This is a genomic window from Methylobacterium ajmalii (genome assembly GCF_016613415.1).
GTDB classification, from domain to species: Bacteria; Pseudomonadota; Alphaproteobacteria; order Rhizobiales; family Beijerinckiaceae; genus Methylobacterium; species Methylobacterium ajmalii.
Genome location: NZ_JACWCT010000153.1, coordinates 1 through 54907, shown reverse-complemented (window position 1 = coordinate 54907; position 54907 = coordinate 1). Strand labels below are relative to the sequence as shown.

Here is a 54907-nt window from a genome sequence, read left to right as displayed (position 1 = left end):
TGACCCGCGGTGCCGGCCCGCGGGGCCTGCGCCCGCCGGCCGCGCCCCGGCCCGTCCTGTGGGCCGCCGTCGCCCCGCTGCGACCCGGCACGGCGTTCTCGGAGGTCTCCCTCGGCTGGAGCGCGATCCGCCGCAACGAGACCTCGCCGGCCTCGCGCCACAAGACGCTCGGCTACCTCGACGCGGTGCTGGCCGCCGAGGCGGCGGCGCAGGACGGCCACGACGAGGCGGTCTTCCTCAACACCGCCGGGCGGGTCGCCTGCGCGGGCATCGGCACCCTGTTCGCGGTCTCGGGGCGCGAGGTGGCGACGCCGCCCCTGGACGAGGGGGTGCTCGCCGGCATCGTGCGCGCCCGGGTGCTGGCGCTCGCCCCCGGCCTCAGGCTCGGCGCGGCCGAGCGGCCGCTGACGCCCGAGGACCTGGCGCAAGCCGATGCGGTCTTCCTCACCAATTCCCTCCGGCTGGTCGCGCCGGTGCGGCGGATCGGGGACCGGGATTATGCCAGCGCCGGGCACCCGGCGGTGCTGGCCCTGCGCGAGGCCCTGTCGCGGGAGATCGCGCAGGCCTGCGGGATGGCGGTGGAGAGCTGACGGCGGCGCCCGCCTCTGCGGGCAGAACAGCCCGGAAGAACGACCGAGACGAGAAAGCGCGGGTTTCCTTCTCTCCCCGCCGGCGGGGAGAGGGGGGGAGGGTTCGGGAGCCGGTCTTCGAAAGCTTCGGGCCCGCGCTCACTCCGCCTGCGCCGCCATCCGGTGGCGCAGCTCCGCCACCCCGACCGCCTCGCGAGCATAGGCGAGGCCGAGCTCGACCCGCAGGGCGCGCAGGGCCTCCTCCGTGTGCCCGGTCGGCAGGCCCCGGCGTCGGCGCTCGTCCAGCACCGCGAGCTGCCGGGCGATGCCGCGACAGGCCTGCGCGACCGTGCGGTGCTCCGCGGCAGGTGAGGATTCAGGCACCACGCAGCCTCCGAACCGACCGCCGCGACGGCGGTGCGCGCCGACGATCCGTCCGAAACCAGACACGAGTCCAGGCGCGACCGCAATCGGCCGGAGGTTACGCGACTGTGCGTCCCATCGGCGGGGGCCTTGCGAAAAAGATCGGAAACCCGCCAGAAGTGGCGCAAGCAAGGCCGTCAGGCCCTCGATCGGAGAGCAGAGCATGAAGCGCGCGTCCCTGGCGGTGGTTCTCGGTGCCGCGACCGCCCTGGCGGCAACCCTGCCGGCCGGCGCCAAGACGCTGGTCTACTGCTCCGAGGGCAGCCCGGAGAACTTCTACCCGGCGGTGAACACCACCGGCACCTCGTTCGACGCCGGCTCGCAGATCTACTCCAACATCGTCAATTTCGAGCGCGGCACCACCAACGTGGTGCCGGACCTCGCCGAGAAGTGGGACGTGTCGGAGGACGGCAAGACCTACACCTTCCACTTGCGCAAGGGCGTGAAGTGGCACTCCAACAAGATCTTCAAGCCGACCCGCGACTTCAACGCCGACGACGTGATCTTCTCGTTCGAGCGGCAGTGGAAGGAAAACAACCCGTTCTTCCGGGTGACCAGCTCCAACCACACCTACTTCAACGACATGGGGCTGCCCAAGCTCCTCTCGTCGCTCGACAAGGTGGACGATTACACCGTCCGCTTCACCCTGACCGGGCCCGAGGCGCCCTTCCTCGCCGATCTCGCGATGCCCTTCGCCGCGATCCAGTCGAAGGAATACGCCGACGCGATGATGAAGGCCGGCACGCCGGACAAGCTCGACCAGGAGCCGATCGGCACCGGCCCGTTCTACCTGCTGCAGTACCAGAAGGACGCGATCGTCCGGTACCGCGCCTTCCCGCAATACTATGCCGGCAAGGCCGCCCTCGACGACCTGGTCTTCGCGATCACGCCGGATGCCTCGGTGCGCTGGGCCAAGCTCCAGAAGGGCGAGTGCCACGTCATGCCGTACCCGAACCCGGCCGACGTCGACGCGATGCGCAAGGACGCAAACGTCCAGGTGCTGGAGCAGCCCGGCCTCAACATCGGGTACCTGGCCTACAACACCAAGAAGAAGCCGTTCGACGACGTGCGCGTGCGCAAGGCGCTGAACATGGCGATCAACAAGAAGGCGATCATCGACGCGGTCTACCTCTCGACCGGTATCGCCGCCAAGAACCCGATCCCGCCGACGATGTGGTCCTACGACGACGCGATCAAGGACGACCCCTACGATCCGGACGCGGCCAAGAAGCTGCTCGCCGAGGCCGGCCTCGGCAGCGGCTTCGCGATGGACCTGTGGGCGATGCCGGTGCAGCGGCCCTACAACCCCAACGCCCGCCGCATCGCCGAGCTGATGCAGGCCGACCTCGCCAAGATCGGGGTGAAGGCCGAGATCAAGTCCTACGAGTGGGGCGAGTACCGCAAGCGCGCCCAGGAGGGCGAGCACCAGAGCGCGATGTTCGGCTGGACCGGCGACAACGGCGATCCGGACAACTTCCTCCACACCCTGCTCGGCTGCGCCGCGGCGGAGAAGGGCGGCGGCAACATCGCCAAGTGGTGCGACAAGACCTACGACGACCTCGTCACCAAGGCCAAGACCGTCACCGACAAGGCCGAGCGCGCCAAGCTCTACGAACAGGCGCAGGTGGTGTTCAAGCAGCAGGCGCCGTGGTTCACCATCGCGCACGCGGTGCAGCTGAAGCCGGTGCGCAAGGAGGTGGTGGACTTCAAGCTGTCGCCGTTCGGCCGCCACACCTTCTACGGCGTCAGCCTCAAGTAAGAGCCGATCCGTGCTCCGCTTCCTCCTGACCCGCGCGTCCCTGGTGATCCCGACCTTCCTCGGGATCACCCTGGTGGCGTTCTTCCTGATCCGCCTGGTGCCCGGCGACCCGATCGAGACGATGGCGGGGGAGCGGGGCATCGATCCGGTGCGGCACGCGGAACTGCGCGCCGAGTACGGCTTCGACAAGCCCCTGCTCGTCCAGTACGGCATCTACCTCGAGCGGCTGGCCCACGGCGACCTCGGCCGCTCGATCAGCACCAAGGAGCCGGTGATCGCCGAGTTCGCCAGCCTGTTTCCGGCGACGATCGAGCTCGGGGTGTGCGCGATCCTGTTCGCGCTCCTCGTCGGCCTGCCGGCCGGCATCCTGGCGGCGCTCCGCCGCAACTCGGTCTTCGACCACGGGGTGATGGGTCTGTCGCTCACCGGATACTCGATGCCGATCTTCTGGTGGGGCCTGCTCTTGATCCTGCTGTTCTCGGTGCAGCTCGGCTGGACGCCGGTCTCGGGCCGCATCGACGTGCGGTACTTCATCGAGCCGGTGACCGGCTTCCTGCTGATCGACACGCTGCTCTCGGACGAGTCCGGCGCCTTCGCCTCCGCGCTCTCGCACCTGATCCTGCCCGCGGTGGTGCTCGGCACCGTGCCGCTCGCGGTCATCGCCCGCATGACCCGCTCGGCGATGCTGGAGGTGCTCGGCGAGGATTACATGCGCACGGCCCGCGCCAAGGGCCTGCCGGCCTGGCGCATCGTCGGGCTGCATGCGCTGCGCAACGCCCTGATCCCGGTCGTCACGGTGATCGGGCTGCAGGTCGGCGTGCTGTTCACCGGCGCGATCCTGACCGAGACGATCTTCTCCTGGCCCGGCATCGGCAAGTGGCTGATCGAGGCGATCGGCCGGCGCGACTACCCCGTCCTCCAGGGCGGCATCCTGCTGATCGGCGCGGTGGTGATGGCGGTGAACCTCATCGTCGATCTCGCCTACGGTCTCGTCAATCCTCGCATCCGGCACGCCCGCTGATGAGCGCCGAGCTTCTCGACACCCCCGCCGCCTCGGCGCCCCCGGCCGGCCCGCCGCACCCGCTCGCCGAGTTCTGGACGAGCTTTCGCGCCAACAAGGGCGCGGTGATCGGGCTGGCGATCATCGTCGCGGTGTTCCTGATGGCGGTCTTCGCCGACGTGATCGCGACGCATCCGCCGAACCTCACCAACGACGCGGCCTTCCTCAAGCCCCCGTTCTGGCAGGAGGGCGGGTCGCTCACCTACCCGCTCGGCACCGACGCGATCGGCCGCGACATCCTCTCGCGCCTGATCCACGGCGCCCGGCTGTCGCTGTCGATCGGCGTCGCGGTCGTGGCGGTGTCGATCCTCGTCGGCACGATGCTGGGGCTCGTCGCGGGCTTCATCGGCGGTGCCACCGGCATCGTCATCATGCGGGTGATGGACATCATCCTGACCCTGCCGTCCTTGCTGCTCGCCATCGTCATCGTGGCGATCCTCGGCCCCGGGCTGATGAACGCGATGCTGGCGGTCGCCGTGGTGGTGCTGCCGCATTACGTCCGCATCGCCCGCGCGGCGGTGATCGCCGAGAAATCGAAGGACTACGTCACCGCCGCCCGCGTCAGCGGGGCCGGCCCCTTGCGCCTCATGCTGTCGGAGGTGCTGCCGAACTGCGCCGCGCCGCTCATCGTCCAGGCCTCGCTCGGCGTCTCGACGGCGATCCTCGACGCGGCGGCGCTGGGCTTCCTGGGGCTCGGCGCCCAGCCGCCCTCGCCGGAATGGGGCACGATGCTGGCCGACGCCCGCGAGTTCGTGCTGCGCGCCTGGTGGGTGGTGACCTTCCCGGGGCTGATCATCCTGGTCACGGTGCTGGCCTTCAACCTCGTCGGGGACGGTCTTCGCGACGCCCTCGACCCCAAGCTGAAGCGGTGAGGCGCCCGATGCCGCTCCTCGACATCCAAAACCTCTCCGTCGCGTTCCCGTCCGCCGGCGGGACCCTGCGCGCCGTCGACGGCGTCAGCCTGACCCTGGAGGAGGGGGAGGTGCTCGGCGTCGTCGGCGAGTCGGGCTCGGGCAAGAGCGTGACCATGATGGCGCTGATGGGCCTCGTCGCCTATCCGGGCCGGGTTTCGGCCGACCGCCTCGCCTTCGCCGGCCGCGACCTCTTGGGGATGCCGTCGCGCGAGCGCCGCCGCCTCACCGGCCGCGACGTGGCGATGATCTTCCAGGAGCCGACCACCAGCCTCAATCCCTGCTTCACGATCGGCTTCCAGATCACCGAGTCCCTGCGCCAGCATCTCGGGCTCGATCGCAAGGCCGCGAAGAGGCGGGCGATCGAACTTTTGGAGCAGGTCGGCATCCCGGCGGCCGAGAGCCGGCTCTCGTCCTATCCGCACCAGCTCTCCGGCGGCATGAACCAGCGGGTGATGATCGCGATGGCGATCGCCTGCAACCCGAAGCTCCTCATCGCCGACGAGCCGACGACGGCGCTCGACGTCACCATCCAGGCCCAGATCCTCGACCTGCTGCTCTCGCTCCAGCGCGAGCGCGGCATGGCGCTGGTGCTCATCACCCACAACATGGGCGTGGTCGCCGAGACCGCCGACCGGATGATGGTGATGTATGCCGGCCAGGTGATGGAGCAGCAGCCGGCCAGGACCCTGTTCGCCGCGCCCCAGCACCCCTACACCGCGGCTCTGCTGGCGGCGCTCCCGGAGCGCAGCGAGGGCGGGCGGCTCGCCACCATCCCGGGGGTGGTGCCGGGCCTCTACGACAGGCCGCGCGGCTGCCTGTTCTCGCCGCGCTGCACCTACGCCACCGATCATTCGCGCGACGAGCGCCCGGCCCTGCGGCCCTGGCAGGACGGCGCCGTGCGCTGCCACTACCCGCTCGGCGATCCCTCCCGCGACGCCCGCATCCGTCGGGACCACCCTGCCGGCGCCAGCAGCGCCGGTGCCGGCGCAAGCGCCGAAACGCCCACCATCGCGGAGGCCGTCCGGTGAGCGCCCCCGTCGTCGTCGCCGACGATCTCCGCCAGACCTACGAGATCCGCCGCGGCCTCTTCCGCGAGCCGGCCCGGCTCCAGGCGGTCGGCGGCATCTCGTTCTCGATCGAGCCCGGCCGGACCCTGGCGGTGGTCGGCGAATCCGGCTGCGGCAAGTCGACCCTCGCCCGCATGGTGACGCTGATCGAGCCGCCGACCGACGGCCGCCTCACCCTCGACGGGATCGACGCTGTCGACCCGCCGTCGTCCGAGCGCCGCCGCCTGCGCCGCACCGTGCAGCTGGTATTCCAGAACCCCTACGGTTCGCTCAACCCGCGCAAGCGCGTCGGCGCGATCCTGGAGCAGCCGCTCACCATCAATACCGGCCTGTCGGCATCTGAGCGCCGCGAGCGGGTGCGGGCGATGATGGCGAAGGTCGGCCTGCGCCCGGAGCACGATGCGCGCTACCCGCACATGTTCTCGGGTGGCCAGCGCCAGCGCATCGCCATCGCCCGCGCCCTGATGCTCTCGCCCAAGCTCGTGGTCGCCGACGAGCCGGTCTCGGCCCTCGACGTGTCGATCCAGGCCCAGGTGCTCAACCTCCTGGCCGACCTGCAGGCGGAACTCGGCCTCGCCTACCTGTTCATCTCCCACGATCTCGGCGTGGTGCGCCACATCGCCCACGACGTGCTGGTGATGTATCTCGGGCTCGCCATGGAGCAGGGGCCGAAGGACGCGATCTACGCCAACCCCCTCCACCCCTACACCCGGGCCCTGATGGCGGCGACGCCGGGCGTCGGGCCCCGCACCCGCGACCGCATCGTGCTGCGAGGCGAGTTGCCCTCGCCGCTCAATCCGCCGCAGGGCTGCGTGTTCTCGACCCGCTGCCCCCACGCCACCGACCGCTGCCGCCAGGAGCGGCCGGCCCCGCGGCCGCTCGCCGGCCGGGCGGTGGCCTGCCACTACGCCGAGGACTTCCTGGAGGGGGCCGAGGGGCGGGCGGTCGCGGTCTGACCGCCGGATCACGGGCCCGGGGCTACGCGCCGGCCGTCCCGCGCCCTACCATAGAGGGGGTGAGCAGGAGGCCAGCGACCGGATCCGTGAGCGAGCCCATCGCGGCGGCCGAGCCGTCGCCCGATCCCCTGTCGAAACCGAGGGCAGCGCGCCTCGCCCGCGCCGGGCTCGCCCGGATGCTCGCCTTCCGCACCAGCCTGCGGTTCGCGCGCCTGCGCCACTGGCTCGCCGGCCGGCTGCCGCCCCGGGCCCGCGGGCGGCTGGCCGAGAACGTGCGCCACGCCGAGCTCGCCGGCCTCGCCTTCGCGTTCCGGGCCCGCGCCGTCGCGATCGCCGTGGTGGCGCTGTGGCTCGTCGTGCTGGTGCCCTGGCCGCGCGGCCTCTACTACCTCGCCGCCGCTGGCCTGTTCTTCGTGCTCGGCACGATTCCCTACGCGTTGCGCCGCCACCGCCGCGCCTGGAAGATCAAGCTCGCCTTCACGGTGCTCGACGTGGCGCTGATGAGCGCCGTCATCATCGTGCCGCCGCCGGCCGGGCTCGGGATCGACTGGCCGATCCAGACCCGGCTGCGCACCCCGGAATTCCTCTACGTGCTGCTGCTGCTCGGGGAGGCGGCGCTGACCTACCGGCCGCTGGCGGTGTTGTGGACCGGGACCTGGATCGCCGCGATCTGGTCGCTCGGCGTCTGGCTGGTCTACGGGCGCGAGGACACCGTGCGCTTCGCCGACGCCGCGCATGACGGGGCCCTCGGTGCCGAGGAATCCCTGCGGGTCTTCCTCGATCCGGCCTATGTCGGGCTGACCCCGCTCTGGACGCAAGGGATCGTCACCGGCCTGTTCACGCTGCTGCTCGCCATCGCGGTGTGGCGCGGCCGGGGCACGATGCTGGCGCAGGTGCGCGCCGAGGTGGTGCGGGCCGACCTCGCCCGCTACGTCTCGCCCGATGTCGCCGACGCGCTCGCCGCCCGGGCCCATGCGGGCTTCGGCGCGCCGCAGACCCGGGTGGTGGCGGTGCTGTTCGCCGACGTGATCGGCTTCACCGGCATGAGCGAGGGGCTGGGCCCGGAGCGGGCCTTCGCGCTCCTCGGCGGCTTTCGCGAGCGCAGCTGCAAGGTGGTGTTCCGCCATGCCGGCACCCTCGACAAGTTCCTCGGCGACGGCTTCATGGCGACCTTCGGCGGCCTCGACGGGCGCGGCGACGGCGCCGCGCGGGCCATCGCCTGCGCCCTCGACCTCCAGCACGAGATCGACGCCTGGAACGCCAAGCGCACCGCCCGCGGGGCCGAGCCGGTGCGGGTCGCGGTCGGCGTGCATTGCGGCCCGGTGGTGATCGGCACGATCGGCGCCGACCAGCGGGTCGAGTTCACGGTGATCGGCGACGTGGTCAACGTCGCGAGCCGCCTGCAATCCGCCACCCGCGAGGTCGGCGGCCGCATCCTCGCCTCCGACCACTGCCTCGCCGCCGCCGGCCCGGCGGCGGCGGGCCGCTTCACCCGCTCGCTGCCGCTCACCCTGCGCGGCCGCAGCCAGCCGATCGTCGTCCACGTCGCCGAGTAGGGCCGGGCGGAACCGGTCCCGCGGGTCGCTGCCGGGGAGGGGTTCAGCCCCGCTGCAGGATCTCGATCCGCACGCCGTCCGGCCCCTCGAAGAACGCGATGCGCAGGCCCGGCCGCACGTCGGTGATGCCCGAGACGAGCGGGATGCCGCGCCCCGCGAGGTCCGCCACCGTCGCCTCGATGTCCTCGACCCGCAGGCCGATATGCTCGATGCCGAGGTTGGGCGGCGTCGCGGCCGGCCCGGTGCCCTCCGGCGCCTGCTCGATGAACATCGTCATCCCGCCGAGATCGAGGATGACCCGGCTCGGGCGCTCACCGCCCTCGCGCCCCGTCTCCCGCGCCCCCAGAACCTCGCCGTAGAACCGCGCCGCCGCCGCGGCGTCCCGGCTGCGCAGGTGGAGGTGGTCGTACCGATAGCCCATGCGGCTCTCCCTTCGGGACGCATCCGATCGCGCCCCGCCGTCACGGCCCGCACGGTACGTCGCGGGGCGGCGCGGCGATAGGCGTCCCGGGCCGGGTCCACGGGCCACCGGCCGCGGTTGACGCACCGCGCCGCGCCGCCCTACAGAAGGGGCACCCGGACCCACGCGCGTCCGCGGCCGGAAGGGTGGCCGAGTGGTTTAAGGCAGCGGTCTTGAAAACCGCCGTGGGGGCGACTCCACCGTGGGTTCGAATCCCACCCCTTCCGCCAGAAGTATTGTTTAAGTGTTTGTATTTGCAAGCATTTTTGTTTTTCTGATTCGGGCAACCCTTAGCTAGCCCACGTTATGCTTCGGCTTGCAAATTATCCCGCTGCACCCCACCGGATGATTGCCTCGGCCGAGTCAGCAAAGGCTGCTGTCCTACTTTCGCAGGATCGATCGCTCGGGTAAGCGTTGAGGGACTTGGCCGCACGGCCTCAGAACCTGCCGTGCTGGTCAGGATGCGATCTCTGGCGGTCTCATGCATCCTTTCGCCATCGTCGCTGTTAGGTGGACGCCAAGTCCTTCACAGACCGCAAATCATCAAGCCATCAGGATCACCATGGCCGGCCTCAAGGACAAGCGTGGCTTCATCGATAAGGACCGGCTCGATTTGTCGGAACGCAAGGCTGTCGAGTTCTGGATGAAGCGATGGGGCGTTACGCAGGACCAACTCACGGCGGCGCATCGGAAGGTCGGCCGAATGACGAAGGATATCGCTGCCGAGTTGGGCAAGAAGCGTTAGGCGGGTGAGTGGCGGCCTCAGGGAATGGTCTGGAGATGTGAGGGGGGGGGCTGCGCGTATGCCGATCAGCAGGATTGACCTCGCGGACGCACGCTCGCCGGAGGCGCTCGTCAAACGCATACTACAGGCCGAGCCGAACCTTTCGGTCCCCGTGCCGATCCAAGAGCTTTGCGCGCGCCTCGGCATCCTCAGGCTCGAAGACCTCGACAACGCTGAGTTCGAGGGCGGCCTCGTGACCGATGCGAAGCGGTCCGAGGGGACTATCCTCGTCAAGCGCGGGGGCGAACCGCGCCGGCGTTTCACCATCGCACATGAACTCGGCCACTTCCTGATGGCGCACCACGTCCCGGATCAGCCCGGCCGGTTCCTATGCAAGAGTTCCGACCTCCTACGGCTCACGGCCAAGGTGGGTGACCAGCGGCAGCGCAGGGAGGTCGAGGCCAACCGCTTCGCCGGCCTCATGCTGATGCCCCCGCTCCTGCTGCGGGGGGCCATGGCGGCCTTTCGCGAGCCTGATCTGCAGCACGTTCTCCTGCTCGCGCGCGACTTCGCGGTTGGCAAGGAGGTGGCGGCTCGGTCTTACGTGCAGTACCACCCCGAGCGGATCGCGGTCGTCGTGGTGGGCAATGGCCGTGTGCAGCGGTGCTACCGGAGCCTCTCCTTCCCGGACATCACCTGCGCTGTCGGCAGCCCGGTCACAGCAGGGTCGCTCTATCACAGCCGTCCGCATCGACCGGACATCGCTAGCGATATCGTCGCATGCAGTCCCGATCTATGGGTCGACGTAAAGCGTGACCTCCGCGCGCCGTCCCTCTACGAACAGGTGTACCTCCAGCAGAACGGCTTCGCGATGATCCTGCTGCGTCTGGAACCCGTTCCGGAGGAGAGCGCGGAGGAGCGCAAGCTCGACGAGGGTTGGCGTCACCGCTTCCACTCAGGGCGACGGTAGGCGAGATTCCGCTGGCGTTACGCGGCCGATCGGGGTGATGACGAAACGTGTCCGAGCACACGTCGTCCGTAATCCAACTCGCGATGTGATGCTCGCGATAACCTGGGCGGGTGATGTCGGGCACGAAATCCCCGTAGTCCGGTGCGCTGCCGGCATCTTCCGACGGGACACGCCGAGCGCTGCAATGGGGTCGGCGTACTGAGGTTACTTATCGGGCCGCTCGACTCTCGCGTGCCTGCCACGTGGCGACGAGGAACGTCGCCACCGCCTCGACCGGGCGGACGCGGAGCTGCCATCCTGTATGGACACAGTATCGGGCTGACATGGACTTGTCCGAACTCCGCCCAGGGTGCGCTCACCCACCACCCCGCAAAACAAACCGCGTCATCTCCGAATCCCGCCCCAGCCGCAGCGCGAAGCCCGGCCAGATCCCGGTGCCATTGCCGACGAACAGGGTCATGCCGCCGACCGCATAGGCGCCCGAGACGAAACCGTCGTTGCCCCGGGCCACCAGCCGGTCGAGGCCGCGGATCATGCCGCCATGGGTGTGGCCGGAGAGCTGGAGCGCCACGCCCCGCGCCGCCGCCTGCCGGGCGTTCCGGGGCTGGTGGTCGAGGAGGAGGATCGGGGCGCCGGGCGGGGCGCCTTTAAGTGCTGCCGCCAGGTCGGGGCCGGGCTGGCCGGCATTGGGCGCCGAGGCGTCGGTGACGCCGGCGAGCACCAGGGCGGCCTCGCCCCGGGCGAGCACCGCGTGGGCGTTCGGCAGCATCCGCAGGCCGAGGCCGGCGAGATGGGCCATCCAGGCCGGGTAATCGAAGAAATATTCGTGGTTGCCGGGAATGCCGAAGACGCCGTCCGGGGCGCGAAGCGCGGCGAGCGGCGCCACGTCGTCCCGGCGCATCGCCACCGAGCCGTCGATGAAGTCGCCGGTGACGACGATCGCGTCGGCGCCCGCCGCGTTGGCGCGGGCGACCACGGCGCGGGCCCAAGATGCGGGGAAGAGGCGGCTCAGGTGCAGGTCGGTGAGCTGGAGCAGCCGGTAGCCCTCGAAAGCCGGCGGCAGGCCGGGGATCACGACCTCGCGCTCGACCACCGGCGGCACCCGGGCGGCCTGGGCGACGCCGATCCCGGCGAGCAGCACCGCGAGCCCGGCGGCGGTAAACCGCAGCCCGTCGGGAATCGCGACGGATCCGCGCTGGACCAGGGCGGCGGCGAGCGCCCCGAGATCGAGGGCGATCTGCAGGACCGCGAGCAGCGCGATCGCCCCGAAGGCCCCGTTGAGCGCGAGGACGACCGCGCGGGGGAATTCCGGGGCGAAGACCGAGCCGGAGGAGAGCCGGTTCCAGAGGTGGAACTGCGAGGCGGCGAGCAGCAGCACCGCGAGCGCCGCCTTGACGGCGAGCGGCAGCGAGAGCGGCAGGAGCCAGCGGGCGATCACCAGAAGGCACGGCGCCGCGAAGACGAGGTGGAAGATGGCGGGCTCCTTGCGGTGACGGGCGGGCCGGACATCCCGGGGTACCGCGCCCGGCGGGCGCGAGCGCTCCTTACCCCACTTCCAGCATCTCGCGCACCAGGGGCGCCACCCGGGTCCCGTAGAGCGCGATGCCGCGCATCAGCCGCTCGTGCGGCAGGGGCCCGGCGCTGTACTTGAGCTGGAACCGGCCGAGGCCCAAGCCCCGCACCGTCGCGGCGATCTTCTTCGCCACCGTCTCGGGGCTGCCGATGTAGAGCGAGCCGTGATCGGCCTCGCGGTCGAATTCCTGGCGCGTCATCGGCGGCCAGCCGCGCTCGGCGCCGATGCGGTCGCGCATCCGCTTGTAGTCGGCGAAGAATTCTTCCCGCGCGCCCGCATCGGTCTCGCCGACATAGCCCGGCGAGTGGACGCCGATCGGGCGCACGTTGCGGCCGAGCTGGGCGCAGGCCCGGTGGTAGAGGTCGACGTAGGGGCGGAAGCGCTGCGGATCGCCGCCGATGATGGCGAGCATCAGGGGCAGGTCGTGCTGGACCGCCCGCACCACCGAGTTCGGGCTGCCGCCGACCCCGATCCAGGTCGTGGGCGGCGCCTCCGGGGTGGGGAAGACGGACTGGTTCGAGAGCGGCGCCCGGGTGGTGCCCTGCCAGGTCACCGGCCCGCCGGCCAGCAGCGCCGAGAAGAGCCCGAGCTTCTCCTCGAACAGGGTCTCGTACTGGTCGAGGGGGTAGCCGAAGAGCGGGAAGGATTCGGTGAACGAGCCGCGGCCGAGGATCACCTCGGCGCGGCCGTTCGAGAGGCCCTGCAGGGTCGAGAAGCGCTGGTAGACCCGGACCGGGTCGTCGGAGCTGAGCACCGTCACGGCCGAGCCGAGGCGGATGCGCGTCGTGCGCGCCGCGATCGCCGCCAGCACCATCTCGGGCGAGGACACGGCGAAGTCCTCGCGGTGGTGCTCGCCGACGCCGAAGAAGTCGAGCCCGACCTCGTCGGCCAGAACCCCTTCCGCGACCACGTCGCGGAGGACCTGGCCGTGGGAGAGGGGCTCGCCGTCGCGGGCGGTGACATCCCCGAACGTGTCGAGGCCGAATTGCAGGGTCTGTGTCATGGCTCCCAAGATGGACGCGCCGGGGCCGGTTTGAAATGCGCGGCGATGCAAGGGCAGGCTTGCAGCCGCGCACAACGAGGGTTCAGAGCCGGAACAGGCCGAGGGCGTCCTGCACCGCGTCGCGGGTCTCCTCGGTGAGGCGGCGGGCCTGCGCGGTGCCGGTGCGCAGCACGTCCCGCACCCGGTCGGGGTCGCGGGCGATCGCGGCGCGCCGCTCGCGGATCGGCCCGAGGAGGTCGCGCAGGATGCCGGCGAGGCGCTGCTTGAGGGCGGCATCGCCCAGGCCGCCGCGGCGGTAACGCTCCTTGAGCGCTCCCACCTCGTCCGGGTCGGGGTCGAAGGCGTCGAGATAGGTGAAGACCACGTTGCCCTCGACCCGGCCGGGATCGGAGGCGCGCAGGTGGTCGGGATCGGTGTACATCCGCTGCACCGCCGCGGCGATCTCGGCGTCGCAGGCCGAGAGCGGCAGGGCGTTGCCGCCGGACTTGCTCATCTTGGCCCGCCCGTCGACCCCGGGCAGGCGCCCGACCGGCGGGATCAGCGCGGTTGCCTCCGGCAGGAGGTCGCGCCCGGCCTGCCGGTTGATCCGGCGGACGATCTCGTTGGCCTGCTCGATCAGGGGCGCCTGGTCCGCGCCGACCGGGACCAGGGTGGCGCGGAACGCCGTGATGTCGGCGGCCTGGGCCGCCGGGTAGCACAGGAAGCCCGTCGGGATGTCGCGGCCGAAGCCGCGAGCCTGGATCTCGTCCTTGATCGTCGGGTTGCGCTCGAGCCGGGCCACCGTGACGAAGTTGAGGTAGAGCAGGGTCAGCTCGGCGAGCGCCGGCAGGGCCGATTGCACGCAGAGCGTCGTCACCGCCGGATCGATGCCGACCGCGAGGTAATCGGTCGCGACCTCGATCACGTTGCGGGCGATGCAGGCCGGATCGTGGGCGTTGTCGGTCAGCGCCTGGGCGTCGGCGAGCAGCAGGTACTGGCGGTGGTCGTGCTGGAGCGCGACGCGGTTGCGCAGCGAGCCGGCGTAATGGCCGAGATGCAGCGGGCCGGTGGTGCGGTCGCCGGTGAGGATGACGGGCTTTGACGACATCGGGCTCTCTTCTCGAAGACAGCCGCCGCGCCGACGGATGCCGAGAGCCTCAGGGGACCGACCATGCCACCGCACGGCGGCATCGGTCGCAACAGGATGACGACGGCCGCTTCCTTACGGGAAGCGCCACCAGACGGTCGCGCGGGGGGAGCGGGGTTCGGTCATCGGGAACGAGCTTAGAGCATTTTCCGACGAAGTGGATGCCGGTTCGTCGAGGAAAATGCGGCAAAATCGGAAGCCCGGAGAGCTTCGCGATCGCGTTGCGATCGTGAAGCTCTCCGGCGGGCGTCCCCGCCGCCCTCAAGCGGGATCGGACGCCGCCTGGCGGGCCGGCGCCGCGCCCTCGGCCAGCTCCTCCACCCCGACCCAGAGGTTCCAGGCCGGGGCCAGGCTCCAGCCCGCCAGCCCGACATGGGCCTGGGGCATCCGGTAATGCAGCACCGGCCGGGGGCTCACCTTCTCGTCCGGCGGCAGGGCGGCCCGCACGCCGGCCTCGTCGCGGTGGGCGAGGAGCGGCAGGAGGTCGAGGCCGCGGTGGCGGGTCGGGTTGGCCGCCAGATAATCGCCGGCGAGGCCGTCGAGGTCGGGCCGATAGGCGGGATCGAGCACCTTGGCGGCGTAAGGCGCGGGGAAGGGCGGCGGCAGCCCGCGGGCGGCGAGGAATCCGCCGGCCGCGGTCTCGCGGCGCAGTTGCGGCTCGGAGCGGAGATAGGCCTTGAGCAGGCCGGTCAGGGTCGCGGCGGTGAGATCCGGCGGCTCGACGTTGAAGTGCAGCCCGAGCGAGCCGAGGAGCACCGCGCCGCGGCCCCGGCCGCCGGCGCCGTGCAGCAGGGCGGCCAGCCGGTCGACCTCCGGCAGCCGGTCGAAGGCGAGGGGGCCGGTGATCAGCTCGCGGGGCACGACCGGGCCGAGGAGGGCGGCGAGCGAGCGGCCGGCGGCGCGGACCGGCAGGCGGGGCAGCGCGCCGGGCTCGGTCATGCGACGCTGCGGATGGGCGGCGCGCAGGTCGAGCTCGACCCGCAGGTCGCCGAGCGACGTGCCCTCGAGCCGGAAGGCATGCGGGTCCTCCTCGGCGAGGCGCCCGCCGAGGCCGGCGGCGAGCGCCGCGGCGGCGATCCGGGCCGAGGGCCCGGTGAACTCGATCTCGACGCCGACCCGGCGCGGCGTCCCGTCCTCCCGCAGGGGACGCGGCGGCGAGCGGAATTCCAGGGAGGGCGATTCGGGCACGCGCGACTCGAGGGCAGGAGGGGGCCGGCCCGGCGGCGTTCACGGCGCCGCCGTCACCGGCAGATCCGGGGAGATAGGGGCCGGGGCAGCGACGGGCAGGGGATCAAGGCCGAACAGGTCGGGGCAATCCTCCTCGCCCGGTCGCCGCGGCAGGCGCCGGCCCGCGGGCGCGTCCGGGCCGAGGAGCCGCATCACCCGCTTCGAGACCGCGACCGCCAGGTTCTCGCGCTTGGCCCGGGCCTCGACCCGGGCGAGCGCGTTCATCGCCGGCCCGAGCACGGTGAACTCGGCCCGCCAGCCGTCGTCGAGGACGCCGACCAGGACCTCGCCGGCATGCACCGCGGCGGTGAGGGCGAGCGCCGGCAGGCCCTCGCGGCGGCGCGCCTCGTTCATCGCGTGCATCCGCGCCTCGATCTCGCGCACGCAGGCGAGCGCCGCCGCCGCCTGCTCGGCCGGGGCGCCGTCGACGAACTGGGCCAGCACCCCGTCGCCGACATACTTGTCGACGAGGCCGCCGCGCTCGGTCACCGCCGCGTGGGCGAGCGCCCGCACCGCCAGCAGCCAGTCGAGCACCCGCGCCTCGCCCCAGCGCCGGGTCAGCGCCGAAAAACCCCGGATGTCGAGGGCGAGCAGGCAGGCGTGGCGCGGCTGGAGCGCCGTCGGCCCGTCGCGGCGCACGAGGTCGATCCCCGCCGGCACGAAGCGCGCCAGCGTCGCCCGCTCGTGCTCGAGGCGCAGCATCGTGGCCACCCCCCGGCGCAGGCGCAGCGCCCCCTCGATCACGAAGGCGGCCGCGACCAGGAAGGACAGGAGCCCGAAGACGTTCGCCGCCGGCGGCAGGCCGAGATGCGGATCGAGGAGCCCGAGGCCGAGGGCGCCCGACCATACCCCCGCGACGAGGGCGGCGAAGACCGCCGTATGGCGCGGCCTGAGGGTGAGGCCGGATTCGAGCAGCAGCAGGAAGGCCGGCAGGCGGCTCGCCATCGTGCCGGGCTCGTCGGCGACCTCGGCGGCCGCCACCATGTGCTCGAGCACGATGTAGGCGGCGAGCGCCGCGTCGAGCAGCGTCGCGATCCAGGCGAGCCGCGCCCCGCCCCGCCGCCGCGCCGTGGCGGCGAGCCAGAGCGAGGAGACCGCGTAGCCGCCCAGGATGAACCAGTGGCTGCCGGCATGCAGCACGCCGTCGCTGAGATGGGCCGAGACCGCCAGCACCCCCAGCATCGCCAGGCGCATCGCCAGCATCCGGGTGGCGGTGCCGGCCGCCAGGCCCGCGGCGAGGCCGGATTCGTCCGCGGCGGGGCGGGGCACCGCTGGGCGGGGCCTGCCGGGCTGGAGCGCCGCGTCCCGGTCCGGCGGGGTCCGATCGGGTGTGGTCATGCGGGGCAAAGCCTTACGCGCGGGCCGCCGGGGCGTCGAGGGCGGGCCTTCCCCCCGAATGGTCCGGCAAGCGGACGGCGCCGGCGCTCCCGCGGGCCGAACGGCACGGGCGATCGCTCCGTTCCGGGACACCGCCCCTTGCGGGTCGAACCTCCCATCGCCATCTCCAGACCATCCAACCGGATGGTCAGAGGAAGGCGACAGGATGACGGGCACCGTTCACGAGCTGCGGCCCAAGGTGCCGGACAGCGAGAAGGTCACGGTCAATCTCGGCTTCGTCGACCTCGGCCGCATCGACCTGATGGTGCGCGACGGCTTCTACGCCAACCGCGCCGACTTCATCCGCACGGCGGTGCGCAACCAGCTCGACCGGCAGGAGGAGGCGGTGCGCCAGGCGGTGGCGCGCCGCCAGCTCAGCCTGGGGCTGACGCACATCACCAGGGCCGAGCTCGAGGCGGCGCGGGCGGCCGGGACGCCGCTGAGCATCCAGGTGCTCGGGCTCGCCACCATCGCGGACGACGTCACGCCGGAACTCGCCCGGGCCGCCATCGCGTCGATCCAGGTGCTCGGCGCCTTCCACGCCAGCGCCGCCGTCAAGGCGGCGCTGGCCGACCGCATCGCCTGACCTCCGGCCCCTCGACCCGCCCCCCTCGAACTCCGCAAGGATGATCCCCATGAGCGCCTTCGATCCGTTCCGCGGCGGCCCGAACCCGGCCGGCCTGTCTTCGATGAACCTCGCCGCCGTCGACATGGCGGAGGTGACCCGCCTCACCCGCGCCGGCCGCCTCGCCGAGGCGGTGGCGCTGCTCCAGGGCCGCGCAACGGCCGAAACCCCCTCCGCACCGTCCTCGTCCGAGCCGGCCCCGTCGCCGCGGGGGCATGCGGCGGTCCTGGAGGCGATCGACCTCGACGCCCCCGCCGAGCCGGGCGGCGCCTGGACCGTCCCGGGGGATGCCCCGGCGGCGGCCCCGGGGGAGGCTCCCGCGGCTCCGGCCGGCCTGCCGGAGATGCCCGAGGCCCTGCGGTCCTTCCTGCACAAGGCCGGCCAGGCCGCAGGGCTCGCCGATCTGCTGCGCGCCGGCGGGGTCGGGGCGGGCCTCGATGCCGGCCCGGGCGCCGCCTTGGGCGCCAACCTGAGCGCAGGCCTGAAGGCGGGGCTCGGCGCAGGTCTTGGCGCGGGGCTTGGCGCGGGGCTTGGCGCGGGGCTTGGCGCAAGTCTTGGCGCGGGCCTCGGTCACGGCCTGGGCACGCGCCGCCCCGTGCCGGTGCCGCCGGGCGCCCGGTTCGAGGAGCGGCGCTTCGCGGGCCCGGCCGGCGGCCTGACCTACAAGGTCTTCGTGCCGAGCGGCCGGGACGGGGAGACCCTGCCGGTGGTCGTGATGCTGCACGGCTGCACCCAGGACCCGGACGACTTCGCCCTCGGCACGCGGATGAACGCGCTCGCCGAGGAGCAGGGGCTGATCGTGGTCTATCCGCGCCAGGAGCGGGCGGCCAACGCCCAGAAATGCTGGAACTGGTTCGAGCCCCGCGACCAGGGCCGCGGCGCGGGCGAGCCGGCGCTGATCGCCGGCATCGCCCGGGAGGTCGTGGCGGAATTCGGCGCCGACCCGGCCCGGGTCTACGTCGCCGGGCTCTCGGCCGGCGGCGCGGCGGCGGCGATCCTGGCCGCGGCCTATCCGGACGTGTTCGCGGCGGCCGGCATCCATTCGGGGCTCGCCTGCGGGGCGGCCCGGGACCTGCCCTCGGCGCTCGCCGCGATGGGCCAGGGCGGGGCGGCGCCGCGGCGGCCGGCGGGCGCGCGCGTGCCGACCATCGTCTTCCACGGCGACGGCGACCGCACGGTGCACCCCCTCAACGGCGAGCGGGTGGCCGCCCAGGCGCTGCCGGGCCCGGGCCTGACCGAGACCGTGACGCGGGGGGAATCGCCCGGCGGCATCGGCTGGACCCGCAGCGTCCATGCGGACGCGGCCGGCCGGGGGATCGTCGAGAAGTGGGTGCTGCACGGGGCCGGCCATGCCTGGTCGGGCGGCAGCTCGGACGGCTCCTACACCGAGCCGCGGGGGCCGGACGCCAGCGCGGAGATGCTGCGGTTCTTCCGCGAGCACGCCCGCGCGGGCTGACCCGTCCTACCCTCGCGCTGTCGCATCGGCGCCGGCGCCCATCCGGGCTTGCCCAGCGCCTTCGAACGCGTCCGTTCGAAGGCGCTTCGGTATCATGCCTAAGCAGACTTGCGTTGGCAGGCCACACGGTACACGACAGCGACGTGAATCCGCGATGATTATCTCTCCCACCCGCGACCTCATCCTGAGGCGTTAGTCGATCGTCGATCGCCCGCACCTCAGAATGAGGTGGCGTATGGGAAAGCCTTGACGCAGAACGGCTTCACGCCCCAGTCGTGTACATTTGGCAGGCCAACGCAAGTCTGCTTAGGGTCTTGTTTCGTCGCAGATTTTCGGCGCCGAACCGGTAACCGCTTCGGCGAAATCTGCTTAGGGGGACACCTTCGGGGTCGAGACCCGCAGGAGCAGCGCCACCGGCAGGAGCCCGACCGCGACGATGAGCAGGGCGGCGACCGCGCCGTCCTCGTAGGTGCCGCGGGCGGCCTCGCCGTAGAGGTGGGTCGCCAGGGTCTCGACATTGAGCGGGCGCAGGATCAGGGTCGCGGGCAGCTCCTTGACGCAATCGACGAAGACCAGGAGCGCGCCGCCGAGGAGTGCCGGCCAGGTCAGCGGCAGGTGGACCTTCGCCAGGGCGCCGACCGGGCCGCGGCCGAGGATCCGGGCGGCATCGCCGAGCGAGCGCGGCACCCGGGCGAGGCCGGCCTCGCTGCTGCCGGCGGTGACGGCGAGGAAGCGCACCGCGTAGGCGTAGACGAGGGCCGCCCCCGTGCCGAGGCCCATGGCGGCGAGCGGCGCGCCGGTGAGCGCCCGGCTCGCGCCGTCGAGGAGGCCGTCGAGGGCGGCGAGCGGCGGCAGCAGGCCGATCGCCAGGATCGCCCCGGGGATCGCGTAGCCGAAGGTGGCGCAGCGCAGGAGCGCCTCGTGCCAGCGCCCGCCGAGGAGCCGCGGCCCCGCCGCCACGACGAGGCCGAGGATGGTGGCGACCACGGTCGCGAGGGCCGCGTAAACCAAGGTGTTGAGGCTCTCAGACAGGATCGCCCCGGACAGGCCGGCCCGATGCAGGCGCCGGGAGGCCTCGGCCGCGAGGTAGCTCGCCGGCGCCAGGAAGCCGAGGGCGACCGGGACGAGGCCGAGGGCGAGCGCCGCGAGGGCCGCGGGGCCGGAGAGCGGCGTGCGGCTCATCCGGCGCGGGCGCTGGGCCGCCCCGGCATAGCCGCGCCCGCGCCGGGCCCGGCGCTCGACCGCGATCAGGCCGAGGCAGGCGGCGAGCATCACCAGCGCCAGGCCGGCGGCGCCGGGCAGGTCGGAGCGGTTGACCCAGGTGTCGTAGATCGAGACCGTGAGGGTGCGCACCCCCAGGAATTCCGCCGCCCCGATGTCGTTGAGGGCTTCGAGCAGCGCCAGGCTGGCGCCGAGCGCGATGGCCGGGCGGGCGAGCGGCAGGGCGACCCGCAGGAACACGGCGGCCGGCCGGGCCCCGAGGCTGCGCCCGGCCTCGACCAGCGTCGCCGACTGCATCAGGAACAGCGCCCGGGTCGGCAGGTAGACGTAGGGATAGAGCACGAAGCCGAGGAGCAGGATGCAGCCGGGCAGGGAGCGCAGGTCCGGCAGGACCAGGTCGCGCGGGCGGGCATAGCCGAGGAGCGCCCGGATCGCGCCCTGCACCGGACCGACCGGGTGCAGGAGGTCGAGATAGGCATAGGCCGCGATGTAGGTGGGCACGGCCAGCGGCAGCAGCAGCGCCCAGTCGAGCAGGCGCCGCCCCGGGAACTCGTAGGCCGCGACGAGCCAGGCCGCCCCGGTGCCGACCACCACGACGACGATCCCGACCCCGGCGAGCAGCAGGGCGGTGTCGTGCAAAGCCGGGGGCAGGACGTGGGCGAGGAGGTGCGGCCACAGCCCGCCCGAGCCCTGCAGCGCCTCGAGCCCGAGCGCCGCGACCGGCGCCAGGACCAGGAGGGCGGTGAGGCCGGCGGCGAGCGTCCAGGCCGGGAGCAGGAGCCCGGGACGCCCCGCCCGGCCGGTCGTGACGGCCCGCGGGGCGCGCGTCCGCGGCGCCGGGACGGCGGGAGCGCCCCGCACCGGAACGGCGGCCCGCCGGGGCGGGGCCGCACCATCGAGATCCCGGTCGATCAGGCCGTCGCGATCCGTCAAGAGCGGCCCCTGCCGACGAGAGGCCGGTCGACCGGAATCGGCGCGACGTCGCGCGGCATCAGAGTTCCATCAGGTCGCGGCCGACGACGATCTCGCCCTTGAAATGCGGCCGCACCGCCTCGAGCCAGACCTCGTCCTTGATGAACGGGTAGCCGCCGGGCACGAAATGCGAGAGCACCAGCGTCTTCACGCCGGCCTCGGTCGCGACGCGCCCGACCTCCTCGGTGGTGGTGTGGCTGGCGATCAGGTGCTCGCGCAGCGTCCTGGCGTTGGGCTCGGTGGCGATGAGCTTGTCGAGTTCGGGCAGGTACATGACCTCGTGGACGAGCACGTCGGCGCCCTTGGCGAGCGCGATCAGGTTCGGCGAGTAGCGGGTGTCGCCCGAGATCACGATCGACCGGTCGGGACAATCGAAGCGGTAGGCGAAGGCCGGCTCGACCGGCGGGTGCTGGACGAGGGCGGCCGTCACCGTGACGCGCTCGTCGCGCATCACCGGGCCGGGCCCGGTGATCTCGTGCGGCACGATCAGGTCGGCGAGCGCCGGGCGCCCCTCGTCCTCCATCCGGGTCTTGATGTCGTAGTCGTTCAGGTCGAGGAACTGGCGCGTCATCCGGGCGAGCGGCGGCGGCCCGTAGGTGTCGACGCGGTGGGCGAGGTCGGTCGCCCAGGCGAGCAGCAGCACGTTGCCGTAATCGGCGTTGTGGTCCGAGTGCTGGTGGGTGAGGAACACCGAATCGAGCGAGCCGAGCTTGAGCTTGGCCAGCACCATCTGCCGGCCGGTCCCGTTGCCGGCATCGATCAGGTAGGTGTGCCCGTCGACCACGACGGCCTGGGCCGGCGCGGCGCGGTTGGGCTTCGGCGTCGGGCCGCCGGCCGTCCCGAGCAGGATCAGCCGCGAGCGGCGCGGGACGGGGGCGGGCGCCTGGGCCGCGGCGCCCGTCGCGGCGAGGCCGGCCGCCAGGGCGGCGGTGCCGCCCAGCAGCGTCCGTCGGGTCGGGTGGCGGAGGTCGTCGGACATGGGATCAATCCAGGCGGGAGCCGCGTCGGTCGGCCCCGCTCGTCCAGGAACCGGCAAGTTCCGTCAAGGCAGGGAGCGGCAGCGGAGACCGGGGAAGGGCCCGGGATCACCCCCGGCGCCGTCGCCTTCGCACCGCACTCCCTCCGTCGGCGGGAGCCTGTCCGGAGAACCATTCGAGACGAGAAGAGCGCAGGGCTCTCCTCTCCCCCGCGGGCGGGGAGAGGGCCGCTGACCCCTTGTCGGGTCAGCGGCAAGCGCAGGCGAAGCCGGAGCGTGGGTGAGGGGGTATCTCCGGACGAGACTCCCCCGGCACCCCCCTCACCCTCGCAGCGAACCTACGGTTCGCGGCTCCCCGAGCCCCTTCGGAGCTCAGGCCTCTCCCCGCCCGCGGGGAGAGGAGATTTCCCGAGTTTCATCCGTCTCCGCCCCGCATGACGGAGACGAATCGCGGATCAGCGGTCGAAGCCGACCTTGTCGACGAGCAGGCTCGCCGCCTTGCGGTTGCGGGCGATCTCGACGAGCGGGGTGGAATCGACCTTGAGCGGCCCGAGGGCGGCGAGCAGCGGGTCGACGGCGACGCCGGGCTTCACCGGGTACTCGTAATCGGCCTTGGCGTAGAGCGCTTGCGCCTCGTCGGAGGCGAGGTACTCGAGCAGCTTGACGGCGTTGTCGCGGTGCGGGGCGTTCTTCGCCACCACGGCGCCCGAGACGTTGACGTGGGTGCCGCCGCCCTGGAACGTCGGCAGCACCACCTGGATGCCCTCGCCCCACTTCTGCTGCTCCGGGCCGCCGCGGCCGCTGCGCATCAGGCCGACGTAGTAGGAATTGCCGAGCCCGACGTCGCAGAGGTCGGCGACGATGTCGCGGGCGACGTCGCGGTCGCCGCCGGCCGCCTTGCGGGCGAGGTTGTCCTTGAGGCCGCGCAGCCAGGCCTCGGTCTTGGCCTCGCCGTGCTTGACCAGGTAGGCGGCGATCAGCGCGGTGTTGTAGGGGTGCTGGCCGGAGCGCAGGCAGACCTTGCCCTTCCATTTCGGGTCGGCGAGATCCTCGTAGGTCAGCCCGGCGAGGTCGCGCAGGTCCGGGTCGGCATAGGCCACCCGGGCGCGGGTCGAGAGGGCGAACCAGCGCCCCTCGGGGTCGCGCAGGGCGGCGGGGATCGCCGCCTCGAGGGCGGGGGAGCGCACCGGCTGGGCGAGGTCGCGGTCGACGAGCTCGATCAGGTTGCCGATGTCGACCGTCATCATCACGTCGGCGGCGGAGCGGGCGCCCTCGGCGGCGACGCGCTCGGTCAGGCCCTTGTCCACGAACACCGTGTTGACCTTGACGCCGCTCGCCTTGGTGAAGGCGTCCAGCAGCGGGCGGATCAGGCCGGGCTCGCGGGTGGTGTAGAGGTTGACCTCGCGGGCGCCCTCCGGGGCGCCTTGCGCGCGGGCGGGGCCCGCGAGGGCGACGAGACCGAGGAGGCCGAGCGCGATACGTGACAGGGACAAGGGGCGTCTCCCGAAGGTGGCGCCTCCTAGAGAAGCAATCCCGAAACAAAAGCAAGCGCGATAGATTTTAGTTGTTTCAATGTAAGCCTGCTCGACCCGGCGCGTAAGTCTTGCGGGCTACGCGGCTTCCTCGTCGGGCAGGACCAGCACGGAATCCGGCACCAGCGTCACCCCGACGGCGTCGCCCGGGCCGTAGGGGCCCGGCCCGGGCAGGCGCGCGCGCAGGGGCAGGGACAGGCCCGGCAAGCCGAGATGGAGCACGCTCGCCGCCCCCAGGAAGGTGCGGCGCAGGACCTGGGCGGGCAGGCCGTCCCCCGGCGCCCCGACCCGCAGGGCCTCGGGCCGCAGGCAGACCCGGACCGGGGCGCCCTCCGGCAGGTGGGAGGCGGGCACCGCGCCGAGCGGCGTGCCGGCCCGGCCCCCGGCGATCCGGGTCGGGATCTCGGCGGCGTCGGCGAGGAAGCGGGCGGCGAACAGGCTCTCGGGGCGGCGGTAGAGCGCCTCCCCGGTGGCGACCTGGACGATGCGGCCGCGGCGCATCAGCGCGATGCGGGTCGCCACCGCCAGCGCCTCCTCGGGATCGTGCGTCACCATCAGGGCGGTGGTGCCGGTGCGGCGCAGGAGCGCCACCGTGTCCTCGCGCACCCGGTCGCGCATCCGCCGGTCGAGGTTGGAGAACGGCTCGTCGAGGAGCAGCAGCCGCGGTCCCGGGGCGAGCGCCCGCACCAGCGCCACCCGCTGCTGCTCGCCGCCCGACAGGGTCTGCGGGTAGGCGCCGGCATGGGCCGCGAGGCCGACCTGCTCCAGGAGCTCGTCGGCCGCCTCGCGGGCCGCCGGTGGCTGGCCCTTGAGGCCGAAGCGGATGTTCTCGCGCACCGTGAGGTGGGGGAAGAGGGCGTAGTCCTGGAACATCAGCCCGACGCCGCGCGCCTCGGGCGGCACGCGCGTCCCCGGCCCGGCGACGAGGCGCCCGTCGAGCCGCACCGTGCCGGCCTGCGGCGCCTCGAGCCCGGCCACGACCCGCAGCAGCGTGCTCTTGCCGCAACCGGAATCACCCAGCAGCGCCATCACCTCGCCCGGGCGCACGGCGAGCGAGACGCCGGCGAGGGCCTGCACCCGGCCGAACCGGCAGGCCAGGTCCTCCACCGCCAGGGCGGCCGGGCGCGACGGGGCCGGTTCGGTCATGCGGGCGGGCTCCTCGTGCGCCGGGAAGGGGGGAAGCGCCGGCGCTCATACACGCGATGCCCGCCCCGGGCGAGGGCGCCGGGACAAGGCGAGGGCGCGGGTGCCTGCGCCGATCCGGCACGGGGCGATCGCGCTCAGGGTCAATCGGGCGTTAAGCGGAATCATCGAATCCTCCGCATCGCCGCGGCCTGCACGAGTCGGCGGCGCGTCGAAGGGTGTGGTGCGTATGCGTAACCTGTCGGGCCAGGACGGCGCCCCCGAGGGAGGTCGAGCCTTCGAAGGGGGAAAAGTGGTGGCGTTCCGGCGCCGGGAGCGTCCCGGTCCGATCGAGCACGAGCTCGCGCCGAGCCCCCGGGTCGCCGCCGCGCGGCGCGACCAGCGCAGCCTGATGGACACGGTCTACGAGGCCGGCAGCCTGCCGGTGGCCGCCGGCGACCGCGAGACCAAGCTGCTCGCCTCGCGCCTGCTCGTCTACGGCTTCCTCACCATCGACGAGGTCGGCGAGGACGGCGCCACCCGCCGCCTGCGCCCCTCCGAGGCGGTGCGCGCCGGCCGCGAGCGCCCCTGGCGCCTGTCGCGGGCCTCGCGCGGGGTCAGCCTGTCGGTGGCGATCCCGGCGGTGGACGGGTTCCTGTTCGAGATGGCGTAACGGCAGGATTCCGCCCGCTTCCCGGACCGGTCGAGACGCTCCGCCGCTCCGGCCGCGAAAAATTGACTTTCCGGACCGGATCACCGACACGGGCGCCCGCCGCGACAGGCGCCGTGCGCGTCGGGATTTCCGGTTCGGAGCCATGCATTGACGAGCCTTGCCGCCGGGCGCCGCCCCGGCCGCGCCGCCTCCGTGGGCCTCTTCGCGGAGCGCCTCCTCGATCTCGGGGCGCGCAGCCACGGGGCGGCCTGCGCGCTGCTCGTCGTCCTGTCGCTGATCTGCTTCCTGCCGGGATTCGCCTCGCTCCAGCCGATGGACCGGGACGAGCCGCGCTTCGCCCAGGCCTCGAAGCAGATGCTCGAATCGGGCGAGTTCGTCGACATCCGCTTCCAGGGCGAGGCCCGGCACAAGAAGCCGGTCGGGATCTACTGGGCCCAGAGCGCGGTCGTCGCCGCCGGAGAGGCGCTGGGCGTGCCGGGCGCCCGCACCGCCATCTGGCTCTACCGCATCCCCTCGCTGATCGGCGCCGTCGCCACGGTGCTGCTCGGCTACTGGGCCGCGCTCGCCTTCCTGCCGCGGCGCCAGGCCCTGCTGGCCGCCGCCCTGGTGGGAGCCAGCGTGATGCTCTCGGCCGAGGCGCGGCTCGCCAAGACCGACGCGCTGCTCACCGCCTGCGCGGTCGCCGCCATGGGGGCGCTCGCCCGGGCCTGGCTGACCCGCGCCGCCACCCTCCGGCTGCCGACCGGCACGGTGCTGACCTTCTGGCTCGCGGTGGCGCTCGGCATCCTGGTCAAGGGACCGATGGTGCCGATGTTCGCCGGGCTCGCCGCGCTCGGTCTCTCGGTCTTCACCCGCTCCGGCGCCTGGCTGAAGCGCCTGCGCCCGGGCCTCGGCCTGATCCTGGTGCTGGTCCTCGTCGCGCCCTGGTTCGTCGCCATCACGCTGAAGAGCGGGGGTGCCTTCTACGGCGAGGCGGTGGGCCACGACATGCTGGGCAAGGTCGGCACCGCCCAGACCCAGCACTGGGCGCCGCCCGGCACCTACCTGCTGGTCGTCTTCGCCACCTTCTGGCCTGCCGCCGCCTTCGCCGCGATGGCGATTCCCTTCGCGTGGGCGAACCGGCGGGAGGACGGCGTCGCCTTCCTGGTCGCCTGGGTGCTGCCGTCCTGGCTGGTCTTCGAGGCGGTGCCGACCAAGCTGCCGCATTACGTGCTGCCGCTGTGCACGGCCCTCGCGATCCTCGCCGTGATGGCGGTCGCCCGCGGGGCGGTCCACCGCGACCGGCCGGGGGCGCGGCTCGTGGCGCTCTTGGTGCCGTTCATCCCGGCCGGCCTCACGATCGGCCTCAGCCTCGTGGCCTGGCGCCTCGACGGGGCGATCCCCTGGGCGGGGCTGCCGCTGCTCCTCGCCGCCAGCGCCGTCGCGTTCCTCGCCTGGCGCGCCTTCGCGGACGGGTTCCCGGAGCGCGCGCTCGCCGTCGCGGTGCTGGCGAGCCTGCTCCTGAGCCCGGCGGTGTTCGGCCTGACCCAGCCGGCGCTGCCCGCCCTGAAGGTCTCGCCGCGGCTCGCCGCGATCCGCGACGGGCTGCCGTGCCGGAATCCGACGGTCGGCACCCTCGGCTACCGCGAGCCGAGCCTGGTCTTCCTGATCGGCACCGACCTCGCGATGCTCGATTCGGGCGAGGAGGCCGCCGGCTTCCTGCGCCGGGGCGGCTGCCGCCTCGTCTACGTCGAGGACCGCTTCGCCAAGGCGTTTGCGGACGCGGAAGGCGGTACCCCGCCGCAGCCGGTCGGCCGCGTGACGGGCTTCAACATCAACGGCGGCAAGCCGGTCGGGCTGTCGGCCTACGCGGTGACGCCGTGACCCAGACGGAGAGCGACAAGGCCATGCCGGATCAGGAGGCCATCCGCCTCAGCGTGGTGGTGCCGGTGAAGAACGAGGCCGGCAACATTGCGCCCCTCCTCGCCGAGATCGCGGCGGCCTGCGCGCCCTTGAGCCCGTTCGAGATCGTCTACGTCGACGACGGCTCGACCGACGCCACCCCGGCGGCCCTGGCGGCGGCGCGGGCGCGGCACCCGGAGCTGCGGGTGGTGCGCCACCGCGAGAGCTGCGGCCAGAGCGCGGCGGTGCGCAGCGGCGTGCTCGCGGCTCGCGGCGAGTTCGTCGCGACGCTGGACGGCGACGGCCAGAACGACCCGGCCTTCATCCCGGGCCTCGTCGCGGCGCTGAAAGCGGCAGGCCCCGGGGCCGGGCTGGCGCAGGGCCAGCGCGTCGGCCGCAAGGACGGCCGGCGCAAGATGATCCAGTCGCGCATCGCCAACGGCGTGCGCGGCCGCATCCTCAAGGACGCGACCCGCGACACCGGCTGCGGCCTCAAGGTCTTCCGCCGGGCGGTGTACCTGCGCCTGCCGTATTTCGACGCGCTGCACCGCTTCATGCCGGCCCTCGTCGCCCGCGAGGGGTTTTCCGTCGTCCACGGCGACGTGGTCGACCGGCCGCGGCTCACCGGCCACTCGAATTACGGCCTGTTCGACCGGCTCTGGGTCGGCATCCTCGACCTCGCCGGGGTGTGGTGGCTGATCCGCCGCCGGCGCCGGGTGCCGCAGGTCGAGCAGGTCGAGACGGAGTAGGGCGATGGTCGCCGACATCATGCACGGGCTCAGCGCCTATTTCTGGTCGCTGTTCACCGGCCCCGTGGACCTCGTGCTGCTGGTCGGCCTCGTCGGGCAGGGGCTGTTCACCGCCCGCTTCCTCGTCCAGTGGGTCGCCAGCGAGAAGGCGGGGCGCAGCGTCATCCCGCTCTCGTTCTGGTTCCTGTCGCTCGGCGGCTCGGCGGTGCTGCTCGGCTACGCGCTCTACCGGCGCGACCCGGTCTTCATCCTCGGCCAGAGCCTCGGCACGGTGATCTACCTGCGCAACCTCGCACTCCTGTTCCGCGAGCGGAAGGCCGAGGGGAAGTAGGCGGCCGGGGCCGCCCCTCCGGCGCGCGGCCCGGCCGCGGGCGTGCCGCACCGTCAGATTTCGCATCTCCCGCCAAGCCCGGCCTGGTGCAACGCGGCCGCGCCACCCCATCTATGCCCGGGCCGCGAACCGGCGGCGACACAGGGGAACAGCATGGACGGTCACGTGTACGGAGCGCTCGGGCAGCCGGGCGTCGGCCTCCTGATGGCCATCGTCATCGGGGCGCTGGCGGGATGGCTGGCCGAGCGCTTCATGAACTCCAACATGGGCCTGCTCGGCAACATCGTGCTCGGCATCATCGGCGGCGTGGTCGGCAACTTCCTGGCGGCGCAGTTCCACATCCCGATCTTCGGGTTCTGGCGCAACCTCTTCTCGGCGACCGTCGGCGCGGTGATCGTCATCGCGGTGGTGCGGGCGGTCCGGGGCGAGCGGCGCTACTGACCCTCCCGAGACCGTTGCGCCTTTGGCGCGACGGCAAGCCCGGGATGGCGCGCCGCGCGGCGGCGCGTCACGCCCCATTTGCCCCGGCGGCCCGGACATCTTAAGTCAGGACCGCGCCGCGAAGGGTTCGCGACCGCTTCCCGCCCGGATCCCATGGCCGTCGTCCTCGACCTCCTGCGCAACGACCAGCGCCCCCGTCACCCGGAGAAGGCGCACCGGCCCGACCAGCCGATCCTGCGCAAGCCGGACTGGATCCGCGTCAAGGCGCCGGGCTCGCCGAAATGGGCCGAGACCCAGGCCATCGTGCGCGAGAACAAGCTCGTCACGGTGTGCGAGGAGGCGGGCTGCCCCAACATCGGCGAGTGCTGGGAGAAGAAGCACGCCACCTTCATGATCATGGGGGATACCTGCACCCGGGCCTGCGCGTTCTGCAACGTGCGCACGGGCATGCCGGACGCCCTCGATCTGGCCGAGCCCGAGCGGGTGGCCGAGGCCGTGGCCAAGCTCGGCCTGCACCACGTCGTCATCACCTCGGTCGACCGCGACGACCTGAAGGACGGCGGCGCCTCGCATTTCGCGGCCGTCATCGCGGCGATCCGGCGCTCGAGCCCCTCGACCACCGTCGAGATCCTGACCCCCGACTTCCTGCGCAAGGACGGCGCCCTCGAGATCGTGGTGGCGGCCCGCCCCGACGTGTTCAACCACAACCTCGAGACCGTGCCGTCGAAGTACCTGACGGTGCGCCCCGGCGCCCGCTACTTCCACTCGATCCGGCTGCTGCAGCGGGTCAAGGAACTCGATGCCACCATCTTCACCAAGTCGGGGATCATGGTGGGGCTGGGCGAGGAGCGCAACGAGGTGCTCCAGCTGATGGACGACCTGCGCTCGGCCGAGGTCGACTTCCTGACCATCGGCCAATACCTGCAGCCGACGAAGAAGCACCACCCGGTCCTGTCCTTCGTGACGCCGGACGCGTTCAAGGCCTACGAGACCACCGCCTACGCCAAGGGCTTCCTGCTCGTCTCGGCAACGCCGCTCACCCGCTCCTCCCACCATGCCGGCGAGGATTTCGCCCGGCTCAAGCAGGCCCGGCTCGACCGGCTGGGGACCGTCTGACCCGATGCCGAGCTTCCGCACCACCCGCACCGTCCGCCACAGCCCGACGGAGATGTTCGACCTTGTCGCCGACGTCGAGCGCTATCCCGAGTTCCTGCCGCTCTGCGACTCGCTCCGGGTGCTGCGCAAGCAGGAGGGCGAGGACGGCACCGAGACCCTCGTCGCCGACATGGGCGTCGGCTACAAGGCGATCTCCGAGCACTTCACGACCCGGGTCCGCCTCGACCGGCCGAACCTGAAGATCCTGGCCGAGTACATCGACGGCCCGTTCCGCCACCTCGAGAACCGCTGGACCTTCCGCGAGGCCCCGAACGGCGGCTGCACGGTGGAGTTCTTCATCACCTACGAGTTCAAGAGCCTGGCGCTCGGGCTCCTCATGGGCAAGATGTTCGACCGGGCGTTCCGCAAGTTCACGGATGCGTTCGAGAGCCGGGCGGATAGGTTGTACGCAAGAGTGTGACACGTCCTTTTCGAGCTTGAGTCGAGAGGCACAGGCGAGCCGCCGCGGTCGGAGGTGCCGGCACGCGACGGCTTGCGGCGATGGCCTGTCGTGCGTATCAATGCGCATCAACTCGGAGCCGACGATGTCGGGCATCCATCATTCCCATCGCATGCGCGACCTTCTCAAGGCTCTCGCGGACGATGGGTGGATCGAGGTGCGCAAGGGTCCGGGTGATCACGTACAGTTCAGGCACCCGACGAAGCCGGGGCGTGTCTCCGTCGATACTGGCCGTCGCGAGTTGCCGACCGGCACGCTGCGCAACATCTTCAAGCAGGCCGGCTGGATATGGTAAGCGGCAGCCAAGCCGAAGAGGAGGGACCGTCATGACGAAGGTAGTCATGTTGATCCACGGCGAGCCCGGCAATTACGGCGCATCTTTTCCGGACTTTCCCGGAGCGACGACCGGAGCGGACGACCTCGACGCGCTCTACGACAAGGCCGCGGAGATGCTGGCGTTTCACGTCGGCGGCATGATCGAGGACGGGCTCGAAGTCCCACCGACTCGCTCACTGGACTTCCTGCGGGACGATCCGCTGTTCCGCGAGGAGGCCGCGGACGGGATGGTGGGCGTGCTCGACGTCGAGCTTCCGGGAAAGACCGTGCGGGTCAACCTCACGATGAACGAGAGCGACCTGCGCCGCATCGACCGCGCTGCGGCAGCGGCTCATGAGACCCGTTCGGGCTGGCTCGTCCGGGCGGCCAACGCTCGGCTTCGTGGACTGGGACCGGATTCGGAAGAGGGACGTCACGCGACGACGCGTTGATCGCGCCGGTTCCGGCTTCGACGCCTGACCCGCGCGGAGCAGGATCGCGCGTCAGAACAGCGTCCCGCGCTCCGGCCTCGTCGCCTGCAGGCTGAGGCCGGTCTGGCTCGGGAACCACATGGCGTGGCAGCCTCCGCGGGACGATTCGCGCTCCGACGAGCTTACGCAACGCCATGGCCGCCGCAAGCCTCACCCCGCCACCTCGCCTCACGACGACCCGCCTCGTCCTACGGCCGGCGCGGCCCGACGACGCCGAGGCGCTGTTTGCCGCCTACACGGCCGATCCGGAGGTCGCCCGCTTCATGACCTGGCGGCCGCATCGGGCCGTCGAGGAGACGCGGGACTACCTGAGCGCCTGCATGGATCGATGGGCGGCCGGGACCGGCTTCACCTACCTGCTGGAGGAGCCGGATCAAGCCGGGCCGATCGGCGCCATCGACCTGCGCCTGCACGAGATGAGCGCGGATTTCGGCTACGTGCTGGCCCATGCCGCCTGGGGGCGCGGCCTGATGCCGGAGGCCCTGCGGGCGCTCGTGGACTGGGCGCTGGCGCAACCGGGGATCTGGCGCGCGGTCGCCACCTGCGACGTGGAGAACCGCGCCTCGGCCCGGGTGATGGAGAAGGCCGGGATGCGGTTCGAGGGCGTGCTGCGCCGTCACACCATCCATCCCAATCTCCAGCCCGAGCCGCGCGATTGCCGGCTCTACGCCCGGGTAAAGGACGATTGAGGGCTCAGCGCCCCGGCAAGACCACCCCGAGATCGATCCCGCTCCCCATCGCCACGTAACCCGCCCGGTTCGGATGCAGCCGGTCGCCCTTGCCGCCGGTGGTGCTCTCCGGGACCATCTCGGGGCGCAATCCGCCGGTCGAGGGATCGAGGGTGGCGGCGTCGAAATCGACCACGCCGTCGAATACCCCCGACTCCCGGATGAAGGCGTTGAGGCCGCGGCGCTTCTCGTCCTGCTCGGGATGGCCGTGGGCGGGGCTGGAACTGCCCTTGGCCGAGGTGAGGGTGGCGCCGATCACCCGCACGCCCGGGATGCCGGCGCGCAGGCGGGCGACGCCCTCGCGCATGCCGGCCTGAACCGCCTCCAACGCGGCCTCGCCGTTGCGGCTGAAATCGTTGGTGCCCTCGAGCCAGATCACGCTGGCGACGCCCGACAGGCCGATCACGTCGCGGTCGAGCCGCGCCAGGGCGGAGGGACCGCCCGGGAAGGGCTTCCGGGGGCCGTATTCCGCCGGGCCGACCACCTGGTTGCCGCCGATGCCGGCATTGACCACCGCGACCCGGTTGCCGGCCTTCGCGTGCAGGCGGCGCGACAGCACGTCGGGCCAGCGGTCGTCGCCGTTCATCGTCGAGGCGGTGCCGTCGGTGATCGAATCGCCGAAGGCGACCACGACCGGGGTCGGCGCGCTCACCGCCATGTCGACGGCATCGACGAAGAACCACGAGGCGGTGGAGTACGGGAAGGCGGCCTCGTCCTCGTCGGCGCCGTGCCCACCCGCGCCGGGCGCGGTGGCGTAGGAGGTCTGGAGCGCCTTGGCGTGCCAGGTCATCGGCCCGCTCGCGCCCACGACGTGGAGCGAGACCGCAAGCTTGCGCCCGGCGAGCAGGGCCGCATCGGGGTCGGCCGCGAAGGGCAGGGCGACCGGGTCGGACCAGGCCTCGCCCCCGGGCGGGACCGTGACCCGGTCGCGCCCGGAAAACAGCACCGGGCGGTTCGTCCCCGGCACCAGGGCGCCGCCGCCGAGCTGCAGCCCGGCATGGACGCCGTCGAGGGTCAGCAGCCGGGTGCCGAAGGCGTTCGAGATCCGCAGGCGGGCCTCGCGGCCCCACACGTCCGGGCGCAGCACCAGCCGCAGGGTCTGGTCGCGGGCGCCCTCCGCCGGATCGGGAAAGGCGAAGCTCTGGTCGGGCTGGGCCGAGGGGTTGCCGACCGGGTAGGGGCCCTGGACCGAGCCGGCCCAGGCGGTCGCCCAGCGGCGGTCCTGCGCCTCCGCCGGGGCCGCCCACAGGCCCGCGAGACAGAGGGCGGCCGCCGCCGCCTCGCGCCAATGCCTCATCGCGTCGTCCTCCCGATCGCGGGCGTCGTCGCGCCCCTGCCGCCCGAAAGAGCACGCCGCCCGCGCGGGCGCCAGCACTTGCGCGCGGAATGTGCGCTGGAACACGCCGGACGCCGCAAGGCGGGCTTAACCATCGGCGATCTCGCGAGGGTCCGACGCCGCCGCACGATCGTCCGGCGATCGGCTGCGGCTCGTCGTGCTGCCGCCGCGATCCGTCCCGACGACCCGGCTCCCGTGATGGTTCATGCGAGGCTCCCGGGTCCCACCCTGATCGAGGGGGTGCCCCCATGACCCATCCGTGGCCTCACCATCACGCCGACGGCTCGACGCACTACACCCATTGCCGGCCCGAGACCGTCGAGGCGCTGCCCGCCGCCGAGCCGGTGCGGCCCGACTGGCGCAGGCGCGGGCGCGGCGCCCTCGGGATGCTGGGGGCCTCCGGCCTCGTCGCCGGGGCGATCTGGTTCGCCATGCTGTGCGACCCGACCGTCTCCCGCGCCGCCCTGCCGCCCTCCGCCGACGTCTGCACCAATGCCGGCCACCTCGCGCGGGTGTGGTTCGACGCCGAGACCGCGCGGCGCGCCCGCGTCGCCGAGGCGCCCCACCAGCACGCCTTCAACAGCATGCTGCTGTGGTACCGCTCGGCCGAGGGCCAGTGCGCCGCCGGCCGCACCCAGGAGGCGGTGCGCAGCTTCAAGGCCATCGAGCGGATGATCGCCGGCTTCGACGCCAACCGCGAGGACCGCGACGAGGCCGAGGAGTAGGGCCGGGGCCGGGGTTCCGAGTCGAAGCCCTCATCCGAAGCCCCAATCATAAGCCCCTTGCGCGCCGGGCCCGTTCGCGCTTGGCTCCGCCGACGTGCCGGGAGGGCTTGAGCGAGATGAGCGACGGGCTGACCTTCGTGCTGGTCCACGGCGCCTGGCATGGCGGCTGGTGCTGGGTCCGGGTGGCCGATCGCCTGCGGGCGCAGGGGCACCGGGTGCTGTCCCCGACCTGCACCGGCCTCGGCGAGCGGGCGCATCTGATGTCGCGCGCCATCACCCTCGACACCTTCGTGCAGGACATCGCCGGAACGATCGCCGCCGAGGAGCTGACCGACGTGGTGCTGGTCGGGCATTCGTTCGGCGGCCTCGCCATCAGCGGCGTCGCCGAGGCGATGCCGGAGCGGCTGCGCCACCTCGTCTATCTCGACGCGCTGATCGTGGAGCCGGGCCGGTCACCCTTCGACGGGCTCGCCCCCGAGGTGGTGGCGGCCCGCCGCCGGGCCGCCGCGGAGTCGAGCGGGGGCGTGAGCCTGCCGCCGCCGCCGGCCGCGGCCTTCGGGGTGCTCGATCCGGCGGACGCGGCCTGGCTCGAACGGCGCCTGACCCCGCACCCCTTGGGCACCTACGAGAGCCCGCTGCCGATCCGCGGCCCCGTCGGCAACGGGCTGCCGCGCACCTACGTCGATTGCACGACGCCGTCCTACGCCACCCTCGACCGGGTCAAGGACTGGGTGCGGGGCCAGCCCGGCTGGAACTGGCGCAACCTCGCCACCGGCCACGACGCGATGGTGAGCGCGCCGGGGCCGCTCGCCGACCTGCTGGTCGAGCTCGGCCGGGGATAGGCCTATTCCGGGGATAGACCTATCCCATGGTCGCCACGGTGCGGCCGGGGTCGATCTCGATCAGCCGCAGGCCGAAGCTGCGGCCCTCCTGCGCCTCCCAATCGGCGAGCACGGCATTGACCCGCTCCGGGCCGTCCTCGGCCAGGGTGCGGCTGCCGACCGATTCCTCGATGGCATGCGCGACCTCGTCCATCAGCCGCGCACGGGACTTGCCCCGGGCGGGCCCCTCGGGGAGGCCGGACCCGCAATAGGCGGCGACGATCTGCTCCGACAGGGTCTCGATGACGGCCTGGTTCACGGAGGTCATGCCCATCCTGCGCTCTCCCGTTCGGCGGGGTCGCGCCCCGTCCTGGTGAACCGGGACAACGCGGCAGGGCGCCGGCGGTGCCGCGGCCCTCAGCCGGCCTGCTGCTGGCCGGCGCGGTGGGCCGCGAGGGTGACCACCTCGGCCGACGGCGCGGCGCTCGCCGGCTCCCGGCCCATCATGAAGATCACCGGGTTGCGCGGCATGTAGCCGGGATTGCGGCGCAGGTTGAGCAGCGGCTGCAGCTCCACCGCGGTCAGGTCCTTCGGCGTGGCGTCGCGCCAGACATGGCCCGGCGAGGCGGCACGGGCGAAGGGCCACCAGGAGCGGCGCTCGGTCTCGACCTGCAGGACGAGCTTGCCCGTCAGGGTCTTGCGGAAATTGAAGCGACCCGTGATGGCCATAACGCGTCCTCCATTCCGGACAATCTGGACCCGCGCGGCTTAGCACGGCACTAACGGACATGGGGCGGCCACGCTTGGCCGAACAGCCGCGAGGCCCCGCCTGGCCCACGGCAACGCTGCCGCACCCACTGCACTAACGGTTGCGATGCCGAAACGCTCCCTCACGCTCACCGCCGCGCTGATCGCACGCACCCACCCGCACCCCGTGGCCGCGGACGAACGCGGCCCCGGCTGCGGCATGGCGCTGATGGGCGAGGCGGAGGCCGATGCCCGCCTCGACGCGGCCCTGGCGGAGAAGCCGGGCGATCGCGACGCCCTGTGGCTGTTCGCCTACGGCGCCCTGATGTGGCGGCCGGAATTTCCCGTGGCCGAGCGGCGCGCGGCGACGGTGCGGGGCTGGCACCGCCGGTTCTGCCTGTGGCAGCCCGGCTTTCGCGGCACGCCGGAGCGGCCCGGCGTGATGCTGGCCCTCGACCGGGGCGGCCGATGCCGCGGCTTCGCCTACCGGATCGCCGGCCCCGACCTGCGGGAGGCGGTCCGGCCGGTCTGGCGGCGGGAGATGCGCGGGCGCGGATACGAAGCCCGCTGGATCGCCGCCGGGACCGCCGACGGCCCCGTCCCGGCCCTGGCCTTCGTGGCCGACCGGGCGGGGACGCGCTACGCCGGACGCCTGACGGACGAGGCGATTGCCGGGCACATCGCGGCAGCCTGCGGCCCGACCGGCCCGAGCGCCGAGTACCTGCTCAACACGGTGGCGGCCTGCGAGGCGGCGGGCCTGCGCGACCGCCACCTCTGGACCCTGCAGGCGCTGGTGGCGGAGCGGCTCGCGGCTCAGAACAGCCCGACGCCGACCCCCGGCTCGCGCCGCGGCGGGTAGCCGTAGGGACCGGTCGAGACGCCGTAATAGGGCAGGACCGGCGCGTAGCCGAAGCCGAGGAGACGGCGCGGCGGCGGAGCGGCGACGAGGATGTCGGCCTGCACCTCCGCCTCGAGGGCGACGGGCGGGGGTGGGGGCGGCGCGACCCAGCCGGCCGAGAACCCGGCTCCGGCGCGCCCCGCATAGCCGGCGGGCATGTCGGCGGCGGCCGCCGGCGCGGCGGCCAGGGCAGCCGCCAGAGGCAGGCAGGCCAGCATCGTGCGGAGCGTCATGGGTCGAAGAACCTCGGCAGGATCGGTCGTACGGACAAGCTTCACCGGGGCATCCCGGTTCCCCGGATCGTGACCTAGATTGGTGAACGAACCGGATCCGCGCGAGCCACCATGACCGAGACGCCTGCGTTCTACGACGACCTCGCGGGCTGCCTCGCCGAGGCCTGGCGCCGGCTGGAGGAGGGCGCGGCCCACCAGAGCGGCTTTCACACGCCGGCCCTCGCCACGATCGGCCGCGACGGCGCCCCGCGCCTGCGCACCGTGGTGCTGCGCGGGGTCGACCGGGCGGCCCGGTCGTTGCGCGTCCATTGCGACGCCCGCTCCGCCAAGGCCGCCGAGATCGCCGCCGATCCCCGGGTCTCGCTCCACGCCTACGATCCCAAGGCCAAGATCCAGGTCCGGATCGAGGGCACGGCCCGCCTGCACGGGCAGGACGCGGTGGCCCGCGCCGCCTGGGCGGCGTCGCGGCCGATGAGCCAGATCGGCTACGCCACCGCGCCCGGGCCCGGCACGCCCCTGGCCGAGGGCGGCGCCTACGCCCAGCCCCGCGACGACGACGGCGTGGAGGCCGGTTTTGCGGAGTTCCGCGTGGTCGTGCTGACGGCCGCCCGGCTCGAGTTCCTGTACCTCGCCCGCCAGGGCCACCGGCGGGCGCTGTTCAGCTGGGACGGGAAGGAGCCGGCGGCGACCTGGCTGGCGCCGTAGCGGGCCCCGGCCGGCTCGATCGCCCCCGAGGTTCCGCCGCCGGCCATCCAGGCCGAGCATGGCGCGCGGCGGATGCGGCGCGAGCGAGGCGCCGTCACCGCCTCACGATGCCGCCCGCAGCCGCGCGAACCCGGCGTCGAGGTCCCGCTTCAGGTCGTCGAGGTCCTCGAGCCCGATCTGGAACCGCAGGCCCGGCCCGCCCGGGGCCCAGGGGTTGGCGCTGCGATAGGGCGCGCAGTCGAACGGGATCACCAGGCTCTCGAATCCGCCCCAGGAAAACCCCATCCCGAACAGCTCCAGCCCGTCGAGCATCGCCGCCACCGCCGCCTCGGGGCAGGGCTCGAGGATGATCGAGAACAGGCCCGAGGAGCCCAGGAAGTCGCGCGACCAGATCGCGTGGCCGGGATCCTCCGGCAGGGCCGGGTGGAGCACCCGGGCGACTTCCGGCCGGCCCTGGAACCAGCGGGCGAGGGCGAGCGCCTGCTCGCCGTGCTCGCGCAGGCGCAAGGGCAGGGTGCGCAGGCCCCGCAGCGCCAGGAACACGTCCTCGGCCCCGGCGCACATCGACAACTGGTCGAAGGTCCGGCGCAGGGCCGGCCAGTACTTGGCATTGGCGGACGTCAGGCCGAGCAGCAGGTCCGAGCCGCCCGACAGGTACTTGGTGCCGGCCTCGATGGCGATGTCGACCCCGCGCTCGTGCGGCGGGAAGAGCAGCGGCGTCGCCCAGGTGTTGTCCATCAGGACGCAGGCGCCGCGCGCGTGGGCGGCTTGCGCGATGGCCGGGATGTCCTGCATCTCGAAGCTCTGCGAGCCCGGCGCCTCGGTGAGCACGGCGGCCGTGTTCCCGCGCATCAGCGCCGCGATGCCGGCCCCGATGGTGGGGTCGTAGTAGGTGGTCTCGACCCCGAACCGCGCGAGGAACCCGTCGCAGAACACCCGGGTCGGACGGTAGGCGGAATCGGTCACCAGGAGGTGGTCGCCAGCCTTGAGGCAGGACAGCAGCCCAACCGTGACGGCGGCGAGGCCCGAGGGCGTCAGCACCGTGCCGGCGGCGCCCGCGAGCTCGGTCCAGGCGGCCTCGAGGGAGCGGATCGTCGGGGTGCCGGCGGTGCCGTAGGTGTATTCCGACCGCCGGTTCTGAATCGCGTCGTAGCTCTCGTAGAGCACGGTCGAGCCGCGATAGATCGGGGTGTTGACGAAGCCGTGCTGCTGCGACGGGTCGCGGCCGGCATGGACCAGGCGGGTGCGGGTGCCGAGGCGGCTCTTGTCGCGGGGCGGGGTGATGCTCATCGGGCCTCTGGCGTGGCGGGATCGGGCGTCCGGAAACCGGACGGAAGATCGGGGCCGAGCACATCCCGCACCACCCGCCGCCGTCAAGCCTGGGCGGTGACGGTCTGCCGCGAGAACGTTGCGCCCGGCGCAACCCGGCGGCGGCTCCGCCTACGCTGTTCGTCGCACGCACCAACCCCTTGACCGGACAGCCCGCTTCGCCTGGAATGCCTCTTGCTTAGGCAGCGTTCGCGCTTGAGCAATCGGGCGGCGGCCCCACGGCGCCGCAACCGGAACGGGAGATGGAAGTCCGCATGAAGAGAATCGTCGCCGCCCTGGCCTTCGGGCTCGGCGCCACCCTGCTGGCCGGCGCCGCCCAGGCGCAAGGGACGCTCAACAGCATCAAGCAGAAGGGCTACCTCTCCTGCGGCTCCAACCCGGGGCTGGCCGGCTTCGGCGTGCCGGACGCGCAGGGCCGCTGGACCGGGCTCGACGTCGATTTCTGCCGGGCGCTCGCCGCGGCGATCTTCAACGACGTCACCAAGGTCCGCTTCATCCCGCTCTCGGCCAAGGACCGCTTCACGGCGCTCCAGTCGGGCGAGGTCGACATCCTGTCGCGCAACACCACCTGGTCGATGTCGCGCGACACCACGCTCGGGCTCGACTTCCCGGCCGTCAACTTCTACGACGGCCAGGGCTTCATGGTGAAGAAGAAGCTCGGCGTCGCGTCCGCCAAGCAGCTCGACGGCGCCTCGGTCTGCACCCAGCAGGGCACCACCACCGAGCTGAACCTGGCCGACTACTTCCGGGCCAACAAGCTGAAATACGAGGTCGTGGCCTTCGCCAGCGCCGACGAGACCTTCAAGGCCTACGATGCGGGCCGCTGCGACGCCTTCACCACCGACGCCTCGGGCCTCTACGCCGAGCGCCTGCGCGCCTCGGCCCCCGACGACAACATCGTGCTGCCGGAGATCATCTCGAAGGAGCCGCTCGGACCGGCGGTGCGCCAGGGCGACGCCCAGTGGGCCGACATCGTCCGCTGGACCCACTACGCGATGCTGAACGCCGAGGAGGCCGGCATCACGCAAGCGAACGTCGACCAGATGGTGAAGTCGACCGACAACCCGGACGTCAAGCGCATCCTCGGCACCGAGGGCAAGTACGGCACCGATCTGGGTCTCACCAACGACTGGGCCTACCGGATTATCAAGCTCGTCGGCAATTACGGCGAGGTGTTCGAGAAGAACGTCGGCCAGGGCTCGCCCCTGAAGATCCAGCGCGGCCTCAACGCCCTGTGGTCGAAGGGCGGCCTGCAATACGGCCCGCCGATCCGCTGACCGCCTGACAGACGCGGCGCCCGGCGATCCCGGGCGCCGCCCCGACAACCACAGACGCGAGCACGCCCCCTTGCCGACGCAGCTTCCGGCCGAGTCCCGCTCGGGTCCGCCCCGGGTCTCGCCCCTCTACGATCCCCGCATCCGCGGGGCGGCCTACCAGATCCTGCTGCTGCTGGCGGTGGGCGTGGTGGCCTGGATCGCGATCGGCAACGCCGCCGAGAACCTGCGCAACGCCCGCGTCGCCTCGGGCTTCGGCTTCCTCGGCAATACCGCCGGGTTCGACGTCAACCAGACGGTGATCCCGTTCGCGGCCGCGACCTCGACCTACGGCACCGCCTTCCTGGTCGGGCTCACCAACACCCTGATGGTGGCGGTGATCGGGATCGTGCTGGCCACCATCCTGGGCTTCACGGTCGGCGTGGCGCGGCTGTCGCCGAACTGGATCGTGCGCACCCTCGCCACGGTCTACGTCGAGGTGCTGCGCAACATCCCGCTGCTGCTGCAATTGCTGTTCTGGTACGTCGCGGTGCTGGCGAGCCTTCCGGGCGCCCGCGATTCCTACGCGCTGGGGTCGTCCGTCTTCCTCAACCAGCGCGGCCTCTTTCTGCCCAAGCCCCTGCTGGCGGCGGATGCCTGGGCGCTGCCCATCGCCCTCCTGGTCGGGATCGTCGGCACGCTGGTCTTCCGGGCGCATGCCAGGCGCGAGCAGGCGAAGACCGGCCGGCGCCTGCCGGTGCTGACGGTCGGGCTGGCGCTGGTCCTCGGCCTGCCGCTCCTGGCCTACGGGGTGCTGGCGCTCCTCGGGATCGCCCCGGTGGCGCTCGAGTTTCCCGTGAAGGGCACCTTCAACCTGCGCGGCGGGATGCAGCTCTATCCGGAATTCGTCGCCCTCGTGGTCGGGCTCACGGTCTACACCGCGGCCTTCATCGCCGAGGTGGTGCGGGCCGGCATCCAGGCGGTCAACAAGGGCCAGACCGAGGCGGCCCGGGCCCTGGGCCTGCAGCCCGGCCCGACGATGCGGCTGGTGGTGATCCCGCAGGCGATGCGGGTGATCGTGCCGCCGCTGACGAGCCAGTACCTCAACCTCACCAAGAACTCGTCGCTGGCGGTGGCCATCGGCTACCCGGACCTCGTCCAGGTCTTCATGGGCACGGTGCTGAACCAGACCGGCCAGGCGGTCGAGGTGGTGGGGATCACCATGGCGGTCTACCTGACGATCAGCCTCGTCACCGCCTTCGTGATGAACCTCTACAACCGGCGCGTCGCGCTGATCGAGCGGTGAGGCGCCCATCATGACCGCCGGATCCCCGACGCTCACCTTCGTCCGCCGCGAGCCGGTGCCCGCCTCGGCCCCGCCCGCCCTGGTCGCCGGGCCGCTCGCCTGGCTGCGCCAGAACCTGTTTTCCAGCCCGGCCAACACCGTGATGACGCTGGCGGCGCTCGCCGTCGTCGCGCTGGTGCTGCCGCCGCTGCTGCGCTTCCTCGTGATCGACGCGGTCTTCACCGGCGAGAACCGCGACGCCTGCCGGCCCGAGGTCCTGGGCCGCCCGGTCGGCGCCTGCTGGGCCTTCGTGGCGAACAAGATCAACTACTTCGTCTACGGCTCGTACCCGGTCGAGGAACGCTGGCGGCCCAACGTCTTCTTCGCCCTGATGGCGGTCGGGGTCGGGTGGATGCTGTGGCTCGACGCGCCCAAGCGCGGTCTCGGCGCGCTCTACTTCTTCGTCGTCTTCCCGCTCGTCTCCTACGGGCTGCTCGCCGGGGTGCCGGCGCTCGGGCTGCCTGCCGTGCCGACCTCCCTGTGGGGCGGCATGCTGGTGACCCTGATCGTGTCGCTCGTCGGCATCGTCGCGGCGCTGCCGCTCGGCATCCTCCTGGCGCTCGGGCGGCGCTCGCGGCTTCCGATCGTGCGGCTGTTCTGCGTCATCTTCATCGAGTTCTGGCGCGGCGTGCCGCTCATCACCGTGCTGTTCATGGCCAACGTGATGCTGCCGCTGTTCCTGCCCGGCGACGTCACGGTGGACCGGCTGGTGCGGCCGCTGGTGGGCATCGCGCTGTTCTCCGCCGCCTACATGGCCGAGACGGTGCGCGGCGGCCTGCAGGCGATCCCGCGGGGCCAGACCGAGGGGGCGATGTCGCTGGGCCTGAGCCCCTGGCACCGGATGCGCTTGATCATCCTGCCCCAGGCCCTGCGCATCGTGATCCCGGGCATCGTCAACAGCTTCATCGCGCTGTTCAAGGATACGAGCCTCGTCTCGATCGTCGGCATCTTCGACTTCATCCGCACGATCGAATCGGCCCGGGTCGATCCCGCCTGGGCGGCGCCGACCGTGGTGATGACCGGCTACGCCTTCGCGGCCCTGTTCTACTTCGTCTTCTGCTTCGGCATGTCCCGCTACGCCCGCTTCATGGAGCGGCGGCTCGCGGCCGGCCAGACACGGTGAATCCCCCCATGGCTTCCTCTCCCGCCCCCGGCACCCCCGTCCTCCTGCCGGAGACCGACCCGGATCTCGCGCCCCGCAACACCTCGGCGGCGCGGCTCGCCAGCGCGCCGACCGCGGTGTCGCTGGAGCGGGTCAACAAGTGGTACGGCGCCTTCCATGTGCTTCGCGACGTCGATCTCACCGTGCGCAAGGGCGAGCGGATCGTGATCTGCGGCCCCTCGGGCTCCGGCAAGTCGACCCTGATCCGCTGCATCAACCGCCTGGAGGAGCACCAGGCCGGCCGCATCGTCGTCGACGGGATCGAGCTCACCAACGACCTCAAGCGGATCGACGAGATCCGCCGCGAGGTCGGCATGGTGTTCCAGCACTTCAACCTGTTTCCGCACCTGACCGTGCTCGAGAACTGCACGCTGGCGCCGATCTGGGTGAAGAAGATGCCGAAGGCCGAGGCCGAGGCGGTCGCCATGCGCTACCTGACCCGGGTGAAGATCCCCAACCAGGCGCACAAGTATCCGGGCCAGCTCTCCGGCGGCCAGCAGCAGCGCGTCGCCATCGCCCGTTCGCTGTGCATGGCGCCCAAGATCATGCTGTTCGACGAGCCGACCTCGGCGCTCGATCCCGAGATGGTCAAGGAGGTGCTCGACACCATGGTGGGCCTGGCCGACGAGGGCATGACCATGCTCTGCGTCACCCACGAGATGGGCTTCGCCCGCCAGGTCGCCGACCGGGTGATCTTCATGGACGAGGGCCAGATCGTCGAATCGAACACCCCCGAGGCGTTCTTCCGCGCGCCCGAGCACGAGCGGACCCGGCTGTTCCTGAGCCAGATCCTGCATTGAGGACCCGGGCCTGCGTGGGGCGCAGGCCCGCCCCCGATCGCGGGTGCCTTTCCGGCACGGGCCCGGTAGGGACCTCCCCTCGGCCGCCGCGTCGAGCGTGGCGGCACGGAGATGCCTTGCGATGAAGAAGGACGATCCCTGCACGGGGGTCTGTGCGTGGGACGGCAGGACCGGCTGGTGCCTGGGCTGCGGCCGCACCGTGCCGGAGATCAAGGCGTGGCGGAAGCTCACGCCCTACCGGCGCTCCGCGCTCCTGCGCGAGCTGCCGCGCCGGATGCAGCAGCTGGGACCGCCGCCCCGCGACCCCGAGCCGGGCGGACGGTCCCGGGGCGCCTGATGCCCCGGGGCCCGGCGCCGGCGACCGGTCACCGCCCGGTCGCGACCGGCAGGTCCTCGCGCGCGCCCCATTCCGACCACGAGCCGTCGTAGAGCGAGCGGGGCGGGCGGCCGAGGCGCTCGAGGGCGATGCCGACGATCGCCGCGGTCACGCCCGAGCCGCAGGTGGCGACCACCGGGCGGTCGAGGTCGATGCCGGCCCGGGCGACCGCCTCGCGCAACGCGGCCTCGTCCTTGAGCCGGCCGTTCTCCTGCAGGGCCGCGTAATGCAGGTTGAGGGCACCCGGCATGTGGCCCGGCCGCACGCCGGGGCGCGGCTCGGCCTCCTCGCCGGCGAAGCGGGCGGCCGAGCGGGCATCGACCACCTGGGCCGAGCCGGCCAGCGCCCGCTGCACGTCGCCGACATTGGCGACCGCCGAGTGGTCGAGCCGGGCGGTGAAGTGGCGCCGGTCGCGCGGGCGCGCCTCGCCCTCCTCGACCGGGTGCTCGCCCGCCACCCAGGCCGGCAGGCCGCCCTCCAGCACCGCGACCTCGCGGGCGCCGAAGGCCTTCAGGGTCCAGCGCACCCGCGGGGCGGAGAAGAGGCCCATCCCGTCATAGACCACGACCGTCATGCCGTCGCCGATGCCCATCTGGCGCATCCGCGAGGCGAAGGCCTCCGGCGAGGGCAGCATGTGGGGCAGGGCGCTTGCCTCGTCGCGCACCGCGTCGATGTCGAAGCGGATCGCCCCCGGGATGTGCGCGGCGCGGAACTCGGCCTCGGCGTCCCGGCCCATCGCCGGCAGGTACCAGGAGCCGTCGACCACGACGATGTCGGGCGCCGCGAGCCGCTCTGCGAGCCAGTCCACCGTGACGAAGGGGCCGATCGACATGCCAGTCTGTCTCCGAAGCGGGGCCGCGCGGGCCCGTTCCTGCAGGATCGGGCCGCGAGACCCGTCTCACCCATAGGTAGAGCGTCGGACCCGTCCGGGGCAACGTGCTCGCTTTCCGGGCGCCGCCGCCGCCGAATCGGGCGAGGCGGCGGGCGAGGGGAAGGCCCCTCCGACTCGCCACACCTGGCACGGCGTTTGCGACGTAGCGTCCACTGCACCCGCCGTGTCCACTCTCCCTTGCACGGCCGGGCGTGGTCGACGGGCCAGGCGGTGAGACTCCGAGGGCTGCCTGGCCCGCCCGCCCCGGGCGACGGACCGATCTGCGCCGGACCGATCCCCGGGTCGTCGCGCCGATCCCGGCGCCGCGGGGCCGCCGCCTCGGCCGATCCGCGCACCGTCGCGACACCGCGCCGGGCGCGACAACCGCGCTGGGCGCGGCAGGGAGGCTTTGCGATGAAGGCGACGGCCCGCTTCGAACCGCCGATCCGTCCCGATGGAGTGGTGGTATCGTCCCTCGGCTACCTGGCGGCGGCGATCCTGCTCGCCGACTGGCGTGCCGCCCGCGCCGCCCGGCTCGCGCCACCCGCCGAGCCGCCCTCGGCCACGGTGCACCGGTTGGTGCCGCGCAGGGCCCGTCCGCATCCGATGCCGCGGCCGGCCGGGGCGCTCCTGCGCCTCGCCGAGGCCTGAGGTCCCGCCGAGGACACCCGCCGACGACAGGAGAGGGCCGCCAAAGAAAAAGGCGGCCCCGAAGGACCGCCTCGTTCGCGAGGGGCGGGCCGTCGCGGCCCGCCGGTCGTCCCGCGTCAGATCCGGGGCGAGCGGCCGCGCATCAGGCCGAAGATGGCCGAAACGGCGAACAGCACGATCGCCACGAAGAACACGATCTTGGCCGCCTCCATGGCGGTGCCGGCGATGCCGCCGAAACCCAGCAGAGCCGCGACGAGGGCGACGACGAGGAAGGTGATTGCCCAGCCGATCATTGGAAACTCCCGTGTCAATCGCTGCCTGATTGCTTCGCGGCGCCGTGCGGTGAAGCGTTGCAGCAAGTTGAACGAGAAACTGATGGACCGGGCGACAGGTTCCGTCGATTTTTTCGGATGAAAGCCGGAGGCCGTCCGTGTGCCCCGCACCACGCGAGACAGCGCCGGCCCCGGACGGGCGGCGCGCATGCCGTTCAACGCTGTGCGGAAGGGAGTGGCTCCCCGAGCAGGACTCGAACCTGCGACAAGGCGATTAACAGTCGCCTGCTCTACCAACTGAGCTATCGGGGATCGCGGCGGGAGCACTACCCAAGCCGGGCAGGGCGCGCAAGGGATTTTCCGGGTCGGATCGGATTTTCGCGAGCCGGCTCCATTTCGTCGCCGCCGGCCGCGGTTTTGCGGCAGGACCCTGTTGCGGAGCCGGGCCGGGTCCTGCTAATGACCCCTCGTCCCCGGGTCGTCCGCCCGATGCCGGGGAGACGGCGCACCGGATCGGATCCGGCCCGCTCGATCGCCGGTTGCGAACCGGCCCGGATGGCCTCGTGGCGGAGTGGTTACGCAGAGGACTGCAAATCCTTGCACCCCGGTTCGATTCCGGGCGAGGCCTCCATCCATTCTCCTTGTTCTTCCGAGACATCGTTCGACCCGGCGCAGTGCACCCCCGTGCGCCGTGCCGCCCGGATCCTTGCCTTTTGGCCGGCGATCCACCACAACCGCGTCGCCCGGCGGCTTGACCGTCGCGGCTTGGCCGTCGCTCAAGCTCTCCAGAGACGTTCATGCTCGACTACGCGCAAGCGCGCCGCCTCATGGTCGATTGCCAGCTCCGGACGTTCGACGTGACCGACATCGCGCTCCTCGACGCGTTCGACGCCGTCCCGCGCGAGCGGTTCATGCCGGCGGACCGGGAAGCCTTCGCCTATATCGACCAGCCCCAGGCGGTCGGCGCCGAGGACGGCGAGACCCGCTTCATGCCGGCCCCGATGGTGCTGGCGCGGCTGATCCAGGCGCTGGCCCTCAAGCCCGGCGACCGCGCCCTCGACGTCGGCACGGGCCTCGGCTACGGCGCCGCGGTGCTGCGCCGCCTCGGCGTCGAGGTGGTCGCCCTCGAGTCGCTCCCCGGCCTCGCCGCCGCGGCGCGCGAGCGGCTGGGCGAGGGCGTCACCGTCGAGGCCGGCCCGCTCGAGACGGGCGCGCCGGGCCACGCTCCCTACGCGGCGATCCTGGTCGAAGGCCAGGTCGAGCGGCGCCCGCAGGCCCTGCTCGACCAGCTCGCCGATGGCGGGCGCCTCGCCTGCGTCCAGGGGCAGGGCCGCCCGGCCAAGGCGACCCTGTGGGTGCGCTCGGGCAACGCCTTCGGCTCGCGCCCGCTCTTCGACGCCACGCTGCCGCCGCTGCGCGCCTTCGCGGTCGAGGCCGGCTTCGCGTTCTGAGCCCGGTTGTCCGCCTCGCGGGAGCGCTCGCGCAGCCGTCGCCGCGCGAGCGATCGCAAGCGTATGACGGGAGATCCGGACGATCGCTTCCGGATCTCGTGTCGTCAGCCGGCGCGGCGCTCGAGCGAAGCCGAAATCCGCGCTGCGACCGCTCCGTCCGATTTCGCACGACGCGCCTCCCGGCGCGGGCCGACTCCGTCCGGCACGGCGGGGACGCGGCGGCCGCAGACCCGGTGCGAGCCGGCGGGCTCCCGTGCGCTACCGCACACCGAAACGCTTCCTTTACCAAAACCCGACACGATCCGGTCGATCCCGGCCGGATGACGATCGGGGATGCGGGCGGGCGCGCCGCAGGCCCCCGGAATGTCCGTCGAGGATTTCTGCCTGGGGGAACCTGTCGCTTTTTTGCGGCAGTGCCGGGCAAACAGAGCCATCGGCGCCGCGGGGGCCGTGCCCCGGGAACCGCCCTCGGTTAAGGTCTCCCTCGAGGTGGGCACAGCGAGATGGCGAATCGGCTCCGCCGCCCAACGGCGCAGGGCCGGTCATCGTGAGCTAGCCGCACAGGGTAGACAGGCGTGACGGACACAGGAACTCGGGCGTTCCGCGGGCTACGGCTGGGCGGCTTCGCCGCCATGGCCCTCGCCATGGCGGGCCAGGGCGCGACCGCGGAAACCCTGGATAGCGCGCTCGCGCGGGCCTATGCGGGCAACCCGACGCTCAACGCGCAGCGCGCCGGCCAGCGCGCCAACGACGAGAACGTGCCGCGGGCGCTGGCGGGCTACCGCCCGACGGTCAGCGCCTCGGCGAGCGTCGGCGTCAGCCACGTCTCCGGCAAGCTCGGCGCGGCCGCGCTGGCGGAGGGCGGCGCCGGGGCGATCGGACGCGCGTCGGAGCAGACCCTGGTGCCGGGCACCGCCGGCCTCTCGGTCAGCCAGACGCTGTTCAACGGCTTTCGCACCGACAACCAGACCCGCCAGGCCGAGTCGCAGGTGCTGGGCGGCCGCGAGACCCTGCGCAACACCGAGATGACGACGCTGTTCTCGGCGGCGCAGGCCTACATGTCCGTGCTGGCCGACACCGCCACGCTGGAGCTCAACCGCAACAACGTCGAGGTGCTGGAGGAGCAGCTCCGCCAGACCCGCGACCGCTTCAACGTCGGCGAGGTCACCCGCACCGACGTCGCCCAGGCCGAGGCGCGCCTCGCCGGCGCCCGGGCCCAGGTCAGCCTGGCCGAGGCCAACCTGCGCACCAGCATCGCGACCTACCGGCAGGTGATCGGCGTCGAGCCGCGCCAGCTCGCCCCCGGCCGGCCGATCGACCGCTTCGTGCCCGGGACCCTGACGGCGGCGGTCGAGATCGGCCTCGTCGAGCACCCGGCGATCCTCTCGGCCCTCCACTCGGTCGACGCCGCCGAGGCCCAGGTCAAGATCGCCGAATCGTCGCTCTACCCGACGGTCAGCGTGACCGGCAACGCCGCCCAGGTCTTCGACCAGCAGATCGCCAACACACGCTTCTTCCAGGGCTCGATCGTCGGCCAGCTCACCGTCCCGCTCTACCAGGGCGGCGCCGAGTACGCGCAGATCCGCCAGGCCAAGGAGCAGGTCGGCCAGGCCCGGCTCCAGGCCGAGCTGACCCGCGACCAGGTCCGCGCCGGCATCGTCACCGCCTGGGGGGCGCTCGAGGCCGCCAAGGCCCGCGTCATCGCCTCGCAGGCCCAGGTCCAGGCCAACGAGGTGGCCCTGAACGGCGTGCGCGAGGAGGCCCGGGTCGGCCAGCGCACCACCCTCGACGTGCTGAACGCCCAGCAGGAGCTGCTCAGCGCCCGCGTCAGCCTGATCGCCGCCCAGCGCGACCGGGTGATCGGCTCCTACCAGGTGGTGCAGACCGTCGGCCGCCTCACCACCCGCTTCATCGCGGTGCCGGTGGCACAGTACAGCGCCAAGCAGCATTACGATCAGGTCAAGGATCTCTGGTACGGTGTGCGCACCCCGGACGGCCGCTAGGCCCCCGGGTCGCCGCGGCCCGTCCCGGCCGATGCCTTTTTGCGTGTGAGTCGGGGACCGCTTCGCTTGTGCGGGACGGCCTCCGCTGCGTACTCTGACCCACCCGATCCTCTCCCCTCCGACCTCGAGCGTTGAGCCCGATGAGCGCCGCGAGCCCCAAGACGCAGGACAAGACGCAGGAACCCTCGATGGAGGAGATCCTCGCCTCGATCCGCCGCATCATCGCCGACGACCAGAAGCCGGGCGAGCCCCCCGCCGCCGGATCGAAGCCGACGGCGGTGCCGGATCCCGAGCCGGAGGAGGACGTGCTCGACCTCGCCGAGGTCGCGATCCCGGTCCCGAAGCCCGAGCCGGTCGCCAAGGCGGTCGAGAAGGCCCCCGAGCCGAATATCGACCCCTTCGATGCGCTGGGCGAGATCGAGTTCCGCGACGAGCCGATGGATTTCGACGCGATCGAGATCGAGCCGGAGCCCGCGCCGCCGCCGCCGCCCCCGGAGCCCCCCCGGGCCGCGGCCCCGCCGCCGCCCGCACCGCCCGTGCCGCCGGCGGTCGAGGAGCGGCTCCTGTCGCAGGCGACCGATGCCACGGTCAGCCACGCCTTCGACCTGCTGGCCAACACGGTGCTGACCCGCAACGCCCGCACCATCGAGGACCTGGTGCAGGACATGCTGCGCCCGATGCTGAAGTCCTGGCTCGACGACAACCTGCCGGTCATGGTCGAGCGCCTGGTGCGCGCCGAGATCGAGCGCGTCGCCCGCGGGCGCTGAACGCCCCCGCCCGGGCGGGCCAGTTGACGGAACGGCGCGGGTCCGCTTGAAAGCGGGCTCGGGGGCCGGTCGCTCGCGCGGCCGGCCTTGTTTCGTTTCTGACGGCGCCCGCGGGGCGCGCGTCCCGCCGGACGGGATGCGCCTCGGGCGCCGGGCGAGTGGCTGCTTCCCGCGATGATGGACAAGACCTTCGATCCCGCCGCCGTCGAGGCGCGCATCGCCGCCGAATGGGAGGAGGCGCAGGCCTTCCGGGCCGGCCGCCCCGACCGGGCCGGCGCCGAGCCCTACAGCATCATGATCCCGCCGCCGAACGTGACGGGCTCGCTGCATATGGGCCACGCCCTCAACAACACGCTCCAGGACGTGCTCGCCCGCTTCGAGCGCCTGCGCGGCAAGGACGTGCTGTGGCAGCCCGGCACCGACCACGCCGGCATCGCGACCCAGATGGTGGTGGAGCGCCGCCTCGCCGAGCAGCAGCAGCCCGACCGGCGTACGCTCGGCCGGCCGGAATTCGTCCGCCGGGTCTGGGAGTGGAAGGCGGAATCCGGCGGCACCATCGTCAACCAGCTGAAGCGGCTCGGCGCCTCCTGCGACTGGTCGCGCGAGCGCTTCACCATGGACGAGGGCCTGTCGAAGGCCGTCCTGAAGGTCTTCGTCGACCTGCACGCGCAAGGCCTGATCTACCGCGACAAGCGCCTGGTGAACTGGGACCCGAAGTTCCAGACTGCGATCTCCGACATCGAGGTGCAGCAGATCGAGGTGAAGGGCCATCTCTGGCACTTCGCCTATCCGGTCGTCGACGAGGCCGGGACCGAGACCGGCGAGACCCTCACGGTCGCCACCACCCGGCCCGAGACGATGCTGGGCGACACCGCGGTGGCGGTGCATCCGGAGGACGAGCGCTACCGGGCGCTCGTCGGCAAGCGGCTGCGCCTGCCGCTCGTCGGCCGGCTGATCCCCATCGTCGCCGACGAGTACTCGGACCCCGAGAAGGGCACCGGCGCGGTCAAGATCACCCCGGCGCACGACTTCAACGACTCCGAGGTCGGCCGCCGGCACGGGCTGGCGCAAATCAATATCCTGGATGAGGAAGCCCGCATAAGCCTCGACGGTAATGCGGACTTCCTGGAAGGGTCGAGCCCGGAGCCCGAGGCCCTGGCGCTGCACGGCCTCGACCGGTTCGAGGCCCGTGCCAAGGTCGTCGCGCTCATGGAGGAGCGCGGCCGGCTGGTGGCGATCGAGCCCAACACCCATGCGGTCCCGCACGGCGACCGCTCGGGCGTGGTGATCGAGCCCTACCTCACCGACCAGTGGTACGTGAACGTCAAGCCGCTGGCCGAGCGGGCGCTGCAGGCGGTGCGCGACGGCCGCACCCGCTTCGTGCCCGAGACCTACGAGAAGACCTACTTCCAGTGGCTCGAGAACATCGAGCCCTGGTGCATCTCGCGCCAGCTGTGGTGGGGCCACCAGATCCCGGCCTGGTACGATCCGGAGGGGAACTGCTTCGTCGCCGCCAGCGAGGAGGAGGCTCTCGCCCAGGCCGCCGAGAAGCACGGCCGGCCGGTGGCCTTGCGCCGCGACGAGGACGTGCTCGACACCTGGTTCTCGTCCGGCCTGTGGCCGTTCTCGACGCTGGGCTGGCCGGAGCAAACTCCCGAGCTCGCCCGCTACTACCCGACCAGCGCGCTGGTGACGGGCTTCGACATCATTTTCTTTTGGGTCGCCAGGATGATGATGCTCGGCCTTCACGCACTCGATGAGGTGCCGTTCCGCACGATCTACATGCACGCCCTCGTCCGCGACGAGAAGGGCGCCAAGATGTCGAAGTCGAAGGGCAACGTGGTCGATCCCCTCGACCTCGTCGACCGCTACGGCGCCGACGCCCTGCGCTTCACCCTCGCGGCCATGGCGGCGCAGGGACGCGACATCAAGCTCTCGGTGCAACGCGTTGAGGGATATCGCAACTTCGCCACCAAGCTCTGGAACGCCGCGCGCTTCGCCGAGATGAACGGCTGCCGGCTCGATCCCTCGTTCGCGCCGGGGAGCGTGACCCAGACCCTCAACGCCTGGGCGCTCGGCGAGGCCGCCCGGGCCGTCGCCGAGGTGACCGGGGCGATCGAGGCCTACCGCTTCAACGACGCCGCCAACGCCGCCTACCGCTTCGTCTGGAACGTGTTCTGCGACTGGTACCTGGAGCTGGCCAAGCCCGTGCTCCAGGGCGAGGACGGGCCGGCGAAGGACGAGACGCGCCGGACCATCGCCTACATCATCGACCAGATCTGCGTGCTGCTGCACCCGTTCATGCCGTTCCTCACCGAGGAGCTATGGGCGACGAAGGCGCGCGAGGCCGGCATCACACGTCCGCTCCTGGCGCTCGCCGCCTGGCCGGACCTCGGCGGGCTCGCGCGTCCCGAGGCCGAGGCCGAGATCGGCTGGGTGGTCGACCTCGTGTCGGAGATCCGCTCGGCCCGCTCGGAGACGAACGTGCCGGCCGGCGCCCAGATCCCCCTGGTGCTGGTGGCGCCAAGCGAGGCGGTGCGCGAGCGCGTGGCGCGCTGGGGCGACACCGTGCGGCGGCTCGGCCGCATCGCCTCGATCGACACCGTGGAGACGAGCCCGCGCAACGCCGTGCAGCTGATCGTGCGCGGCGAGGTCGCGGCCCTGCCGCTCGAAGGCGTGGTCGACCTCGCCGCCGAGGTGGCGCGGCTGAAGAAGGAGGATGCCAAGCTCGACGGCGAGATCGGGAAGATCGACGCCAAGCTCGGCAACGCCGACTTCCTCGCCCGCGCCCCCGAGGAGGTGGTGGAGGAGCAGCGCGAGCGCCGCGACGCCGCCATCGCCCGCCGCGAGAAGGTGCGGGACGCCCTGACCCGGCTGCAGGGCTGATTCCGACGACACGGGATCCGGTGCGGGCCGCTGCCCGCACCGGCGCCGAACACGCCGAAGCCGAGAGTCCGTTCGGGGAGAGGAACGTCCACGCGGTGCCCGACCCGAGGATCGGGCGCAGGCGCGTGGGGCGACGACGCCTCGCGCCGGCGACCCCGAAGCCTCCCCCCGAAACCTCCCCACACGCATGAGCCGCCCCCCCGTCTCCCCCTCCGCTCCCGCCCCGTCCCGTCCCGCCCGGTGACCGGCCGCTACGACACCCGGACCGACGTGCTGTCCGTCCGCTTCGGCGATGCGGAGGCAGTGGCGAGCCGGGAGGTCCGGCCGGGCTGGCGCGTCGCCTACGCCGCCGCCGGGACCGTCGCGGAATTCGAGATCCTCGCCGCATCCTCGGCGCCCCCGGCGATCGACCGGGAGCTGCGGCGGCTGGTCGAGGCGGCCTGACGGCATGGCGCGCCGCCGGCGCCTCCTGCCGCGCTCCGTGCGGTACGCCGCCTCGCTCGGCCTCGTCCTCGCCGCCGGCCTCGGCCTCGGCCTCGTCTTGGCGGCCTGGCTCACCGCGAAGGCGGGGGATCCCGCCCTCTACCCGCCGGCACCCGGCGCGGAGACGGTCACGGTGCGGCTCGTCGCCAATGCCTGGCATTCCGGTCTGCTGCTGCCGCGCGAGGCGCTGGCCCGGGCGGCGGCCGAGGCGGGAGCCGGCGCCCTCGTCGGGGTGACCGAGCGCTTCGGCGCCTATCCGGCGCTCGAGATCGGCTGGGGCGATGCCGGCTTCTACCGCGCCGTGCCGACGCTCGCCGCCCTCGACTGGCGCCTGGCGCTCGCCGCCCTGTTCACCCCGGGCGGACGCCCGGCGGTGCTGCACGTCGTCGGGATCGCGGACGAGGACGCGCTGCGCGGCGCCGGGACCGTGACCCTGCACCTGTCGCGGGCCGGGTTCGGGCGTCTCGCCGCGGCGCTCGCCGCCGCCTTCACCCTGCGGGACGGCCGCCCGGTCGAGGCGGGGCCGGGGCTCTACGGACCGAGCCTGTTCTACGAAGCGGAAGGGCGCTTCGGCCTTCTCCACGTCTGCAACCACTGGAGCGCCGGGCTCCTGCACGCCGCTGGCCTGCCGGTGACGCCTCTCCTCGATACCCTGCCGCGGGGCCTCGTCCTCGATCTGGCCTGGCGCGCCGGCGCGCCCTGAGGATCGACCGGGTGGCGCCTCGCGGCGCGCCGCAGCGCGGGGCCCGGCCTCGCCGGCGGTCCCACCGAGGACCGGGTTCCGCTGTGGACGGGTGTGGACGGGACTCGCGCGAGAGCGGCCGTTACGCTTTCGTTTACGCCAGGCCGGCAGGGTTGCCTCCAAGTGCAGCGTAACCCTGTGCGGCCGCGCGGCCCGCTCCCCCGACAGGGTGGGCGGGTCTTGCCGGCGGCGCGGGATCCGAGGGGTCGATGGCGGGATCTTCGAAGAGCGGTACTCCGCGTCCGGAGACGGAGCGGGGGGCCCTCCGGCCTGTGCCGGTCGTCAAGTGGGCCCTGGTGGCGGGAATCGCGCTCGCGGCGGCCAACTGCGCCGGGCCGACGCCCAAGACCCTCGCGCTGAAGAGCGGCGGGCGCGAGATCGACCCGAAATACGGCGTCGCCGCGAGCCCGCGCCTCTACGGCGAGAACGACAGGATCCCGAAGGGCGGCGGCCGGCAGATGACCGGCAAGCCCTACGTGGTGGCCGGCCGCACCTACGTGCCGCGCCAGGACGCGCGGGGCTACGTGCGCGAGGGCCTGGCCTCCTGGTACGGCACCGCCTTCCACGGCCGACAGACCGCCAACGGCGAGATCTTCGACCGTTTCTCGGTCGCCGCCGCGCACCCGACCCTGCCGCTGCCGAGCTACGCCCGGGTCACCAACCTGCAGAACGGCCACTCGATGGTGGTGCGGGTCAACGACCGCGGGCCCTACCACGCCGACCGCCTGATGGACGTGTCGCAAGCGGTGGCCGAGGCGCTCGACTTCCGCCGCCGCGGCACCACCAAGGTCCGGGTCGAGTATGTCGGCAAGGCCTCGGTCGGCGGCAGCGACGACCGCAAGCTGATGGCGACCCTGCGCACCGACGGCACGCCCGCCGGCTCGCCGATGGGCGCCAACATCATGGTGGCGGATGCGGGCGACGACGCGAAGCCCTTCGCGTTCCGCCAGCCCGAGCCGGAGCCGGTGCGCCCGATCGTCGAGAAGCCGCGGGTCGTCGCACCCGTGCAGCTCGCCTCGGCACAGGCCGTCGAGGACGAACCCGAGATCCGCCGCCAGGCCCCCGCCAGCGTGGCCCCCGCCCGCGTGGCCCCCGTCCGCGCGTCCGCGCACGCGCCGGCGCCGGTCAGGATCGCCGAGGCGCCCCGGGCGCCGGCGCC

56 protein-coding genes and 3 tRNA genes are annotated in these 54907 nt (G+C 72.6%); 40 read left to right on the top strand and 19 right to left on the bottom strand.

The features are described from left to right. Positions 1–590: aminotransferase class IV (locus tag HPY23_RS27435; RefSeq protein WP_200601985.1), on the top strand; the 590-nt coding region annotated here is incomplete at its 5' end. Positions 591–728: 138 nt separating this feature from the next. On the opposite strand, the gene HPY23_RS27430 is transcribed toward HPY23_RS27435, so the two are convergent. Next, positions 729–956, bottom strand: a complete 228-nt coding sequence (locus HPY23_RS27430) for a hypothetical protein (protein ID WP_091882408.1) — start codon at positions 954–956, stop codon at positions 729–731. Positions 957–1155: 199 nt separating this feature from the next. On the opposite strand from HPY23_RS27430, the gene HPY23_RS27425 reads away from it, so the two are divergent. From HPY23_RS27425 to HPY23_RS27400, 6 genes are all read left to right on the top strand, one after another. Beyond that, on the top strand, positions 1156–2751 hold the full coding sequence (locus tag HPY23_RS27425) for an ABC transporter substrate-binding protein (protein WP_091882411.1): 1596 nt from the start codon (positions 1156–1158) through the stop codon (positions 2749–2751). Positions 2752–2761: 10 nt separating this feature from the next. Then, positions 2762–3772: an ABC transporter permease subunit gene (locus tag HPY23_RS27420; protein ID WP_091882414.1), complete on the top strand. Its 1011-nt coding sequence runs from the start codon at positions 2762–2764 to the stop codon at positions 3770–3772. Further along, entirely contained in the window at positions 3772–4683 is a 912-nt protein-coding gene (locus HPY23_RS27415; RefSeq protein WP_091882418.1) for an ABC transporter permease subunit, read from the top strand. The genes HPY23_RS27420 and HPY23_RS27415 overlap by 1 nt, the downstream gene beginning before the upstream one ends. 8 nt (positions 4684–4691) lie before the next feature. Further along, positions 4692–5753 carry an ABC transporter ATP-binding protein gene (locus HPY23_RS27410; protein ID WP_091882421.1) on the top strand — a complete coding sequence of 354 codons (1062 nt, stop codon included), beginning with the start codon at positions 4692–4694 and terminating at the stop codon, positions 5751–5753. After that, entirely contained in the window at positions 5750–6748 is a 999-nt protein-coding gene (locus tag HPY23_RS27405) for a peptide ABC transporter ATP-binding protein (protein ID WP_091882424.1), read from the top strand. The genes HPY23_RS27410 and HPY23_RS27405 overlap by 4 nt, the downstream gene beginning before the upstream one ends. A gap of 86 nt (positions 6749–6834) precedes the next feature. Then, positions 6835–8304 (top strand): adenylate/guanylate cyclase domain-containing protein, encoded by a 1470-nt coding sequence (locus HPY23_RS27400; protein ID WP_244537491.1) that lies wholly within the window; start codon positions 6835–6837, stop codon positions 8302–8304. A 43-nt stretch (positions 8305–8347) separates the two neighbouring features. Here HPY23_RS27400 and HPY23_RS27395 read toward each other — a convergent pair whose 3' ends face one another. Next, entirely contained in the window at positions 8348–8725 is a 378-nt protein-coding gene (locus HPY23_RS27395; RefSeq protein WP_048430973.1) for a VOC family protein, read from the bottom strand. A 179-nt stretch (positions 8726–8904) separates the two neighbouring features. On the opposite strand from HPY23_RS27395, the gene HPY23_RS27390 reads away from it, so the two are divergent. From HPY23_RS27390 to HPY23_RS27380, 3 genes are all read left to right on the top strand, one after another. Continuing rightward, positions 8905–8994, top strand: a tRNA-Ser gene (locus tag HPY23_RS27390). Between the two features lie 332 nt (positions 8995–9326). Continuing rightward, a complete protein-coding gene (locus tag HPY23_RS27385; RefSeq protein WP_003600567.1) occupies positions 9327–9509 on the top strand; it encodes a DUF3606 domain-containing protein in 183 nt (60 codons plus the stop codon). A 58-nt stretch (positions 9510–9567) separates the two neighbouring features. Beyond that, positions 9568–10458, top strand: a complete 891-nt coding sequence (locus HPY23_RS27380; RefSeq protein WP_091882427.1) for an ImmA/IrrE family metallo-endopeptidase — start codon at positions 9568–9570, stop codon at positions 10456–10458. Positions 10459–10813: 355 nt separating this feature from the next. On the opposite strand, the gene HPY23_RS27375 is transcribed toward HPY23_RS27380, so the two are convergent. From HPY23_RS27375 to HPY23_RS27355, 5 genes are all read right to left on the bottom strand, one after another. Then, entirely contained in the window at positions 10814–11932 is a 1119-nt protein-coding gene (locus HPY23_RS27375; protein ID WP_091882430.1) for a metallophosphoesterase, read from the bottom strand. Positions 11933–12002: 70 nt separating this feature from the next. Continuing rightward, entirely contained in the window at positions 12003–13034 is a 1032-nt protein-coding gene (locus tag HPY23_RS27370; protein WP_091882434.1) for an LLM class flavin-dependent oxidoreductase, read from the bottom strand. 82 nt (positions 13035–13116) lie between these two features. Further along, complete coding sequence (trpS, locus tag HPY23_RS27365) at positions 13117–14121, bottom strand: tryptophan--tRNA ligase (RefSeq protein WP_091882437.1); 1005 nt, start codon at positions 14119–14121, stop codon at positions 13117–13119. 300 nt (positions 14122–14421) lie between these two features. After that, positions 14422–15348 carry an amidoligase family protein gene (locus HPY23_RS27360; protein WP_244537492.1) on the bottom strand — a complete coding sequence of 309 codons (927 nt, stop codon included), beginning with the start codon at positions 15346–15348 and terminating at the stop codon, positions 14422–14424. Between the two features lie 39 nt (positions 15349–15387). Beyond that, positions 15388–16725, bottom strand: a complete 1338-nt coding sequence (locus tag HPY23_RS27355) for an adenylate/guanylate cyclase domain-containing protein (RefSeq protein WP_139234873.1) — start codon at positions 16723–16725, stop codon at positions 15388–15390. 205 nt (positions 16726–16930) lie between these two features. Between HPY23_RS27355 and HPY23_RS27350 the strand changes: the two genes are divergently transcribed. Then, the gene (locus tag HPY23_RS27350) at positions 16931–17350 is read left to right on the top strand and encodes a CopG family transcriptional regulator (RefSeq protein ID WP_060847761.1); all 420 of its coding nucleotides are present in this window, start codon (positions 16931–16933) and stop codon (positions 17348–17350) included. A 49-nt stretch (positions 17351–17399) separates the two neighbouring features. Next, positions 17400–18845, top strand: a complete 1446-nt coding sequence (locus tag HPY23_RS27345; RefSeq protein WP_236012867.1) for an extracellular catalytic domain type 1 short-chain-length polyhydroxyalkanoate depolymerase — start codon at positions 17400–17402, stop codon at positions 18843–18845. A 369-nt stretch (positions 18846–19214) separates the two neighbouring features. On the opposite strand, the gene HPY23_RS27340 is transcribed toward HPY23_RS27345, so the two are convergent. The 4 genes from HPY23_RS27340 to HPY23_RS27325 form a co-directional block, all read right to left on the bottom strand. Further along, a complete protein-coding gene (locus tag HPY23_RS27340) occupies positions 19215–20843 on the bottom strand; it encodes an ABC transporter permease (RefSeq protein ID WP_091882716.1) in 1629 nt (542 codons plus the stop codon). A 214-nt stretch (positions 20844–21057) separates the two neighbouring features. Further along, the gene (locus HPY23_RS27335; protein ID WP_091882443.1) at positions 21058–22017 is read right to left on the bottom strand and encodes an MBL fold metallo-hydrolase; all 960 of its coding nucleotides are present in this window, start codon (positions 22015–22017) and stop codon (positions 21058–21060) included. A 452-nt stretch (positions 22018–22469) separates the two neighbouring features. Continuing rightward, on the bottom strand, positions 22470–23492 hold the full coding sequence (locus HPY23_RS27330) for an extracellular solute-binding protein (RefSeq protein WP_413231073.1): 1023 nt from the start codon (positions 23490–23492) through the stop codon (positions 22470–22472). A gap of 132 nt (positions 23493–23624) precedes the next feature. After that, positions 23625–24692: an ABC transporter ATP-binding protein gene (locus HPY23_RS27325; protein WP_060847758.1), complete on the bottom strand. Its 1068-nt coding sequence runs from the start codon at positions 24690–24692 to the stop codon at positions 23625–23627. A 226-nt stretch (positions 24693–24918) separates the two neighbouring features. Between HPY23_RS27325 and HPY23_RS33285 the strand changes: the two genes are divergently transcribed. The 10 genes from HPY23_RS33285 to HPY23_RS27275 all read left to right on the top strand — a co-directional run bounded on the left by HPY23_RS33285 (position 24919) and on the right by HPY23_RS27275 (position 31853). Continuing rightward, positions 24919–25341 carry a hypothetical protein gene (locus HPY23_RS33285; protein WP_236012769.1) on the top strand — a complete coding sequence of 141 codons (423 nt, stop codon included), beginning with the start codon at positions 24919–24921 and terminating at the stop codon, positions 25339–25341. 147 nt (positions 25342–25488) lie between these two features. Further along, entirely contained in the window at positions 25489–27204 is a 1716-nt protein-coding gene (locus HPY23_RS27315; RefSeq protein WP_091882449.1) for an ArnT family glycosyltransferase, read from the top strand. A gap of 23 nt (positions 27205–27227) precedes the next feature. Further along, entirely contained in the window at positions 27228–27971 is a 744-nt protein-coding gene (locus HPY23_RS27310; protein WP_091882451.1) for a glycosyltransferase, read from the top strand. A 4-nt stretch (positions 27972–27975) separates the two neighbouring features. Then, positions 27976–28302 (top strand): lipid-A-disaccharide synthase N-terminal domain-containing protein, encoded by a 327-nt coding sequence (locus HPY23_RS27305; protein ID WP_060847755.1) that lies wholly within the window; start codon positions 27976–27978, stop codon positions 28300–28302. Between the two features lie 153 nt (positions 28303–28455). Then, positions 28456–28743 carry a GlsB/YeaQ/YmgE family stress response membrane protein gene (locus tag HPY23_RS27300; protein WP_060847754.1) on the top strand — a complete coding sequence of 96 codons (288 nt, stop codon included), beginning with the start codon at positions 28456–28458 and terminating at the stop codon, positions 28741–28743. Between the two features lie 153 nt (positions 28744–28896). Beyond that, complete coding sequence (lipA, locus tag HPY23_RS27295) at positions 28897–29859, top strand: lipoyl synthase (protein ID WP_091882454.1); 963 nt, start codon at positions 28897–28899, stop codon at positions 29857–29859. Between the two features lie 4 nt (positions 29860–29863). Beyond that, complete coding sequence (locus HPY23_RS27290) at positions 29864–30319, top strand: type II toxin-antitoxin system RatA family toxin (RefSeq protein WP_091882457.1); 456 nt, start codon at positions 29864–29866, stop codon at positions 30317–30319. 124 nt (positions 30320–30443) lie between these two features. Then, positions 30444–30653, top strand: coding sequence for a type II toxin-antitoxin system HicA family toxin (locus HPY23_RS27285; protein WP_091882722.1), 210 nt, complete (start codon positions 30444–30446; stop codon positions 30651–30653). A 31-nt stretch (positions 30654–30684) separates the two neighbouring features. Then, positions 30685–31125 carry a type II toxin-antitoxin system HicB family antitoxin gene (locus tag HPY23_RS27280; protein WP_091882461.1) on the top strand — a complete coding sequence of 147 codons (441 nt, stop codon included), beginning with the start codon at positions 30685–30687 and terminating at the stop codon, positions 31123–31125. 173 nt (positions 31126–31298) lie between these two features. Then, entirely contained in the window at positions 31299–31853 is a 555-nt protein-coding gene (locus HPY23_RS27275) for a GNAT family N-acetyltransferase (RefSeq protein ID WP_091882464.1), read from the top strand. A gap of 4 nt (positions 31854–31857) precedes the next feature. Here the strand turns inward: HPY23_RS27275 and HPY23_RS27270 are convergent, their stop codons facing one another. After that, on the bottom strand, positions 31858–33189 hold the full coding sequence (locus HPY23_RS27270) for a GDSL-type esterase/lipase family protein (protein ID WP_091882725.1): 1332 nt from the start codon (positions 33187–33189) through the stop codon (positions 31858–31860). 287 nt (positions 33190–33476) lie between these two features. Between HPY23_RS27270 and HPY23_RS27265 the strand changes: the two genes are divergently transcribed. Further along, positions 33477–33953 carry a hypothetical protein gene (locus HPY23_RS27265; RefSeq protein ID WP_175539854.1) on the top strand — a complete coding sequence of 159 codons (477 nt, stop codon included), beginning with the start codon at positions 33477–33479 and terminating at the stop codon, positions 33951–33953. Positions 33954–34069: 116 nt separating this feature from the next. Then, positions 34070–34795, top strand: a complete 726-nt coding sequence (locus tag HPY23_RS27260; RefSeq protein ID WP_091882468.1) for an alpha/beta hydrolase — start codon at positions 34070–34072, stop codon at positions 34793–34795. A 19-nt stretch (positions 34796–34814) separates the two neighbouring features. Here the strand turns inward: HPY23_RS27260 and HPY23_RS27255 are convergent, their stop codons facing one another. Both HPY23_RS27255 and HPY23_RS27250 read right to left on the bottom strand, forming a co-directional pair. Further along, positions 34815–35108: a hypothetical protein gene (locus HPY23_RS27255; protein WP_060847747.1), complete on the bottom strand. Its 294-nt coding sequence runs from the start codon at positions 35106–35108 to the stop codon at positions 34815–34817. Between the two features lie 83 nt (positions 35109–35191). Beyond that, complete coding sequence (locus HPY23_RS27250; protein WP_060847746.1) at positions 35192–35503, bottom strand: hypothetical protein; 312 nt, start codon at positions 35501–35503, stop codon at positions 35192–35194. A gap of 145 nt (positions 35504–35648) precedes the next feature. On the opposite strand from HPY23_RS27250, the gene HPY23_RS27245 reads away from it, so the two are divergent. Next, positions 35649–36380, top strand: coding sequence for a gamma-glutamylcyclotransferase (locus HPY23_RS27245; protein WP_091882471.1), 732 nt, complete (start codon positions 35649–35651; stop codon positions 36378–36380). Here the strand turns inward: HPY23_RS27245 and HPY23_RS27240 are convergent. After that, positions 36335–36652, bottom strand: coding sequence for a hypothetical protein (locus HPY23_RS27240; RefSeq protein ID WP_091882475.1), 318 nt, complete (start codon positions 36650–36652; stop codon positions 36335–36337). The genes HPY23_RS27245 and HPY23_RS27240 overlap by 46 nt on opposite strands. A gap of 111 nt (positions 36653–36763) precedes the next feature. On the opposite strand from HPY23_RS27240, the gene HPY23_RS27235 reads away from it, so the two are divergent. Continuing rightward, complete coding sequence (locus HPY23_RS27235; protein ID WP_091882478.1) at positions 36764–37357, top strand: pyridoxamine 5'-phosphate oxidase family protein; 594 nt, start codon at positions 36764–36766, stop codon at positions 37355–37357. A 102-nt stretch (positions 37358–37459) separates the two neighbouring features. On the opposite strand, the gene metC is transcribed toward HPY23_RS27235, so the two are convergent. Next, entirely contained in the window at positions 37460–38647 is a 1188-nt protein-coding gene (gene metC / locus HPY23_RS27230) for a cystathionine beta-lyase (RefSeq protein ID WP_091882481.1), read from the bottom strand. A 293-nt stretch (positions 38648–38940) separates the two neighbouring features. Between metC and HPY23_RS27225 the strand changes: the two genes are divergently transcribed. The 5 genes from HPY23_RS27225 (at position 38941) to HPY23_RS27205 (ending at position 43583) form a co-directional block, all read left to right on the top strand. Beyond that, on the top strand, positions 38941–39963 hold the full coding sequence (locus HPY23_RS27225; RefSeq protein WP_091882484.1) for an amino acid ABC transporter substrate-binding protein: 1023 nt from the start codon (positions 38941–38943) through the stop codon (positions 39961–39963). Between the two features lie 70 nt (positions 39964–40033). Then, positions 40034–41245 carry an amino acid ABC transporter permease gene (locus HPY23_RS27220; protein ID WP_091882487.1) on the top strand — a complete coding sequence of 404 codons (1212 nt, stop codon included), beginning with the start codon at positions 40034–40036 and terminating at the stop codon, positions 41243–41245. Between the two features lie 10 nt (positions 41246–41255). Continuing rightward, the gene (locus HPY23_RS27215) at positions 41256–42407 is read left to right on the top strand and encodes an amino acid ABC transporter permease (RefSeq protein ID WP_091882491.1); all 1152 of its coding nucleotides are present in this window, start codon (positions 41256–41258) and stop codon (positions 42405–42407) included. A gap of 8 nt (positions 42408–42415) precedes the next feature. Beyond that, positions 42416–43246 carry an amino acid ABC transporter ATP-binding protein gene (locus tag HPY23_RS27210; RefSeq protein WP_060847736.1) on the top strand — a complete coding sequence of 277 codons (831 nt, stop codon included), beginning with the start codon at positions 42416–42418 and terminating at the stop codon, positions 43244–43246. A gap of 121 nt (positions 43247–43367) precedes the next feature. Continuing rightward, positions 43368–43583 carry a DUF1289 domain-containing protein gene (locus HPY23_RS27205; RefSeq protein WP_091882494.1) on the top strand — a complete coding sequence of 72 codons (216 nt, stop codon included), beginning with the start codon at positions 43368–43370 and terminating at the stop codon, positions 43581–43583. A gap of 28 nt (positions 43584–43611) precedes the next feature. On the opposite strand, the gene sseA is transcribed toward HPY23_RS27205, so the two are convergent. Further along, the gene (gene sseA, locus HPY23_RS27200; protein ID WP_091882497.1) at positions 43612–44454 is read right to left on the bottom strand and encodes a 3-mercaptopyruvate sulfurtransferase; all 843 of its coding nucleotides are present in this window, start codon (positions 44452–44454) and stop codon (positions 43612–43614) included. Positions 44455–44907: 453 nt separating this feature from the next. Between sseA and HPY23_RS27195 the strand changes: the two genes are divergently transcribed. Further along, positions 44908–45144: a hypothetical protein gene (locus HPY23_RS27195; RefSeq protein ID WP_091882500.1), complete on the top strand. Its 237-nt coding sequence runs from the start codon at positions 44908–44910 to the stop codon at positions 45142–45144. A gap of 116 nt (positions 45145–45260) precedes the next feature. Here HPY23_RS27195 and HPY23_RS27190 read toward each other — a convergent pair whose 3' ends face one another. Together HPY23_RS27190 and HPY23_RS27185 are read right to left on the bottom strand one after the other, a co-directional pair. After that, positions 45261–45626 (bottom strand): DUF1328 domain-containing protein, encoded by a 366-nt coding sequence (locus HPY23_RS27190; protein ID WP_091882504.1) that lies wholly within the window; start codon positions 45624–45626, stop codon positions 45261–45263. A gap of 26 nt (positions 45627–45652) precedes the next feature. Next, positions 45653–45728 (bottom strand) — tRNA-Asn (locus HPY23_RS27185). A 245-nt stretch (positions 45729–45973) separates the two neighbouring features. Here HPY23_RS27185 and HPY23_RS27180 point away from each other — a divergent pair. From HPY23_RS27180 to HPY23_RS27145, 8 genes are all read left to right on the top strand, one after another. Further along, a tRNA-Cys gene (locus HPY23_RS27180) sits at positions 45974–46047 on the top strand. A 166-nt stretch (positions 46048–46213) separates the two neighbouring features. Continuing rightward, a complete protein-coding gene (locus HPY23_RS27175) occupies positions 46214–46867 on the top strand; it encodes a protein-L-isoaspartate O-methyltransferase family protein (RefSeq protein ID WP_091882507.1) in 654 nt (217 codons plus the stop codon). Between the two features lie 632 nt (positions 46868–47499). After that, a complete protein-coding gene (locus HPY23_RS27170) occupies positions 47500–48870 on the top strand; it encodes a TolC family outer membrane protein (protein ID WP_175539864.1) in 1371 nt (456 codons plus the stop codon). Positions 48871–49010: 140 nt separating this feature from the next. Further along, entirely contained in the window at positions 49011–49637 is a 627-nt protein-coding gene (locus HPY23_RS27165) for a PopZ family protein (protein WP_175539855.1), read from the top strand. Positions 49638–49811: 174 nt separating this feature from the next. Beyond that, entirely contained in the window at positions 49812–52523 is a 2712-nt protein-coding gene (locus HPY23_RS27160) for a valine--tRNA ligase (protein ID WP_091882510.1), read from the top strand. A 240-nt stretch (positions 52524–52763) separates the two neighbouring features. Next, positions 52764–52967: a DUF2283 domain-containing protein gene (locus tag HPY23_RS33905; protein WP_175539856.1), complete on the top strand. Its 204-nt coding sequence runs from the start codon at positions 52764–52766 to the stop codon at positions 52965–52967. 4 nt (positions 52968–52971) lie between these two features. After that, positions 52972–53709: a DUF2459 domain-containing protein gene (locus HPY23_RS27150; protein WP_091882515.1), complete on the top strand. Its 738-nt coding sequence runs from the start codon at positions 52972–52974 to the stop codon at positions 53707–53709. Positions 53710–53957: 248 nt separating this feature from the next. Continuing rightward, the coding region (locus HPY23_RS27145; protein WP_200649704.1) for a septal ring lytic transglycosylase RlpA family protein at positions 53958–54907 on the top strand (950 nt) is incomplete at its 3' end.

What these genes read in the sequence shown, in the direction of transcription:
- HPY23_RS27425 (WP_091882411.1), top strand. Translation starts at nt 1,156, where the DNA reads ATGAAGCGCGCGTCCCTGGCGGTGGTTCTCGGTGCCGCGACCGCCCTG.
- HPY23_RS27410 (WP_091882421.1), top strand. Translation starts at nt 4,692, where the DNA reads ATGCCGCTCCTCGACATCCAAAACCTCTCCGTCGCGTTCCCGTCCGCC.
- HPY23_RS27350 (WP_060847761.1), top strand. Translation starts at nt 16,931, where the DNA reads ATGACGGGCACCGTTCACGAGCTGCGGCCCAAGGTGCCGGACAGCGAG.
- lipA (WP_091882454.1), top strand. Translation starts at nt 28,897, where the DNA reads ATGGCCGTCGTCCTCGACCTCCTGCGCAACGACCAGCGCCCCCGTCAC.
- HPY23_RS27215 (WP_091882491.1), top strand. Translation starts at nt 41,256, where the DNA reads ATGACCGCCGGATCCCCGACGCTCACCTTCGTCCGCCGCGAGCCGGTG.
- HPY23_RS27195 (WP_091882500.1), top strand. Translation starts at nt 44,908, where the DNA reads ATGAAGGCGACGGCCCGCTTCGAACCGCCGATCCGTCCCGATGGAGTG.
- HPY23_RS27190 (WP_091882504.1), bottom strand. Translation starts at nt 45,626, where the DNA reads ATGCGCGCCGCCCGTCCGGGGCCGGCGCTGTCTCGCGTGGTGCGGGGC.
- HPY23_RS27225 (WP_091882484.1), top strand. Translation starts at nt 38,941, where the DNA reads ATGAAGAGAATCGTCGCCGCCCTGGCCTTCGGGCTCGGCGCCACCCTG.
- HPY23_RS27150 (WP_091882515.1), top strand. Translation starts at nt 52,972, where the DNA reads ATGGCGCGCCGCCGGCGCCTCCTGCCGCGCTCCGTGCGGTACGCCGCC.
- HPY23_RS27255 (WP_060847747.1), bottom strand. Translation starts at nt 35,108, where the DNA reads ATGGGCATGACCTCCGTGAACCAGGCCGTCATCGAGACCCTGTCGGAG.
- HPY23_RS27250 (WP_060847746.1), bottom strand. Translation starts at nt 35,503, where the DNA reads ATGGCCATCACGGGTCGCTTCAATTTCCGCAAGACCCTGACGGGCAAG.
- HPY23_RS27325 (WP_060847758.1), bottom strand. Translation starts at nt 24,692, where the DNA reads ATGACCGAACCGGCCCCGTCGCGCCCGGCCGCCCTGGCGGTGGAGGAC.
- HPY23_RS27305 (WP_060847755.1), top strand. Translation starts at nt 27,976, where the DNA reads ATGGTCGCCGACATCATGCACGGGCTCAGCGCCTATTTCTGGTCGCTG.
- HPY23_RS27290 (WP_091882457.1), top strand. Translation starts at nt 29,864, where the DNA reads ATGCCGAGCTTCCGCACCACCCGCACCGTCCGCCACAGCCCGACGGAG.
- metC (WP_091882481.1), bottom strand. Translation starts at nt 38,647, where the DNA reads ATGAGCATCACCCCGCCCCGCGACAAGAGCCGCCTCGGCACCCGCACC.
- HPY23_RS27335 (WP_091882443.1), bottom strand. Translation starts at nt 22,017, where the DNA reads ATGTCCGACGACCTCCGCCACCCGACCCGACGGACGCTGCTGGGCGGC.
- HPY23_RS27275 (WP_091882464.1), top strand. Translation starts at nt 31,299, where the DNA reads ATGGCCGCCGCAAGCCTCACCCCGCCACCTCGCCTCACGACGACCCGC.
- HPY23_RS27210 (WP_060847736.1), top strand. Translation starts at nt 42,416, where the DNA reads ATGGCTTCCTCTCCCGCCCCCGGCACCCCCGTCCTCCTGCCGGAGACC.
- HPY23_RS27260 (WP_091882468.1), top strand. Translation starts at nt 34,070, where the DNA reads ATGAGCGACGGGCTGACCTTCGTGCTGGTCCACGGCGCCTGGCATGGC.
- HPY23_RS27280 (WP_091882461.1), top strand. Translation starts at nt 30,685, where the DNA reads ATGACGAAGGTAGTCATGTTGATCCACGGCGAGCCCGGCAATTACGGC.
- HPY23_RS27285 (WP_091882722.1), top strand. Translation starts at nt 30,444, where the DNA reads ATGTCGGGCATCCATCATTCCCATCGCATGCGCGACCTTCTCAAGGCT.
- HPY23_RS27235 (WP_091882478.1), top strand. Translation starts at nt 36,764, where the DNA reads ATGACCGAGACGCCTGCGTTCTACGACGACCTCGCGGGCTGCCTCGCC.
- HPY23_RS27270 (WP_091882725.1), bottom strand. Translation starts at nt 33,189, where the DNA reads ATGAGGCATTGGCGCGAGGCGGCGGCGGCCGCCCTCTGTCTCGCGGGC.
- HPY23_RS27240 (WP_091882475.1), bottom strand. Translation starts at nt 36,652, where the DNA reads ATGACGCTCCGCACGATGCTGGCCTGCCTGCCTCTGGCGGCTGCCCTG.
- HPY23_RS27370 (WP_091882434.1), bottom strand. Translation starts at nt 13,034, where the DNA reads ATGACACAGACCCTGCAATTCGGCCTCGACACGTTCGGGGATGTCACC.
- HPY23_RS27300 (WP_060847754.1), top strand. Translation starts at nt 28,456, where the DNA reads ATGGACGGTCACGTGTACGGAGCGCTCGGGCAGCCGGGCGTCGGCCTC.
- HPY23_RS27265 (WP_175539854.1), top strand. Translation starts at nt 33,477, where the DNA reads ATGACCCATCCGTGGCCTCACCATCACGCCGACGGCTCGACGCACTAC.
- HPY23_RS27165 (WP_175539855.1), top strand. Translation starts at nt 49,011, where the DNA reads ATGAGCGCCGCGAGCCCCAAGACGCAGGACAAGACGCAGGAACCCTCG.
- HPY23_RS27415 (WP_091882418.1), top strand. Translation starts at nt 3,772, where the DNA reads ATGAGCGCCGAGCTTCTCGACACCCCCGCCGCCTCGGCGCCCCCGGCC.
- HPY23_RS27385 (WP_003600567.1), top strand. Translation starts at nt 9,327, where the DNA reads ATGGCCGGCCTCAAGGACAAGCGTGGCTTCATCGATAAGGACCGGCTC.
- HPY23_RS27205 (WP_091882494.1), top strand. Translation starts at nt 43,368, where the DNA reads ATGAAGAAGGACGATCCCTGCACGGGGGTCTGTGCGTGGGACGGCAGG.
- HPY23_RS27380 (WP_091882427.1), top strand. Translation starts at nt 9,568, where the DNA reads ATGCCGATCAGCAGGATTGACCTCGCGGACGCACGCTCGCCGGAGGCG.
- HPY23_RS27345 (WP_236012867.1), top strand. Translation starts at nt 17,400, where the DNA reads ATGAGCGCCTTCGATCCGTTCCGCGGCGGCCCGAACCCGGCCGGCCTG.
- trpS (WP_091882437.1), bottom strand. Translation starts at nt 14,121, where the DNA reads ATGTCGTCAAAGCCCGTCATCCTCACCGGCGACCGCACCACCGGCCCG.
- HPY23_RS33285 (WP_236012769.1), top strand. Translation starts at nt 24,919, where the DNA reads ATGCGTAACCTGTCGGGCCAGGACGGCGCCCCCGAGGGAGGTCGAGCC.
- HPY23_RS27245 (WP_091882471.1), top strand. Translation starts at nt 35,649, where the DNA reads ATGCCGAAACGCTCCCTCACGCTCACCGCCGCGCTGATCGCACGCACC.
- sseA (WP_091882497.1), bottom strand. Translation starts at nt 44,454, where the DNA reads ATGTCGATCGGCCCCTTCGTCACGGTGGACTGGCTCGCAGAGCGGCTC.
- HPY23_RS27355 (WP_139234873.1), bottom strand. Translation starts at nt 16,725, where the DNA reads ATGACCACACCCGATCGGACCCCGCCGGACCGGGACGCGGCGCTCCAG.
- HPY23_RS27170 (WP_175539864.1), top strand. Translation starts at nt 47,500, where the DNA reads ATGGCCCTCGCCATGGCGGGCCAGGGCGCGACCGCGGAAACCCTGGAT.
- HPY23_RS27310 (WP_091882451.1), top strand. Translation starts at nt 27,228, where the DNA reads ATGCCGGATCAGGAGGCCATCCGCCTCAGCGTGGTGGTGCCGGTGAAG.
- HPY23_RS27395 (WP_048430973.1), bottom strand. Translation starts at nt 8,725, where the DNA reads ATGGGCTATCGGTACGACCACCTCCACCTGCGCAGCCGGGACGCCGCG.
- HPY23_RS27160 (WP_091882510.1), top strand. Translation starts at nt 49,812, where the DNA reads ATGATGGACAAGACCTTCGATCCCGCCGCCGTCGAGGCGCGCATCGCC.
- HPY23_RS27175 (WP_091882507.1), top strand. Translation starts at nt 46,214, where the DNA reads ATGCTCGACTACGCGCAAGCGCGCCGCCTCATGGTCGATTGCCAGCTC.